Annotated in this window: 47 protein-coding genes, 1 other RNA gene, 2 riboswitches and 1 other annotated feature (1 of these 51 only partly in view); of the genes, 35 read left to right on the plus strand and 13 right to left on the minus strand. The window is 28.2% G+C overall.

The features are described from left to right. On the plus strand, window positions 1-707 hold the 3' end of the coding sequence (locus AACH12_RS06345) for a sensor histidine kinase (protein ID WP_338537219.1). 802 nt of this gene lie to the left of the window's left edge; 707 of the gene's 1,509 nt are visible here — the last part of the coding sequence; the start codon falls outside the window, past its left edge; the stop codon is at window positions 705-707. Between the two features lie 31 nt (window positions 708-738). Here AACH12_RS06345 and AACH12_RS06350 read toward each other — a convergent pair whose 3' ends face one another. From AACH12_RS06350 to AACH12_RS06365, 4 genes are all read right to left on the minus strand, one after another. Continuing rightward, entirely contained in the window at window positions 739-1,446 is a 708-nt protein-coding gene (locus tag AACH12_RS06350) for a cyclic nucleotide-binding domain-containing protein (protein WP_338537220.1), read from the minus strand. A 122-nt stretch (window positions 1,447-1,568) separates the two neighbouring features. Next, the gene (locus AACH12_RS06355; RefSeq protein WP_338537221.1) at window positions 1,569-2,921 is read right to left on the minus strand and encodes a citrate/2-methylcitrate synthase; all 1,353 of its coding nucleotides are present in this window, start codon (window positions 2,919-2,921) and stop codon (window positions 1,569-1,571) included. 12 nt (window positions 2,922-2,933) lie between these two features. Then, window positions 2,934-3,953 (minus strand): isocitrate/isopropylmalate dehydrogenase family protein, encoded by a 1,020-nt coding sequence (locus AACH12_RS06360; protein ID WP_338537222.1) that lies wholly within the window; start codon window positions 3,951-3,953, stop codon window positions 2,934-2,936. Further along, the gene (locus AACH12_RS06365) at window positions 3,940-5,877 is read right to left on the minus strand and encodes an aconitate hydratase (RefSeq protein ID WP_338537223.1); all 1,938 of its coding nucleotides are present in this window, start codon (window positions 5,875-5,877) and stop codon (window positions 3,940-3,942) included. The genes AACH12_RS06360 and AACH12_RS06365 overlap by 14 nt, the downstream gene beginning before the upstream one ends. 536 nt (window positions 5,878-6,413) lie before the next feature. On the opposite strand from AACH12_RS06365, the gene guaD reads away from it, so the two are divergent. Further along, window positions 6,414-7,670 (plus strand): guanine deaminase, encoded by a 1,257-nt coding sequence (gene guaD / locus AACH12_RS06370; RefSeq protein ID WP_338537224.1) that lies wholly within the window; start codon window positions 6,414-6,416, stop codon window positions 7,668-7,670. A 74-nt stretch (window positions 7,671-7,744) separates the two neighbouring features. On the opposite strand, the gene AACH12_RS06375 is transcribed toward guaD, so the two are convergent. The 3 genes from AACH12_RS06375 to greA form a co-directional block, all read right to left on the minus strand. Further along, window positions 7,745-9,373 (minus strand): carbon starvation CstA family protein, encoded by a 1,629-nt coding sequence (locus AACH12_RS06375; RefSeq protein WP_338537225.1) that lies wholly within the window; start codon window positions 9,371-9,373, stop codon window positions 7,745-7,747. A gap of 90 nt (window positions 9,374-9,463) precedes the next feature. Beyond that, the gene (locus tag AACH12_RS06380) at window positions 9,464-9,970 is read right to left on the minus strand and encodes a hypothetical protein (RefSeq protein WP_338537226.1); all 507 of its coding nucleotides are present in this window, start codon (window positions 9,968-9,970) and stop codon (window positions 9,464-9,466) included. Window positions 9,971-10,184: 214 nt separating this feature from the next. After that, window positions 10,185-10,652 carry a transcription elongation factor GreA gene (gene greA / locus AACH12_RS06385; RefSeq protein WP_338537227.1) on the minus strand — a complete coding sequence of 156 codons (468 nt, stop codon included), beginning with the start codon at window positions 10,650-10,652 and terminating at the stop codon, window positions 10,185-10,187. A 226-nt stretch (window positions 10,653-10,878) separates the two neighbouring features. Between greA and glsA the strand changes: the two genes are divergently transcribed. The 4 genes from glsA to AACH12_RS06405 all read left to right on the plus strand — a co-directional run bounded on the left by glsA (window position 10,879) and on the right by AACH12_RS06405 (window position 15,156). Then, window positions 10,879-11,793: a glutaminase A gene (gene glsA, locus AACH12_RS06390; RefSeq protein ID WP_338537228.1), complete on the plus strand. Its 915-nt coding sequence runs from the start codon at window positions 10,879-10,881 to the stop codon at window positions 11,791-11,793. Between the two features lie 105 nt (window positions 11,794-11,898). Beyond that, window positions 11,899-12,465 (plus strand): helix-turn-helix domain-containing protein, encoded by a 567-nt coding sequence (locus AACH12_RS06395; RefSeq protein WP_338537229.1) that lies wholly within the window; start codon window positions 11,899-11,901, stop codon window positions 12,463-12,465. A 118-nt stretch (window positions 12,466-12,583) separates the two neighbouring features. Further along, window positions 12,584-13,717, plus strand: a complete 1,134-nt coding sequence (locus AACH12_RS06400; RefSeq protein WP_338537230.1) for a nuclear transport factor 2 family protein — start codon at window positions 12,584-12,586, stop codon at window positions 13,715-13,717. Window positions 13,718-13,785: 68 nt separating this feature from the next. Then, window positions 13,786-15,156, plus strand: a complete 1,371-nt coding sequence (locus AACH12_RS06405; RefSeq protein ID WP_338537231.1) for an aldehyde dehydrogenase — start codon at window positions 13,786-13,788, stop codon at window positions 15,154-15,156. A 75-nt stretch (window positions 15,157-15,231) separates the two neighbouring features. Here AACH12_RS06405 and AACH12_RS06410 read toward each other — a convergent pair whose 3' ends face one another. Further along, complete coding sequence (locus tag AACH12_RS06410) at window positions 15,232-16,437, minus strand: GGDEF domain-containing protein (RefSeq protein ID WP_338537232.1); 1,206 nt, start codon at window positions 16,435-16,437, stop codon at window positions 15,232-15,234. Between the two features lie 116 nt (window positions 16,438-16,553). Beyond that, window positions 16,554-16,774 (plus strand) — a binding site (T-box leader). A gap of 202 nt (window positions 16,775-16,976) precedes the next feature. Here AACH12_RS06410 and asnS point away from each other — a divergent pair. Both asnS and AACH12_RS06420 read left to right on the plus strand, forming a co-directional pair. Then, window positions 16,977-18,368, plus strand: a complete 1,392-nt coding sequence (asnS, locus tag AACH12_RS06415) for an asparagine--tRNA ligase (protein ID WP_338537233.1) — start codon at window positions 16,977-16,979, stop codon at window positions 18,366-18,368. A 127-nt stretch (window positions 18,369-18,495) separates the two neighbouring features. Next, a complete protein-coding gene (locus tag AACH12_RS06420) occupies window positions 18,496-19,320 on the plus strand; it encodes a patatin-like phospholipase family protein (protein ID WP_338537234.1) in 825 nt (274 codons plus the stop codon). A gap of 84 nt (window positions 19,321-19,404) precedes the next feature. Here the strand turns inward: AACH12_RS06420 and AACH12_RS06425 are convergent, their stop codons facing one another. Continuing rightward, on the minus strand, window positions 19,405-20,070 hold the full coding sequence (locus AACH12_RS06425; protein WP_338537235.1) for an MgtC/SapB family protein: 666 nt from the start codon (window positions 20,068-20,070) through the stop codon (window positions 19,405-19,407). Window positions 20,071-20,215: 145 nt separating this feature from the next. Between AACH12_RS06425 and ftcD the strand changes: the two genes are divergently transcribed. From ftcD to AACH12_RS06450, 5 genes are all read left to right on the plus strand, one after another. Continuing rightward, entirely contained in the window at window positions 20,216-21,118 is a 903-nt protein-coding gene (gene ftcD / locus AACH12_RS06430) for a glutamate formimidoyltransferase (RefSeq protein ID WP_338537236.1), read from the plus strand. 2 nt (window positions 21,119-21,120) lie between these two features. Continuing rightward, window positions 21,121-22,386 (plus strand): imidazolonepropionase, encoded by a 1,266-nt coding sequence (gene hutI, locus AACH12_RS06435; protein WP_338537237.1) that lies wholly within the window; start codon window positions 21,121-21,123, stop codon window positions 22,384-22,386. A 115-nt stretch (window positions 22,387-22,501) separates the two neighbouring features. After that, the gene (locus AACH12_RS06440; protein WP_338537238.1) at window positions 22,502-23,119 is read left to right on the plus strand and encodes a cyclodeaminase/cyclohydrolase family protein; all 618 of its coding nucleotides are present in this window, start codon (window positions 22,502-22,504) and stop codon (window positions 23,117-23,119) included. 180 nt (window positions 23,120-23,299) lie between these two features. Next, entirely contained in the window at window positions 23,300-24,130 is an 831-nt protein-coding gene (locus tag AACH12_RS06445) for a DegV family protein (protein ID WP_338537239.1), read from the plus strand. A gap of 9 nt (window positions 24,131-24,139) precedes the next feature. Beyond that, a complete protein-coding gene (locus tag AACH12_RS06450; protein WP_338537240.1) occupies window positions 24,140-24,976 on the plus strand; it encodes a DegV family protein in 837 nt (278 codons plus the stop codon). A 94-nt stretch (window positions 24,977-25,070) separates the two neighbouring features. Here the strand turns inward: AACH12_RS06450 and AACH12_RS06455 are convergent, their stop codons facing one another. Next, window positions 25,071-26,981, minus strand: a complete 1,911-nt coding sequence (locus AACH12_RS06455; RefSeq protein WP_338537241.1) for a type I glutamate--ammonia ligase — start codon at window positions 26,979-26,981, stop codon at window positions 25,071-25,073. 423 nt (window positions 26,982-27,404) lie between these two features. Here AACH12_RS06455 and AACH12_RS06460 point away from each other — a divergent pair, with 423 nt between their 5' ends. From AACH12_RS06460 to pdxR, 6 genes are all read left to right on the plus strand, one after another. Continuing rightward, window positions 27,405-28,181: an enoyl-ACP reductase FabI gene (locus AACH12_RS06460; RefSeq protein ID WP_338537242.1), complete on the plus strand. Its 777-nt coding sequence runs from the start codon at window positions 27,405-27,407 to the stop codon at window positions 28,179-28,181. A gap of 322 nt (window positions 28,182-28,503) precedes the next feature. Beyond that, on the plus strand, window positions 28,504-29,085 hold the full coding sequence (locus AACH12_RS06465; RefSeq protein WP_338537243.1) for a hypothetical protein: 582 nt from the start codon (window positions 28,504-28,506) through the stop codon (window positions 29,083-29,085). A 52-nt stretch (window positions 29,086-29,137) separates the two neighbouring features. Further along, a complete protein-coding gene (locus AACH12_RS06470; protein ID WP_338537244.1) occupies window positions 29,138-30,046 on the plus strand; it encodes an RluA family pseudouridine synthase in 909 nt (302 codons plus the stop codon). Window positions 30,047-30,076: 30 nt separating this feature from the next. Beyond that, entirely contained in the window at window positions 30,077-31,108 is a 1,032-nt protein-coding gene (locus AACH12_RS06475) for a nucleoid-associated protein (RefSeq protein ID WP_338537245.1), read from the plus strand. 34 nt (window positions 31,109-31,142) lie between these two features. Further along, window positions 31,143-31,318, plus strand: a non-coding RNA gene (ssrS, locus tag AACH12_RS06480) — 6S RNA. 72 nt (window positions 31,319-31,390) lie between these two features. Beyond that, window positions 31,391-32,818 carry a MocR-like pyridoxine biosynthesis transcription factor PdxR gene (gene pdxR / locus AACH12_RS06485; protein WP_338537246.1) on the plus strand — a complete coding sequence of 476 codons (1,428 nt, stop codon included), beginning with the start codon at window positions 31,391-31,393 and terminating at the stop codon, window positions 32,816-32,818. A 33-nt stretch (window positions 32,819-32,851) separates the two neighbouring features. Here the strand turns inward: pdxR and AACH12_RS06490 are convergent, their stop codons facing one another. Both AACH12_RS06490 and AACH12_RS06495 read right to left on the minus strand, forming a co-directional pair. Next, a complete protein-coding gene (locus AACH12_RS06490; protein ID WP_338537247.1) occupies window positions 32,852-33,349 on the minus strand; it encodes a bactofilin family protein in 498 nt (165 codons plus the stop codon). Between the two features lie 17 nt (window positions 33,350-33,366). Next, window positions 33,367-34,404 (minus strand): M23 family metallopeptidase, encoded by a 1,038-nt coding sequence (locus AACH12_RS06495; RefSeq protein ID WP_338537248.1) that lies wholly within the window; start codon window positions 34,402-34,404, stop codon window positions 33,367-33,369. Between the two features lie 288 nt (window positions 34,405-34,692). Here AACH12_RS06495 and AACH12_RS06500 point away from each other — a divergent pair, with 288 nt between their 5' ends. From AACH12_RS06500 to rny, 7 genes are all read left to right on the plus strand, one after another. After that, window positions 34,693-40,056 carry a diguanylate cyclase gene (locus AACH12_RS06500; RefSeq protein WP_338537249.1) on the plus strand — a complete coding sequence of 1,788 codons (5,364 nt, stop codon included), beginning with the start codon at window positions 34,693-34,695 and terminating at the stop codon, window positions 40,054-40,056. A gap of 90 nt (window positions 40,057-40,146) precedes the next feature. Next, window positions 40,147-42,066 (plus strand): YgiQ family radical SAM protein, encoded by a 1,920-nt coding sequence (locus tag AACH12_RS06505; protein WP_338537250.1) that lies wholly within the window; start codon window positions 40,147-40,149, stop codon window positions 42,064-42,066. A 126-nt stretch (window positions 42,067-42,192) separates the two neighbouring features. Next, window positions 42,193-43,722: a histidine ammonia-lyase gene (hutH, locus tag AACH12_RS06510; protein ID WP_338537251.1), complete on the plus strand. Its 1,530-nt coding sequence runs from the start codon at window positions 42,193-42,195 to the stop codon at window positions 43,720-43,722. Between the two features lie 36 nt (window positions 43,723-43,758). Then, a complete protein-coding gene (locus AACH12_RS06515) occupies window positions 43,759-43,935 on the plus strand; it encodes a DUF896 domain-containing protein (RefSeq protein ID WP_338537252.1) in 177 nt (58 codons plus the stop codon). 26 nt (window positions 43,936-43,961) lie between these two features. Beyond that, window positions 43,962-44,417, plus strand: a complete 456-nt coding sequence (locus AACH12_RS06520; protein WP_338537253.1) for a chemotaxis protein CheW — start codon at window positions 43,962-43,964, stop codon at window positions 44,415-44,417. Between the two features lie 160 nt (window positions 44,418-44,577). Then, on the plus strand, window positions 44,578-45,996 hold the full coding sequence (locus AACH12_RS06525) for an aminopeptidase (RefSeq protein WP_338537254.1): 1,419 nt from the start codon (window positions 44,578-44,580) through the stop codon (window positions 45,994-45,996). A 250-nt stretch (window positions 45,997-46,246) separates the two neighbouring features. After that, window positions 46,247-47,797, plus strand: coding sequence for a ribonuclease Y (gene rny / locus AACH12_RS06530; protein ID WP_463671005.1), 1,551 nt, complete (start codon window positions 46,247-46,249; stop codon window positions 47,795-47,797). Window positions 47,798-48,106: 309 nt separating this feature from the next. On the opposite strand, the gene AACH12_RS06535 is transcribed toward rny, so the two are convergent. Further along, complete coding sequence (locus tag AACH12_RS06535) at window positions 48,107-48,973, minus strand: hypothetical protein (protein WP_338537255.1); 867 nt, start codon at window positions 48,971-48,973, stop codon at window positions 48,107-48,109. 327 nt (window positions 48,974-49,300) lie between these two features. Further along, window positions 49,301-49,395, plus strand: a riboswitch (cyclic di-GMP riboswitch). 53 nt (window positions 49,396-49,448) lie between these two features. Beyond that, window positions 49,449-49,525, plus strand: a riboswitch (cyclic di-GMP riboswitch). A gap of 464 nt (window positions 49,526-49,989) precedes the next feature. On the opposite strand from AACH12_RS06535, the gene AACH12_RS06540 reads away from it, so the two are divergent. From AACH12_RS06540 to AACH12_RS06580, 9 genes are all read left to right on the plus strand, one after another. Next, a complete protein-coding gene (locus tag AACH12_RS06540; protein ID WP_338537256.1) occupies window positions 49,990-50,448 on the plus strand; it encodes an RrF2 family transcriptional regulator in 459 nt (152 codons plus the stop codon). 21 nt (window positions 50,449-50,469) lie between these two features. Beyond that, window positions 50,470-51,651: a cysteine desulfurase NifS gene (gene nifS / locus AACH12_RS06545; protein WP_338537257.1), complete on the plus strand. Its 1,182-nt coding sequence runs from the start codon at window positions 50,470-50,472 to the stop codon at window positions 51,649-51,651. A 1-nt stretch (window position 51,652) separates the two neighbouring features. Beyond that, complete coding sequence (gene nifU, locus AACH12_RS06550) at window positions 51,653-52,075, plus strand: Fe-S cluster assembly scaffold protein NifU (protein WP_338537258.1); 423 nt, start codon at window positions 51,653-51,655, stop codon at window positions 52,073-52,075. A 60-nt stretch (window positions 52,076-52,135) separates the two neighbouring features. Further along, window positions 52,136-53,236 carry a tRNA 2-thiouridine(34) synthase MnmA gene (mnmA, locus tag AACH12_RS06555; protein WP_338537351.1) on the plus strand — a complete coding sequence of 367 codons (1,101 nt, stop codon included), beginning with the start codon at window positions 52,136-52,138 and terminating at the stop codon, window positions 53,234-53,236. A gap of 132 nt (window positions 53,237-53,368) precedes the next feature. After that, a complete protein-coding gene (gene alaS, locus AACH12_RS06560; RefSeq protein ID WP_338537259.1) occupies window positions 53,369-56,002 on the plus strand; it encodes an alanine--tRNA ligase in 2,634 nt (877 codons plus the stop codon). A gap of 76 nt (window positions 56,003-56,078) precedes the next feature. Continuing rightward, window positions 56,079-56,336, plus strand: coding sequence for an IreB family regulatory phosphoprotein (locus tag AACH12_RS06565; protein ID WP_338537260.1), 258 nt, complete (start codon window positions 56,079-56,081; stop codon window positions 56,334-56,336). A 58-nt stretch (window positions 56,337-56,394) separates the two neighbouring features. Then, a complete protein-coding gene (gene ruvX / locus AACH12_RS06570) occupies window positions 56,395-56,853 on the plus strand; it encodes a Holliday junction resolvase RuvX (protein WP_338537352.1) in 459 nt (152 codons plus the stop codon). A gap of 13 nt (window positions 56,854-56,866) precedes the next feature. Further along, entirely contained in the window at window positions 56,867-57,115 is a 249-nt protein-coding gene (locus tag AACH12_RS06575; protein WP_338537261.1) for a DUF1292 domain-containing protein, read from the plus strand. 56 nt (window positions 57,116-57,171) lie between these two features. Continuing rightward, complete coding sequence (locus AACH12_RS06580; protein WP_338537262.1) at window positions 57,172-57,615, plus strand: Fur family transcriptional regulator; 444 nt, start codon at window positions 57,172-57,174, stop codon at window positions 57,613-57,615. Window positions 57,616-57,671: the final 56 nt, after the last annotated feature.

The following is a 57,671-nucleotide window of genomic DNA, read 5'->3' on the forward strand; positions in this document are numbered from 1 at the left end:
TAAATGAAATTGAATATTCATATGAACAGCAGAAAGTGTTTGTGTCGGATGCATCTCACGAACTTAGAACCCCTATTGCAGTTGTAAAAGGATACGCAAATTTATTAAATAGATGGGGTAAGGATGATGAAAAAATTTTAGATGAGAGTGTTGATGCTATTATTGAAGAAACTGATAACATGCAAACTCTAGTTGAAAATTTGCTTTTCATTGCGAGAAATGATAAAAACGCCTTAAAAATAGAGAAAGATTATTTTAGCTTACAAGGATTAGTATGTGATATTTATAAAGAAACTAAAATGATAGATAATGATCATGTTTTTTCGTGTGTTAATGATTTTGTGGGAGAATATTATGGTTCTCATGATTCATTAAAGCAAGCTATTAGAATATTTATGGATAATAGTATTAAATATACTCAATCAGGAGGATATATTAAAGTTAAACTTAAAGAGTCTGCTAAAGACATATTCTTAACTATAGAAGACAATGGAATCGGTATGGCAAAGGAAGATATTGAAAAAGTTTTTGATAGATTTTATAGAGCTGATAAGTCGAGAGCTAAAATCAAGGAAAATAGTAGTGGAAATGGACTAGGGCTTGCCATAGCAAAGATAATTATTGCTAAACACGATGGATTAATTCATGTTGAAAGCGAACTAAATATTGGAACTAAAATCACAATAATTTTACCTAAAAATAAATGACCTTACAAAGAGTTAAGTAAGGTCATTTGTTCTATTCATATAAATCTGCAGCAAGATTTTCAAGTTCATCCTTGTTAATAATAATTATTGAACTTTTTTCCTTTTTTACTAGACCTTTATCTTGTAGGCCTTTTAAAGTTCTGTTTAAATGCCTATAGCTTGTTCCTAAAAGGTCAGCCATTTCAGTAAGTTTGTTTGTATTAATTCCATCTACAAATTTCTTGTTTGAATCATCTCTACTTGAAGTCGCTAGTATATAGCTCGCTAGTCTGTTTTCTAGAGGATAAAGTAAATTTATAGAACTTGAAAGTGAGAATTCTTTTAACTTAACAACAAGGTGTTTATTAAGAAATTTAAGAAAAGTAATGTCGTTTTCTGTTAATTCTTTTAACTTTTTCATTTCAATTCCAATCATAACACATTCGCTGGTTGCAGTAATATTAGAATTTGCGGTAATATTTTGAATTAGTTCTATTTCTCCTATTATTTCAAGTGGGTTGAAAAATTTCATAAGTAGTGATTTACCATTTTTTAAAAGTTTAAAAACTTTTGATTTACCCTCAACTTGAAAATAAAAGAATTCAACCGGTTCATCAGTAACACTAATAGATTCACCTTTTTTAAATTTATGAATTTCTAAAAAAGATGAAATATCAGTATCAAATAAACTTTTAATTTCATATTTTTTTAAATAAAAACTCATCAATCCTTCATCAATAATTTTTTCTATTTGAATCATCTCCTTGCCAATATATCAATTAGTGAAAATTTTGTATTCTATTTTTATATACGAATACATATATATTATATAAAAAATTAAGTAATTTTTAAAGGGATAACTCTTAAATAAATGTATTTATACTACTTTCTATCTATAATTGCTTTATATTTTCTGTGTTTATTTACAGAAATATAAGCAGGTCTTATTATTTTATCGTCTGATATTAATTGTTCTATTCTATGTGCACACCAACCAGCAATTCTTGCGGTAGCAAATAGTGGCGTATATAATTCTGGTGGAATTTCTAACATACTATAAACAAAACCACTATATAAGTCAACATTGGCAGAAATAATTTTATTTTTTCCTTTTTTATCAAAAATTTCTTTGGTTAATTTTTCAATATTTGAATACAAATTATATTCATCAAGAGAGTCTTTTTCTTTAGCAAGTTTTAAGGCTTCTTTTTTTAATAGTTTAGCTCTAGGGTCGGAGTAAGTATAAACTGCATGCCCCATACCGTATATTAATCCTGTTTTATCAAAAGCAACTTTATTGATTATTTTTTCTAGATAAATTTTAAGATTTGCTTCATCTTTCCATTTTGTACAATTTTCTTTTATATCATTAACCATTTCAGTAACTTTTGAATTTGCTCCACCATGTTTTGGTCCTTTAAGTGAACCAACTGCAGCTGCAATTGCTGAATAAGTATCAGTTCCACTTGAAGATACAACATGAGTTGCGAATGCAGAATTATTACCTCCACCATGTTCAGCATGTACAACCAAAAGTAAATCTAATATTTCAGCTTCAGTTTTTGTATACTTATTATCACTCCTACATAAATGGAGTATATTTTCAGCAGTTGAAAGGGCATTGTCGGGTGAATGTATAATTAAACTTTTTTTATCAAAATAATGTGCTTTTGCTTGATAACCATAACTTATTATTGTTGGAAATTGAGCAATTAATTTAATACTTTGTCTTAAAATATTTTCAAGTGATATTCCATCTGGATTATAATCGTATGAATATAATACTAGAATACTTCTTTGTAATTTATTCATGATATTTTTGCTAGGAATTTTTAAAATCATATTTTCTGTGAATTCATTTGGTAGCTCTCTTGAAGCACCAAGCATTTCATTAAACTGAGTTAATTCATTTTTATTTGGAAGTTCTCCAAATAAAAGTAAAAAAACTGTTTCTTCAAATCCTTTTCTTTTTTCACTTTGAAATGCATTTACGATATCAGAAAGCTCATATCCTCTATAATATAGTTTACCGTTTATGGGTCTTTTAATATTATCAACTAATTCATATCCCTTAACTGAACCTACATGTGTTAATCCAACTTTAACACCAGTACCATTAGAATTTCTTAAACCACGTTTTACATCGTTTTCTTTATAAAATGAAGGGGCAATTTTCGAATTCTTTTCAGCTAATTTTGTTAGTTCCTTAAAATATTTGTTATTTATTATTTCCACGACATACCTCCATTATAAATTTTTTTGCTTTTCAATTTCGTATATCAAGTTGTTTGTAAAATCAGTTGTTGAGGTATTTCCGCCTAAATCTCTAGTTAAGCAAGTTTTTTCTTTTAATATATTATTAAGTGATTTACGTATTAAATTAGCTTCTTTATGTTTATCTAAATAGTCGAGCATCATTGCACCAGACAAGATTAATGCGCTAGGGTTTGCAATATTTTTACCAGCAATATCAGGAGCACTTCCATGTACTGCTTCGAATATTGCAATATCATCGCCAATATTTGCACCAGGAGCAAGTCCAAGACCGCCTATAAATCCAGAACAAAGGTCAGACAATATATCGCCATAAAGGTTCATGGTAACTATAACATCAAATTGAATGGGGTTCATTACGAGTTGCATGCACATGTTATCTATAATTCTATCTTCTAATATTACAGAAGGAAATTCTTTTGAAATTTCCTTAGCTATTTTTAAAAATAATCCATCTGTTTCTTTAAGAATATTTGCTTTATGAACAACAGTAACTTTTTTTCTATTATTTTCTTTCGCAAATTCAAATGCCCTAGAAATTATTTTTTCGCTAGCACAGCGTGTGACAAGTTTTTTAGCGATGAATGTGTTTTCATCAATTTTCTCTTCATCACCTATATATAAACCTTCAGTATTTTCTCTAAAAATAACAATATCAAGTTTCTTATAATTGGTGTTTAGTGAATCTATTGGAAGAATAGGGCGTATATTTGAGAAAAGATTATATTTTTTTCTTAGCATTACATTAATACTTCTAAAACCGCTTGCAACGGGAGTTGTAATAGGTGCTTTTAAAACAATTTTATTTTTTTCAATGCTTTTAAATACATCGTCAGGTACAAGGCAGCCTGTTTTATCAAAAGTATCTTTGCCTGCATTTACTATATCCCAATTTATTTTTAATCCGGTAGCATTTATGACTTTCATAGCAGAATCGGATACTTCAGGTCCTATCCCATCACCTTTAATTAACGTAATATTAATTGTTTTCACCTTCTTTCATATTTTTAAGATAATTTATATAACCACCTTCAAATAATATCTCTTTATCACGCTTAGAACCGTCGAATAATACATCGAATTTGTAATTTTGCGTAAGATTTGTAATAGTGATTTTTGAACTACTATTAAGATCATTAATTATATTTTCTATTTTAATATCATCATTTTCATTTATTTTAAGGTAATCGTCTTTAGAAAGAAAAACTAATGGTAAAATACCTGAGTTAATAAGATTTGCTTTGTGTATTCTTGCAAATGATAAAGCTATAACTGCTTCTATTTTTAAGTAGAGTGGAACTAATGCTGCGTGCTCTCTAGATGAGCCTTGACCATAGTTATCTCCACCGATAATTATTCCACCATTATTTTTTTCGCAGCGCACATTAAAGTCGTCAATAATTGTTTTAAAACAATATTTAGATAATTCGGGAACATTAGATCTAAATGGGAGTAATTTCGCATTTGAAGGCATGATATCATCTGTAGTTATATTGTCACCAGTTTTTAATACAATTTTCTTATCTATACTATTTTGTAATTTTTCTTTCAATGGAAATGGTTTTATATTTGGTCCCATGAATATTTTTTTATATTTTGTTTGATTTGGAAAAATAAAAAAACTATCTGAAACATCAAATTTCTCTGGTAATGAAATATTAGGATCAGTATCTAAATTTTTTGGAGAGGTAAGTATTCCTTTAATTGCTGAAATAGCAGCAGTTTCAGGGCTAACTAAATATACTCCAGCTTTCTTTGTTCCACATCTTCCTTCAAAATTTCTATTAAATGTTCTTAGTGAAATTGCATTAGTTTTTGGTGCTTGTCCCATACCAATACATGGTCCACAGGCCGACTCAAGAATTCGCGCTCCTGAATTAATTAATTCATTTAATGCTCCATTTTTAATTAACATGCTGATTACATTGCTAGAACCAGGAGATATAACAAGACTTACATCAGGATGAACTTTTTTACCTTTTAATATTCTTGCAACCTTCATAAGGTCGGTATAAGAAGAATTAGTGCAACTTCCTATTGCTACTTGATCAACCTTTAGCCCTTCAATAGATTTCACATCATCAATATTATCAGGACTATGTGGTTTAGCTACTTGTGGTGTGATATTACTTAAATTTATATCCAAGGTTTTGTCATATAAAACGTTTTCGTCTTCTACTAACATGGAAAAATCATGTTCTCTTCCTTGTCTTACAAAGTAGTCTTTAGTAATCTCATCAGAAGGGAATATTGAAGTTGTGGCACCGAGTTCTGCACCCATATTAGTAATAGTAGCTCTATCTGTAACAGATAATTCCTTAACACCGCTTCCTGTATATTCAATTACGTAACCTACTCCGCCTTTAACTGTTAATATTTTTAGAATATATAAAATCACATCTTTAGCAGATATCCATTTGTTTAGTTTGCCTGAAAGATTAATATTTAAAACTTTAGGAACTATTAATGTGTAAGTACCTTTTGCCATAGCAACTGCAACGTCAAGTCCACCGGCACCTATCGCTATTGCGCCAACTCCTCCACCGGTAGGTGTATGACTATCAGATCCAAGCAGTATTGTATTTGGTTTTGAGAAACGTTCAAGGTTTAGTTGGTGACATATTCCGTTTCCAGCTTTAGAGTAAATTACTCCATATTTGGCACATATTGTTTTGATGAATTCATGATCATCAGCATTTTCAAAACCAGTTTGAAGTGTATTATGATCGATATATGCAACAGAAAAGTCAGTAGCGATTTTATTAGGTGATAGTGCTTCTAATTGTAAATAGACCATAGTTCCTGTTGAATCCTGAGTAAGGGTTTGATTAACTTTAACAGTTATTTCTTGACCTTGTTTAACAGTACCTTTTACTAGGTTTTTTTCGAGTATCTTATATGTTATTGATTTATTCATTGAAAGACTCCTTTTCTTAATGTATTATTGTATACAATAATACAACGTTCAACTTGATGAGTCAATATATTTTTGCAATTTTTATTTTAAAACTTGCAAAAATATCAAAAAAGAAAAAACACTATCGTTATTTTAAGTATCTCTAAATATCGATAGTGTCTTTCGCCGTTCGTATTATTATTATTAAAGGGGAGTAAATACATAACCTACAGGGGAGTAAGGTCTTAATAATGTATTTAGTTTATATTAAACAAATAAACGCTTCATTTTTTGGGGGAGAAGCTATATTCATTTGATATTTATATAATACCTTTATATTATTAATAGAATATGAATAGCATGTTAAAGAAGTGTAAAATAAATATTAACCAATTGTAAACAACTATTTTTAAATTAACATAAAATATTATAATATCGTTTGTTTGTTTATTATATACAATAGAAAAAAATTTTCTTTTTATTTTTTTTTGTTAATTTCTTATTTTTTTGATAGAATTACCTTGGACGAAATACTATAATTCATAGGAGATGATATAATGTTAAAAGCATATAAAGGAAATATCTTATTCACGAAAACAAAAGATGCATTTACGATTTATGAAAAAGGTTTTGTTATTGTTAGAGATGGATATGTAGAAAGAGTTACTGATAAAATTGACAATATTAATGTCGACGAAATAGTTGACTACGGAGATAGACTTATTATTCCAGGATTTATAGATCTTCATTTCCACGCACCGCAGTTTCCTAATTTGGGACTAGGGCTCGATAAAGAACTTCTTCCTTGGCTTACTGATTATACGTTCCCTGAAGAAGCTAAATTTTCTGATTTAGACTATGCAAAGAAAGTATATTCAGTCGTTGCAAGAACACTTTTAATGAATGGAACTACAAGAGTTGTTTTATTTAGTAGTTTACACAAAGAATCAACTGGATTACTTATGGATTTGATTAATGATGTTGGTATAGGTGCTTATGTTGGGAAAGTTAATATGGATAGAAATAGTCCGGATTATTTAATTGAAAGTACTGAGGATTCACTTATTAAGACAGAGGAAATTATTAAAGAATACAAAGATAAATATGATTTGGTAAAACCTATAATAACTCCAAGATTTGTTCCGACTTGTACATCTGAACTTATGCAAGGGCTAAGTAAATTGGCAAAAAAATATGATTTACCAATTCAAACACATATATCAGAAAATACTGGTGAAGTAGAATGGGTTAAAGAACTTTACCCAAATAGCAAAAGTTATGCTAATGTATATGATGATTTTGATTTACTTACAGAAAAAACAGTTTTAGCACATTGTGTTCATAATACAGATGAAGAAATTACTCTTATGAGTGAGAAAAATGTGTTTGCAGCACATTGTCCAAATGCGAATTACAATTTATCAAGTGGAATAATGCCTGTTAGAAAATTTATGGAAAAAGGTGTTAAGGTTGGGCTTGGTACTGATGTAGGAGCAGGACATAAAGTTTCTATTGCAAATGTTATGAGTCAAGCCATTCAAGCTAGCAAAATTAAATGGCTAGAATTAAATAAAGAGTTTAGTCCTTTAAATACTGCCGAAGCATTTTATTTAGGTACTAAGGGTGGTGGAGAATTCTTCGGAAAAGTAGGAAGTTTTGAAGAAGGATTTGAATTTGATGCACTTATAATAAATGATGAGAGTTTAGGTGAAAAAGATGGAAGAACATTAGAAGAAAGACTACAACGATTTATTTATATTGGTGACGATAGAAATATTGAAAACGTTTATGTAAAAGGTAACAAAATTAAATAATAAAGAATTATTAATAAGAAAAAAGATGCTGGGGAAGAATTAATCAGCATCTTTTTTAATTATTTTATTTTTGTTTACGCGCTTTTATTTGACTCTGAATTAATTTTTTTATTGCCAAATAAAACACTATAAGATTGTGATACAAGAACTAATGCAAGTATAAGTAGTACTACTGCGAATCCAACTAAGAGTAAGTTACCTGCAGCGAGATTTGCTTTTATCAATAAGCCTAGTGCGAAAATAGTTACTGTAAACATAAATATCATAGGTGCCATAACCATTTTATAATCACGGTTTTGATTTTTCAAATATGCAGCAAGAGATAAAAGAGCTAATGCTGCAAGTAATTGATTTGCTGAACCAAATATTGGCCAAACTTTTTTCCAACCTACGAGTGCTAGTGCTCCGCCAAGTACAACTGTAATTGTTGTTGAAATAAATCTATTTGTTACTAATATACTCTGTACTTCTTTTGAATTATCTTCAAAGAATTCTTGGAAAATAAATCTACCAAGTCTAGTAGCTGTATCAAGAGAAGTTAAAGCAAAAGCTGATATTGCAAGTGCAGTAAAAGATACACCAACGCTAAGTGGTAGGCCAAATGCTGTCATAAATGTTCCAAGTCCATTTGAAAATACATTAACAGGACCACCATTTTTAAGTAATTCAGCTAGTTTGTCTCCACCAATATATGCAGCAGTAATAAGTGCTATTACAGCAAGAACACTTTCGATAAGCATTGCTCCGAATCCAATAACTTTAGCATCAGATTCATTTGCAATTTGTTTAGAAGTAGTTCCCGATCCAACTAAAGCATGGAATCCAGAAATTGCTCCACAAGCAACTATTACAAATAGCATTGGGAAGAGGTAACTTCCGCCGACATTAAAACCTGCAAATCCAACTAATTGAATTGTTGGTCTATAAAGAACTAAACCAAGCACAGCACCAATAATCATTGCATAAAGAAGATATGAATTTAGATAATCTCTAGGTTGAAGTAAAATCCATACAGGAGTTACAGAAGCTACGAAAATATATCCAAGTAATATAAAAATCCAAGTTGTTTTAGATAGCATAATTGGAAATAATATTCCTAAATAAACGCATGAGAAAAGTAGTGCAACACCAACTATACTACCAATTAATAGAGGAACACCTTTTCTATAAACTGCAAATCCAAATACTATAGCAAGTATTATAAACATAATTGAAGCAGATGCCGCTGCTGGAACGCTAACGAATGTATTAGCAACTATATTCACGAATGCTGCAACTACAAGTAGTAAAGTAAGCCATGCAAAAATCGAAAATAATTTTTTTCCAGATTGACCAATATTCTTTTCTATTACATGGCCAATTGATTTTCCATCATTTCTCATAGACGAGAATAATGAACCAAAGTCTTGTACACCACCTAAGAATATTCCACCAATTATTATCCATAAAAAAACAGGAATCCAACCAAAAATTGATGCAACGATAGGACCAACGATAGGACCAGCACCTGCAATTGATGCAAAGTGATGACCAAGTAAAACAGGTGCAGGAGCAGGAACGTAGTCAACACCATCTGACATAGTGTGTGCTGGAGTTTTCCTACTTGGGTCAATACCCCATTTTTTAGCAAGCCATGCCCCATAAGTTAGGTATGCAATAAATAAAACTATTATTGCAATGGCTATAAGTGTTAATGAACTCATAAGTAAATCCTCCTTTAATATTTTGCCGATAGTAAAAAAAATCATAATTGCGAAATTCGGCATTTATTTAATCTTATTGCTAAGAAAAAATCAATTAACTTTTGTCGGTGAATAGTAACTAATTACTTTAGTAGATTTTTTACTTCCTATTATTTTTTTTTCAGACAAATTGATAGCGATAATTCTAATATCTACCCAACCGTTTAGTCCAAGCTTAAAAGACTTTTGAAAATTAAATTTCTCAATTTTTTTTATTAATTCCTTTTCAATACTGTTATCATAAAGGATAACTCCTGTTATCGTACTTGACATATGTTCATGATTTGGAGTGATTAATGAATTAATATGATTAGCCAATTCTTCTGTGAAGCTTTTAAAATTTTTATTTGTTAAATTTTCAATCTCTTTAAAAAAAACGTACTCCTTATTTTCTATTGCATAAATTGTTGCAGATTTTAGGCCGATATACCTTTCATTTCTTTCATAGTATTTACAAAATAAGGAATATGAGTTTTCATTAATTGAATGATTTTCATAAATATCGTAATTTCCAGAAAGTTTTTTTTTCATATTATTTAAATAAATTGATTTATCCATTTCTTCACCTCGCTAGGTTTTTAGGTAATGGTAGACTTTATATAGTGATTTGTTCATAAAATATTTACAATTTAATTATAATTAAAAAATATTAAAAACTAATAAAATATACTTGTAATGCATAAATAATATCTTTAAATGCATTTATTCAATTTAAATTGCATAAAAAAAAGACCAATATTAAATATTGGTCTACTAGGTAAGTCTTATGAAGTTATTTTGGGATTGATACGATTTTAAGATTAATAATACCATTTGGAGTTTCGCATGGAACAGTATCTCCAATTTTTTTCCCTAAAAGAGCAGTGCCTATAGGTGATTCATAGGAAATTTTACCATCGAATGGATCACTTTCTATAGGAGAGACTATTTTAACTATTTCTTTTTCATCGTCTTCTATATACAAAATTTCAATGCGTTCGTTGAGTTGAACTGTTTCATGATCGTCAGTATTTTCTTCAACCAGCTTATAGTTACTTAAAGTTGATTTAACTTTAAGAATTTCTGTTTCATTGAGTGATTGAGCTTCTCTAGCAGCATGGTATTCAGCGTTCTCTGACAAATCTCCAAAGCCTCTAGCTTTTTTTATTTCTTCACTAATTTCTTTTCTTTTTTTTATTAAATTATCATACTTATTTTCAACTTTTTCTAGTGCAGATTTTGTTAATAAAATTTGATTCATAGTTACAACTCCTTATATTTTTATTTCATTTCATATCATTTTGCATATAAATATATTATCTTATAAAATGCTTATAAATTCAATACTTTTTAGCGAAAAAAAATAATTAATTTGAAATATTTATAGAATTTATATAAGTTAAAAAAACTAAAATATATTGAAATAATAGTTTAATAAGTTTATAATTGAATAAAAAACAGTTAAAAAATCTATCGAGGTGGACAAAATGAATTTAAATGAGCTTGTAAATAGAAACAAAGAATATACTAAACATGGAAATGTTGCAAATTATATACCAGAATTATCTAAAGCAAATCCAAATTGTTTAGGAGTTGCTGTTGCAAAGTGTGGAGAAAGTGTTATAGCTGCCGGAGATTCAAATATTAAATTTACCATTCAATCTATCTCTAAACCTCTAATATTAATTATGGCGCTTCTTGATTATGGAGAAGAAATTGTATTTTCTAAAGTTGGAAAAGAGCCAACTGGGGATTCTTTTAATTCAATTAGAAGGCTTGAAACAATAAATGAATTTACTAAACCTTATAATCCTATGATTAATGCAGGTGCAATAGCGATATCATCATTAATTAAAGGAAAAAGTAATAATGAAAAAATTGAAAGAATTTTGAATTTTATAAGAAAACTCTCTAATAATAATGATATTAAAATTAATATGGATGTTTATTTATCTGAGAAAAGGACTGGTAATAAGAATAGAGCGATGGCATACTTTTTAAAAGATATAGGAATACTCGAGGGAGATGTTGAAGAAATTTTAGATTTATACTTTATGCATTGTTCAATTGAAGCAGATATTATTGATTTAGCTAATATTGCAAGAGTGCTAGCGTGCGCTGGAAAAGATCCGCTCACTAATGAAGTAATTATTCCGAGAAGAATTGTTCAAATTGTAAATACATTAATGACTACGTGTGGTATGTATGATGAATCAGGTGAATTTGCAGTAAATGTTGGTCTGCCAAGTAAAAGTGGTGTAGGTGGAGGAATTATGACAGTAGTTCCAGGTAAGATGGGTATAGCTGTATATGCACCTGCATTAGATAAGAAAGGAAATAGTGTTGCTGGCGTAAAACTTCTTGAAGATATATCGAATGAATACAATTTAAGTATATACTAAATATTATATAACTAAAATTAATTTTGTAATATGAAAATGATGATTTTTATACTATAATAGTATTATAATAAAAAGCTATTGATAGCGTAATATCGAGGAGAGAATATGTCGAATAATATTGGAGAAAAAATAAAGGAATTAAGATCTGCAAAAAAGATGACTTTGAAAGATTTAAGTGAAATGACAGATCTTTCTATTGGATTTTTATCACAAGTTGAAAGAGGTCTTACAGCACTTGCTATTACATCACTCGAGAAAATTGCTAGGGCGCTTGAAGTTGATTTGTCATATTTTTTTCCTATTAAAAAGAAAAGTTCTGACCTTGTAGTTAGGTCATATGAGAGAGAACTTTTTCAAATAGAGAATGGTCAATTTTTACACTACCATTTATCTAATGATTTTGAAAATAAAGATTTACTTCCAAGGGTTATTGAACTATTACCTAATCCAGATGATAATAGAACTCTAGATCAATATCAGCACGAAGGCGAAGAATTTATTTATGTTTTAGAAGGCATATTTACTCTTATAATAAATGGAGAAAAATATGAACTATTTCCAGGTGATACTGCACATTTTGATTCAAATAATATTCATAATTGGGCAAATTTCACTTCAAAAACAACTAAAGTAATTGTTGTAAATACTCCAAATGGATTTAAAGAACATTAATACTTAAAAAGACAATTATTGTCTTTTTTTAGTATATACCGATTTCTAGTATTACATTAGATCACTTAAGTTTAGAAATTCGTTTATAAGAAGTATGTAATATTGGAGGTGAAGAAAATTGCGAAAATTATGTTTTATTGTTTTAATATTTCTAGTATTTATATTTACAGCATGTGAAGCAAAAACTTTAAATACTTCTAATGAAGATATTGTTGCTGATAATTATAGTGAAACATTAGATGCTTTTCTTCCTGAAGCGCCTTTTTCGTGGACTTATAAGGGCAATAATAATTATATTCAAGTTATGTCTATTATGAAGATTTTTGACACTAATAGTACAAAAGTTTATAAAGTAAGCGGAGAGGTTATGGATGTAACAAAGGGTTCAAATAGAAGAAACTTTAATATTAATTTAACCTATACTGTTACATATAATAAATTAATTCAAGATAAAATTGAAGAAGTTATGTTAGATTCTGAATTCAACAAATTAACTTTACTAAAATTACCTTTAGAAACTGGAAATTCTTGGGTGGAATCTGTGTATGATTTAGAAGGCAATAAGGAGCAGTTAAATTCTAAAATTGTTAAAATTGAAGGAGAATCTCCTAATAGAATTATTACTGTAGAGTATAAAATTGATAAGAAAAAGTATTTAGAAACAAGAAAAATTAGAGAAAATGTTGGAGTTATAGAGTTTAATAAGAAGGTTAATTTTGATAATGAACAATTTGTTTTGGGATATAAATTAGAAAAATTCACCAGAGGCTTAAAATTTGAAAATACTAATGTTAATGATATTAAGAATGTAAATTCCAAAACAACTGATACCGATGCTATAAATAATAAAAAAGAAAACACTACACAAGTAGTCAAGGAAACTAAAAACAAAGAAAATACGAGTGATTTTGTCGAAAAAGAGAAAGTCAGCAAATTGATAATTGATTTTGATACTGCATGGATTAGATACATTAATAATTCTGATAAAAGTGTTTTTGATTATCTGTATTCTTCTGGTAAAGCTTATTCAATTATTCAAAATTATAAAAATGTAGAATTTACAGAAAAGTTTTTAAAAATAAACGTTGATAAAGTTGAAATAGATGGAAATAATGCAAAAGCATATGTATATGAGAAACTTGAAAAAAATACGAGCGGAAAAATTAAAGTTTATGAATATAATTGGATTTATATTTTAAAAAAAATTAATAATGTATGGCAAATTGACTATTATGTAAAAAATAAAGATTAATATCTATTTAAAAATTGCTAAATTTAGATAGGTTGGTTTTATTCATTGAATCAGAAGGAGGTAGGATTATGTTAAAGGAAAGAATTGTTGAAATACAAAAAGAATATTTTTATAAGGATGTTACGAAAGATATTAATTTTAGAATTGAACAACTCAGTAATTTAAAAAATGCGATTAAAAAGCACGAAGATGAATTAATTAAAGCTTTATTTATTGATTTAAATAAGTCTGAATTTGAATCATATGCAACTGAAATTGGTCTGTTATATGAAGAAATTGAATACTTTATTAAAAATATAAGAAAAATTAGCAAAGTAAAAAAAGTTAAAACTTCAAAAGTTCATTATCCTTCTGATAGTTATATTATGTATGAACCAAAGGGTGTTGTCTATATTATTAGTCCTTGGAACTATCCTGTACAACTTTTATTAATGCCACTAATTGGATCTATTGCTGCAGGTAATTGCAATGTTCTAAAACCAAGTGAAAAAACACCGCATGTTGCAGATGTGCTTGAAAAAATTATTAATAATTATTTTAAAAATGAATATATTTATCTTGTACGCGGTGATAGAGAATTATCAAATACTCTTTTAAGAAAGTCATTTGACCATATATTCTTTACAGGAAGTCAGTCAGTTGGAAAGCATGTTATGAAATTGGCTTCTGAGAATTTAGTTCCACTTACCTTAGAACTTGGTGGTAAGAGTCCGTGTATTGTTGATGAAACAGCCAATATTCAAATTGCTGCAAAGAGAATAGTGTGGGGAAAAACTTTGAATGCAGGACAAACCTGCGTTGCTCCTGATTATGTGTATGTTCATAAATCAGTAAAATCAAAATTAATAGAAGAAATTAGTAATTTTACCTTAAAAATATTTGGTAACGATATGACTCAAAATTCTGAGTATCCTAAAATAGTTAATGATAGCCATTTTGATAGATTGATTAATTTATTGGAGGAAGGAAGAATTTTATTCGGTGGTAATTATAATAAAGATAATCTTAAAATTGGATTCACATTAATTGATAAAGTAGATTGGAATAGTAGTATTATGGATTCTGAGGTGTTTGGGCCCTTGCTTCCAATTATAGAATATGAAGATATTAATAAAATTATAGAAAATCTTAAAAGAAAAGATTCTCCACTTGCACTTTATTTATTTACCAACTCTAAATTACATGAAGATTTTGTATTAGATTCTTTGAGTTTTGGAGGAGGTTGTATAAACGATACTGTTTCACATGTTTCGAACAACAACCTACCTTTTGGTGGGGTAGGGAAAAGTGGTATGGGAAAATATCATGGTCAAAGCACCTTTTATGCACTTAGTAATGAAAAGATAATTATGAAAAAATCTACAAAAATTGATCCTAGTTTAAAATATCATCCATACACTAATAACAAAATTAAAATATTAAGAAAACTAATAAAGTGATTTATATAAATAAATAAAAATACCCTATTGGCTAGACTTTTTTAATTGTCTATTCTATAGGGTATTTTTATAGAATTATTTTGTCTTGGAATTTTTAGGTTCTAAATTTTTAAGGTTTACATATCCGTCGTAATTTACGGAGTTTCTCCCGTGTTCTTTTGATAAATACAAGCCTTTATCAGCGACATCTAGTAGTTCTTTAAAAGTTTTACCATCCCAAGGATAAATGCTTGCGCCGACAGAAATTGTAAAGTTTGGATTTGTTGTTTCTGATACTTTTTCTCTAAAGCGGTTTGCAACAAGTAATCCGGTTTTTAAATCTTGGTTAGGTAGCACAATAATAAATTCATCTCCACCATAACGACCTAAAAAGTCAATTTCTCTAAGATTTTGTTTGGCGATAGTAGCGACAAGTTTTAAACATACATCACCTTGGATATGCCCATAAGTATCGTTAACATGTTTGAATTTGTCTATATCAAACATTAAAAAAACAAATTTCTCTGTATTTTTAGACATAGTTAGTAAATCAATTGCATTTACAATAGCCTTTCTTGTTAAAGCCTTAGTAAGATGATCAAGTTTATTTACCTCAGCCATATGGTCTTTAATTCTTTCAACATGAAATGTTCTAGTTTTAGCTGCTTTTTGTACTTCAAAATGAAAGTCGGTTTCTATTTTCTTGAATTTTGATTCATAATTATTAATATATAAAATACTTAAGAGTTTATTAGTTTTTATTTCTAAATAAATAAAAATATATAGTAAAATATAAGAAAGAAAAATTAAATTATGAAATTGTAATGTACTAGAAATTATAATTGCTATTAGCGGAAGAAAAATTTTATATGAATTTTTTATATTTTTATTTTTTGAATTAAGAACAAAATAACCAATAATAAAAATGATACTTATAGAAGTATATATAATATTTCCTGCTACTTGTTGAAAAAGCATATTATAAACTGGATTAATTAGTATTAAAACACCAATAACAATATTAATAAATACAAAATTTTTAACTATAATATCCTTTTTAAATAAAATTATTATAATTTTTAGTATTATTGTTAAAGTAATCGCGATTGGGAGTATATCATAGTAGTTGACATCGGTGTGTAAAACCGGTAAAAAAGAAATAATAAGCAGTGCAGGAACATAGGAAACGGCACATAATTGTTCTTTATTTGGTAGTTTGAATAGTGATAAGGCTGAAAAAATATTATAGGAAATAACAATAATAAAAAATTGATTTAAAATTGATGTAATATTAAATTCCATTTGTTCACCTCTCTCTTTTTTATTAAATTATAACATAATTATTTAGAATAAATAAGATTAACTATTATTGTTAAAAAATCTTTACAATTTTAATTAGTTAATATATAATATGTTCATTAAAAGCAATGAAGAGAAGAGTAACTTTAAATTTATTTTAAGAGAGTTAGGGAAAGGTGTGAGCCTAATAATAATTTTACTGTGAAGAACATCTTGGAGTTCCTAGTCGAAATAGTAGTAGGCTTTGGCGTTTTCTACACGTTATAGTAGTTCTTAGTAATTCTGAGAGTGAGAGGTCTTTAGACAAATTGGGTGGTACCGCGAATTTTTCGTCCCAAATAGTATAAAGGGCTTTTTTTTTATACCTATTAACACATTTATCCGATGCCTTAGAGTTCTAATACCCCCTACTTCTTAAAAAAGTGTGGGATAAAGAACTCTAAAAAGGCCCTGGATTATGTTTTCTAAGATTCAGTGGGAGTAAAAACCCCCTCTGAATCCAAGAAATTCATTTATTTGCTAATTATTTAGAAGGAGGAATTATGAAAAACACTTTATTAAAAGATATATTTGCGAGTCCTAGTGACTATAGTGAAAAAGAAATTGAGGTTTCTGGTTGGATTAGAACAATAAGAGCGTCTAAAAATTTTGGATTTATTGAATTAAATGATGGTACGTTTTTTAATAGTATTCAAATAGTTTTTGAAGAAAATCTTTCGAATTTTAAAGAAGTTGCAAAATATCCTATATCAACTTCAATTATTGTCAAAGGAAGATTAGTTCTTACACCAGGTAGCAAGCAACCTTTTGAGCTTAAAGCCGCTGAAATTGTTTTGGAAGGACTTTCTTTATCAAGCTATCCACTTCAAAAGAAAAGACATACATTTGAATATTTAAGAACTATTGCTCACTTAAGACCTAGAAGTAATACTTTTTCGGCAGTGTTTAGAGTTAGATCGGTTGCAGCACACGCAATTCATTCTTTTTTTCAAGATAGACGTTTTGTGTATACACATACTCCAATAATTACAGGTAGCGATTGCGAAGGTGCAGGCGAAATGTTCAGAGTAACAACTCAGGATCTTTACAATATTCCAAAAGACGAAAATGGTAAAATTGATAACTCTTTTGATTTTTTTGGAAAAGAGACAAATCTTACAGTAAGTGGTCAATTAGAAGCAGAGACATTTGCCCTTGCTTTTAGAAATGTATATACTTTTGGTCCCACTTTTAGGGCTGAAAATTCTAATACAGGTAGACATGCTGCTGAATTTTGGATGGTTGAACCTGAAATATCATTTGCAGATTTAAATGATGATATGGATTTGGCTGAAGATATGATTAAATATGTTATTAAATATGTTATGGATAAATGTCCTGAAGAAATTAATTTTTTCAATGCAAGAATTGATAAAGGTTTAATTGAAAGACTTAACAATGTTATTAGCTCTGATTTTGCAAGAGTTACTTATACTGAAGCTGTTGAACTGCTTCAAAAATCTGATAAAAAATTTGAATATCCCGTATTTTGGGGATGTGATTTACAAACTGAGCATGAAAGATATATTACGGAAGAAATTTACAATAAACCAGTTTTTTTAACAGATTACCCAAAAGAAATAAAAGCCTTTTATATGCGCGTAAATGATGATAATAAAACAGTAGCAGCAATGGATATGTTAGTTCCAGGTATTGGTGAATTAATTGGCGGCTCGCAAAGGGAAGAAAGACTGGATGTTTTAGAAGCTAGGATTGAAGAAATGGGATTAAATAAAGACGATTATTGGTGGTATTTAGATTTAAGAAAATTTGGTGGTGTTCATCATGCAGGCTTTGGTCTCGGATTCGAAAGAGCAATTATGTATTTGACGGGTATGACAAATATTAGAGATGTAGTACCTTTTCCAAGGACAGTTAAAAACGCTGAATTTTAGTAATAGCAAAATCTACCTAGATAAATGTTACAAAATAAAAACTACAATAATACAAAAATATAAGGTATAATATTATATTACGAAGTTTTGTTAGTAGTATTAAAAATAAAAATAGGTGGATAGTTTATTGAATGAAGAAGGAATTAAAAAGGTAGGAATTGCTTTTGGAGGTGGAGGTGCAAAAAGCTTTGCTCATATTGGCGTTATCAATGTTCTAAGAGAAAATAATATTCCAATAGATTTTATTGCAACTTGTAGTGCGGGTTCAATGATTGGTGCATTAATTGCAAATGGTATAAAGAGTGAAATAATTTTAAATAAATTTAGTGAAATAGTAAAAAGATTAAGTTGGTTTAGACCAACGATTAGTAAAAAAGCAATTTTATCGCAAAGAAATTTTGGTAATATTATAAGTGATTTATGTGGAAATATTAATATTGAAGATTTAAATCTTCCTATGAAAATTATCGCTACTAATTTAAATACTGGAAAATTACACGTTTTTTCATCTGGAAATCTTAAAAATGCGGTTACTGCGTCTTCTGCTTTTCCTGGTATGTATAAACCGGTTAAAATAGGAGAGTGTTTTTACGTGGATGGTGGTCTACTTGATAGCATACCAGCAGATGTATGTAGAGATGAAGTAGGAAATGAAGGGATAGTTATTTCTATTTCACTTGATGGACATTTGAGTAGACAAATTGATAAAATTAATATATTTAGTATGATGTATAGGGCAATATATATACCTCTTATAAATAATAGAGAGAAAATTATTAAAGAGAACTCTGATATTGTAATAAAGGTTTTTGAACATCAAGAATTTAATTTTAGAAATTGGAGAGAAATATTTAGATTTTATTCATCATCAAAGATGGAGAATTTTATAAAACTTGGCGAAGAGGCAGCACGTGAACAAATTGATGAAATAAAAGCAGCTTTGTACAATTAAAAAATTCGTTAAATATGCAATTTTCATAGTAAATAAAAAAAGCTAAAACAAATAAATAAATTTGTTTTAGCTTTTTTTAGATTATTATTCTGGATTTACACTGTATATACCGTCAATTTCAATTATGGATTCAATAATACGAACGGGGTCACAGTTTTTTGGATAATTTACATAAAGTTTTAATTCTGCAACATTGTCGTTCATAGCTGTCATAGCAATATTTTTTACTTTGGCATTGTGTTTTCCGATTGCTGTGCCGATTTTTCCAAGTTGACCTGGTGTATTAGAAGTGTGTATAAAAATAACAAGTTGTCTTTTGTTTTTTTGAAACTTATATTCAAAACGTGCAAATGTTTCTAATATAATAAAAATTAAAAGAGTTGAGCTAATTGCAATTAAATAATGTCCAGCACCAAGTGCTAAACCTAGACAAGCAACAGCCCAAAGACTTGCAGCGGTTGTTAATCCCTTTACACTAAATCCTTCCTTAATAATTGTACCAGCTCCAAGGAAACCAATTCCAGAAATTACTTGTGCACCATAACGTCCAGGGTCAATGCTAGATATGCTACCATATTCTTTTAGCAGAGTAAGGTCTGAAATCATTACAATTGTAGCGCCGAGGCAGACTAGTATATGTGTTCTAAATCCTGCAGGTCTATTTATGCTTTCTCTTTCAAAACCTATTAGACCGCCAAAAATGCATGCGAGAAGTATTCTTAAGAAAATCTCATAATTTGATATATCCATATGAAATTGCCCCCTTTATATATGTATATATATATAATACCCTATTTTGATGAAAATATCTCATATTAGATGAAAAATAGACGAGAAAAATATATCGTTTATATGGTAAAATGTATTTATAAATTACAAATTTGTGGAGGTTATTATGGCTGATTTAACTAAGGTAATTGAATGTGTTCCAAATTTTAGCGAAGGTAGAGATTTAAAAGTAATTGAACAAATTTTGGATTGTTTTAGAGGAAAAGATGGAGTTAAGCTTTTAGATTATAGCAGAGATGAGGATCATAATAGATTAGTAGTTACGGTGGTTGGGGAACCTAATTCAGTTAAATGGGCAGTTGTATGTGCAATTGGTAAAGCAACTGAATTAATAGATTTAACAAAACATGAAGGTCAACATCCAAGAATGGGTGCAACTGACGTAGTTCCATTTATACCGCTTAATAATGTTACAGAAGAAGAAGCTGTGGAGCTTTCTAAAGAAGTTGCAAAAGAAGTGTTTGATAAATACAATGTTCCAGTTTTCTTATATGAAAAATCTGCAAGCGCACCTCATAGACAAAATTTGGCGAAAATTAGAAAAGGACAATTTGAGGGAATGTTTGATAAAATAAAAGAAGACGAGTGGAAACCTGATTTTGGTCAGGAGGTTCATCCTACAGCTGGAGTAGTTGCTATAGGAGCTAGAATGCCACTTGTTGCATTTAATATTAATTTGGATACAAATAATCTTGATATTGCAAATAAAATTGCTAGAAGTGTTAGATTTATTAATGGTGGTTTAAGATTTTGTAAAGCTATTGGAATTGAATTAGAAGATAGAGGAATTGTTCAAGTTTCAATGAATATGACTAATTACACAAAAACTCCACTTTATAGAGTATTTGAATTAGTTAAAATTGAAGCTAAAAGATATGGTGTTAGTGTTGTTGGTAGTGAGGTTATAGGTTTATTACCAATGGAAGCAATGATTAATACTGCTGAATATTATTTAGGTGTTGAAGATTTCTCTATTGATCAAATACTAGAGAAAAGAATGATGGAGTAAATATGAAAAATATTATATTAACTAATAGTAGCGAAATTGTAACATGCAGTGGCTTTAAAATGAAAAAAGGTTCAGCTATGAATGATGTAGCGCTTGTAAAGGATGCATCGATCGTTATTGAAGATGGAATTATAAAAGATATAATTTCTAATAATGATTTAGAAAACAAATACGATTTAAAAGCTTACGAGCTGATAGATTGTAGTGGTAAATCAATTCTTCCAGGATTTATAGATTCTCATACCCATTTTATTTTTGGTGGTTATAGGGCTGATGAATTTTCATGGCGACTAAGAGGTGATTCTTATATGTCAATCATGGAAAGAGGAGGAGGAATTGCTAATTCAGTAAATTCTACAAAAACTGCAACAGTTAATGAACTGGTTAATTTAGGAAAAAAAAGACTGGATTCAATGGTAACATTTGGTGTTACAACAGTTGAAGGTAAAAGTGGATACGGACTTGAAAAAGATGTTGAAATTAAACAACTTGAAGTTATGAAAAAATTACAAGGAATGCATAGTGTTGATATAATTTCGACTTTCTTAGGTGCACATTCAGTTCCTAAAAAATATAAAAGTAATCCCGAAGAATTTATTGATTATTTAATAGATAACGTACTAGATGAAGTTGTTGACAAAAATCTAGCAGAATTTTGTGATATATTTTGTGAAAAAAATGTTTTTTCAGTTGAAGAGTCAAGAAAACTTCTACTAAAAGCAAAAGAAAAAGGCTTAAAGTTAAAAATTCATGCAGATGAAATCGTGCAATTAGGCGGCGCGGAATTAGCGGCAGAAGTTGGAGCAACATCAGCTGATCATTTACTTCAGGCAAGCGATAAAGGAATCAAACTTATGGCTGAAAATGATGTAGTATCTACACTACTACCGTGTACAGCATATAGCTTAAAAGAAGACTTTGCTCGTGGTAGATATATGATTGATAATGGATGTGCTGTAGCACTTGCAACTGACTTTAATCCTGGAAGTTGTTTTTGTGAATCAATACCGCTTGTTATATCTCTTGCGACTTTAAAAATGAATATGACGATTGAAGAAACTATTACAGCACTTACAATAAATGCAGCTGCTGCACTTGGTAGAGCTGACAAGATTGGAAGTATAGATATAGGAAAAGAAGCGGATATAGTAATTCATGAGTTTCCGTCTTATAATTTTATTCCATATCATATAGGTGTTTCAACTGTAGAAAAAGTAATAAAAAAAGGTAAACTAATTTACGATAAAAATTGGCTTAAAATTTTATAAAAAGTAAACATATATATATAATTTGATTTATGTTATGGTATAGAAGGTTATTTAGTATTAGTAATAAAGTTTCTATATGATTTAAAAAAATATAGAATTTGAGGAGGGAATTATTGTGTTAGTTGATTTAACAGTAAAGAATTTTTTGGATGAATTAGAATCAAATGCTCCAGTTCCTGGTGGAGGAAGTGTTGCGGCGTTATCTGCGGGCATTTCTGCATCTTTAGTTGGTATGGTTGCAAACTTAACTATAGGAAAAAAGAAATATGTTAAAGTAGAAGATGATATGAAACAAATTGCTGCTGATATTTCTGCTTTTAAAGACACTTTTGTAGATTTAGTTGATAAAGACGCTTCTTCATTTGACGATTTTATGAAAGCTATGAAATTACCAAAAGAAAGTGAAGAAGAAAAGAAAATTAGAACTGAAGAAATGCAAAGATCGATTAAATATGCTGCTTCTGTTCCACTATCATGTGCGGATGAAGCATCCAAAATGTTTGATATGATTGAAAGCGTAGTAGTAAGTGGTAATCAAAATGCAGTTACTGATGGTGCTGTTGCTGCAATGATGGCTAGAACAGCGATTTTATCTGCATTATTAAATGTTAAAATAAACATGGGATCTATTAAAGATGAAGCTTACCTTGCTGAATTAAAAATTCAAGTTGATAGATTAGAAGAAATTGCTAATAGAAGAGAAAAAGAAATTCTTTCTAAAGTAAATTTATAATATAAGTTTTTACTATGATTTTAAAAGCTACTTTATTTATCGCTCTACTTTTAAAAATATTATGTTTTTAATTGGAAAGCTATAAATATGGTAGCTTTATTTTGTATTTAGTGTATGTTCCTTGAAATATAGTCTTCTTTAGGTTAAAATATATGTATATTGTAGCGTAAAGGAGTTAATATGAAAATAGTTGCAGATAGTAGTTGCGATTTAAATAAAGAATTACAAGAAAAACTTGATGTTAGTATAGTGCCTTTAACTATATACCTTGATGAAGCAGAATTTAAAGATGATGCATCATTGGATGTTTCCAGTATGTTAGATAAAATTAGTAATTCTAAATTATCTCCAAGATCCGCTTGTCCATCTCCTAAAGATTTTTTAAATACTTATATGGGTGAAGAATCTATTTTTGTAGTAACGATGACATCGGCTCTAAGTAGTACGTATAATAGTGCTCTATTAGCAAAAGAATTATATTTTGAAGAATTCAAGAAAAAATTTATTCATATTTTTGATTCAAAAGGATCATCAGTTAAAGAAACTTTAATAGCTATAAAGATTAAAGAGTTAATAGATAAAAAAATGTGTGAAAATGATATAGTTGTGGAGATGAATAAATATATTGGAGAATTGAAATATTTTTTTCAACTCGGATCACTAGATACTCTAATAAAAAATGGAAGAATATCTAAATTAAAAGGAACTGTAGCGAGTGCTATGAATATAAAACCTATACTTTATGCAGATGAAAATGGTGAAATCGTTCATTATGAGAACGTTAGAACTGAAAAAAAATCTTTAAAAAAATTTATTGATATAATTAGCAAATATGGTACTAATATTAGTGATAAAATTATTGGAATTTCACATTGCAAAGCAGGTGAAAAAGCAGAAAAATTAAAAATTATGATTAAAGAAAATTATGATTTTAAAGATATTATTATAGTTGAAACCAAAGGACTTAGCAGCATGTATGTAAATAAAGGTGGAATAACAATAAGTTTTTAAGGAGGAAATATGAGTTTTAATATAATTGCTGATAGTTCAAATGATATGAATGAATCCATAAACAAAAAATACTCAATAGATATAGTACCCTTTAAATTATATATTGACGAAAAAGAATATATTGATGATAAGGATTTAGATATATTGAATTTTATTGAAAAAATGGTTAAATCACCAAATGTACCCAAATCTGCTTGTCCATCACCTGATGATTTTATGAAAAAGTTTGATACAGAGGATGAATCATTTGTAGTAACAATTTCTTCAAAACTTAGCGGTACATATAATAGTGCACTTCTTGCGAAAAATATGTTTATAGAAGATATTAGAGATAAATTTATACATGTATTTGATTCAAAATCTGCATCTATTGGCGAAACTTTAGTTTCAATGAAAATTTTTGAACTTAAAAATTTAGGCTATAAAAACACTGAAATAATAGACAATATTAATAATTACATTAGCGAAATGAAAACGTTTTTTATTTCGGAGTCATTAGATAATTTAATGAAAAATGGAAGAATTTCTAAGTTTGCTGGAACAATTGCAACTGTATTAAAAATCAAACCAATTATGACAACTAATCCTGATGGAGAAATTATTTTATTTGAAAAGACAAGGGGCTCAAAAAAAGCATTTAAAAGGCTAGCTGATATTATTGAAGAAAACTCTAAGAAAGTTGAAAACAAAGTGCTCGCCATTTCACATGTAAATAATGAAAAAAGTGCTCTTTGGTTAAAAGAAGAAGTAGAAAAAAGGTGTAATTTTAAGGATATTATTGTAGTTCAAACTAAAGGATTAAGTAGTTTGTACTGTGATAACGGTGGGGTTATAGTTGCATTTTAGTAGGTAAATAAATTTTATAAAAAAGAAACATTAAAAATTCATTTGTATTTTTAATGTTTCTTTTTTATTATATTTCCTTTTGATTCAGATTTTTTTAGTCAACAAATTCAAGTAGATTGTGCTTGTAAATTTGATATAAATCTTTTAGACTAATCATATCATCATTCATTTTAATTTGTAAGTCAGAAACTTTTTCAAAATCATTAGAGTCAATCGCTTTACTAATTTTAGTAAATAAGGATTCATTATTAAGACTATCTTTCATTAGATTATGTCTAATAGAATTGATTTTTTCCCAATTTACAATGTCAAGATCAGTAACATCTTTTTCCCCGTGGAGTTTCTTGTATCTTCTAATTAGATTAATATTATGATTTAATATTCGATTCTTAAGTTGAGTTGTCCACATTGATGTTATTGATTGCTTATATGAATTTAAAATTTCTTTTGTAAATACATTTCCTTTAGTAAGTACGTCTATTTTCTTTTTATAAATATCAAAAGAAGATATGTTTTCAAATACTGTTCTTGGTGGTTTTCCGAAAAATTTATTTCTTTCTTCTTCACTGTAAAATTCAAATACATCTTCTTCGCTTCTATATTTTCTATTTTTTTCAAGGTAATAAGAATCACTATTATTTTCTTTGTTTAATTCATTATATGCAGTTTCATAGTCCATTTTATTTTCAATAATTGATTCTATACCATCAAGCATACTTAAATATACTGAAGATAATGTTAAATAAGTGTTAGTAGATGGATTAGGAGAACGTAGTTCAAATCTTGTAGCAAGAGGTGAATTTATATCTCTGACTAACCCGATTAAGACGGTTCTATTTCTTGAAGGTGTCTCAGGTGAATGCCCTAAGGAGCAAACGGTACATATTGGTGCTTCAAATCCAACTTTTAATCTATTGAATGCGTCATTTGAAGATGTTACAAATGGGTTTATAATTTCATAATTTTTTAATATTCCCATTAATGCACCAAGTCCGATTGGATTAAGAAATTCTTTTTCCATATTTATAGGAGAAAATAAGTTGATAGTTTTGCCATTTACCAATTTTAAAGCAACTCCAACATGGTGATGTTCACCACTTCCAGCAACTCCTTCAATAGGTTTTGCATCAAAAGTAATATCAAGACCATGTTTTACAAAGACTTCTCTGATTATATCTTTAGACATCATCTCATTGTCAGCAGTCTGCATAACATTATCAAATTTCCAGTCTATTTCGAGCTGTTCCATTATATGTGAGTATTTATTAATACCTGCAAGTTTTGCAGGTACTCCGCCAACTTCTTTATGTCCCATTTCAGCTTCGTACCCAAACTTATTAAGTGATTCAAGAGATTGTTCAAGGGCTGTTCTAACAGGTCCGATTGTTCTTTTCCAATATTGTTCTTTTAGAGTTTGTGAAGTTGTAAGTTTTTCTATATCACTTCTATGGTCAGGTGTTTTAACCCAAAATTCTAATTCTGTAGCAGATGTTAATTCAACAGATGAAATTTCATCTATATTTTTTAATCCTAGTAAGTTAAGATAGTAGGGATTATCTTTTAATAAACTCAAAATTGCCTTGTTAAAATACTTCTCGGCTCTTTTGAGAACAGATCTTGAATCAACATATCCAGATTCGTGTTTTAAGAATGATGGAATTTGAAGTGTACCAGTAGGAAGATTTGTACTTTCATCAATATTTGATGAATTATAATCAATAAACCATTTGCAGTTTAGGTCAGGAATTAAATCAACTTTGGCATTATTAATTTCTGCTATGCCTGGTAGATTAACTGAAGAACCATCAGTTTGTGCACCAATTGTCAAAAATGCATTAATATCATTTAGCATATTTTCAATTGGTATTCTTTCGTCTGTATGATTGTTACCTAAATCAACAGAAATTAAAGAAACAAATTTTATTTCCCTGTGCTTTTCTAAAATTTTTTTAATTTCCTCGGTTTTCATTTTTTTTGGATTAATATAGTAAATCAATTCTTTCATGTTACCCCCCTATAATTTTTAATAAATATAATGCGTATAATCTTAAAAAGCTAATATAACTATAAAACCTTGCTAATAAAGTTAGAAAAGTTAATAATGATGAAGTATTTAGTTACATATGTAGTGGAAAAATATATGAAACTAAATTTTGTATAAGCGTTGAAAAAACTAATGTGTATCTGATATATTGAATAATTATAACATAGATTTTTTATATGTAAAGTAAATAATTTATAAATTTTTAAAAATCAATATTGAACTTTGGATTGGCGAATGATTAATTTGTAATATGCACTAATAGTTCGTACTTTAAACTTTTGATGAACTATTAAATTCATTTGTATCAACTATTGATTATTACATATAAATCAGTTATAATATAACTAAGTGTTAGTATCAGATGCTAAAATTAGGAGGAAGTTAATGTCAGGTTTACTTAAAAATAAAAATTTAGTTGTTATGGGTGTTGCTAATAAATGGAGTATCGCATGGGGAATTGCAAAAAAATTTATCGAACATGATGGAAATGTTATTTTCACATATCTAGGTGAAAAAACCAAGAATTCTATTGAAAAACTTTTAGCAGCTGAGAATTACAGTAATGCTCTATTAGTTGAATGTGATGTAACAAATGATGAAGAAATCAAAAAAACTTTTGATTTGATTGCTAAGAGCTATCCTGTAATTCATTCGGTAGTACATAGTATTGCTCATGCAAAAAAAGAAGAACTAAGAGGTAACTATTATGATACATCTAGAGATGGTTTTCTTATGGCTCAAAATATTAGTGCTTTTTCACTTGTAAAAGTCACAAAGTACGCAAAAGATATTATGAGTGAGGGTGGAGCTATTGTGACAATGACTTACTTAGGTGGAGAAAGAGTTGTTAAAAATTATAATGTTATGGGAGTTGCGAAAGCTTCACTGGAATCTAGCGTTAAATATCTTGCTCACGATTTAGGTCAGGCAGGAATTAGAGTAAATGCTATTTCGGCGGGTCCAATTAAAACTTTGGCTGCAAAAGGAGTTGGCGATTTTAATGATATTGCGAGTGTATTTTTATCAAAAGCCCCAATAAGAAAACTTGTAACACATGAACAACTTGGAAATGCAGCATTATTTTTATGTAGTGATATGGGGACAGGTGTAACTGGCGAAGTGCTCCACGTAGATAATGGTTTTAATATTCTCGGATATTAATATGTTTTTAAGTAAAATTCGATTTTTTCATTAGGTTTTTTACACTTTAGAGTTTATAAATGAATTTCTTGGATTCAGAGGGAGTTTTTACTCCCACTGAATCTTAGAAAACATAATCCAGAGCCTTTTTAGAGTTCTTTATACCCACACTTTTTTAAGAAGTGGGGGTATTAGAACTCTAAGGCATCGGATAAATTAAAAATATCAGATAAAACATTTTAAAAATAAGAATTTTTATTTTTAAAATGTTTTTCTTTTATGCAAATTAATAAAAATCTGTTATAATATTCTTAGTGATCTTATTTACTATTAGGAGATAATTATGCAAAATAAAATATATGAAATGAGAAAAATTTTGTTTTTACTTGAACAATCAATTTTATATTGTGAAACTGATAAATTTTATAAAGAAATAGGTAAAATGGAAACAGTGATAGACGATTTAAAAGAATCTTTTGCTAAAGAAACAAATTGTAGTGTAGAATTTAAAGAAGTTAAAAATATTAATAAAAAAATTCTAAACACAATTGAATTCGTTTATAAGCCTATTACTGTATTAAATGTTTTTGAAGGTAATTACTTAGAAAATTTTTCTAATGAAAGAACCGAACAACTCTCAATAGCAAGAGCGATTAATAATCATAATGAGTTTTGGAAGCAACATACAACAATTCACGGCAATATTTATGGATCGGTTCCAATAGAATTAATTAGCTCTGAAAGTTTAGAAATTTTATACAAACTAGGATGGAAAAAAATTAAAACTAATATAATTGAGATTAGAGGAAGTAAAGATTCCTCTCAAGATATAGTTGACTATTGTGATAAATATCTTGATTATTATATAATTGTATTAGAGGAATCGACAAAAACAAGGTTAATTTTAGAATATTTAATAAAATAAGAGCCTATTTCATTATTATGAGATAGGTTTTGTTTTTTGGGAGGACTATAGAATGATTGAGGGAAATAAAACGGATGAGCTTATATATCGTTGTATTGATGAAGATTTAGGTAAACCTCTACTAGAAATATTAGTAAATAAAATGAAACTTTCTTCTCGCCTCATTAGAAAGTCGAAAAGAACTAAGAATATTTTTGTCAATGATAGAGGCGGTGCTTCTGTAAATATGAATATGAGAAACAATGATACTATTAAAGTCATTTTAGACCTTGAAGAAAATCAGTTTGAAGCTGAACAAATGAATATACCAATTCTATATGAAGATTTAGATATGCTTGTTATTGATAAAGAACCATATAGGGTTGTGCACCCTACAAAACGATATCAAAGCTCAACAATTGCAAATGGGCTTGCCTATATTTTTAATCAAAGAGGGATTAATACTAAAATAAGGTTTATAAACAGATTAGATAGAGATACTTCTGGCATATTATTAATTGCAAAAAATTCATATGCACAACAAATTATTTCTAATCAAATGAGAGATAATACTATAAAGAAGAAATATATTGCACTTCTACATGGAAAGCTTGAGAAAAAAGAAGGAACAATTAATTTACCAATTGGTAGATTAAATGAAACAGATATAAAAAGAAGTGTAATAGTAGATGGACAAAAATCAATAACTCATTATAAAACTTTAGAAACATTTGAGAAATATACTTTGGTAGAAATTATATTAGAAACGGGAAGAACTCATCAAATCAGAGTTCACTTTTCTCATCTTGGAAACCCTTTAGTCGGAGATGAACTTTATGGTGGAGATGCTGTGATTTTCCCAAGACAGGCCTTGCATGGAATTGAAATTACTTTTAAAAATGTAAGAACAAATGAAATAATTAATGTTATTTCAAATATACCACGTGATATTTCTGAATTATTAATGAGTCTTAGAAAATAATTTAGTATATATTATTTAGGAGGAAACGAAATGAGATATATTCAGGATATTACTATTGAAAAAGCAATACTACATATAGTTGATGTGGGTGCAGATGAACCACTTCTTGCAAATAAAGAATTAGAATTAAATGATAGTATATACGAATTTTTATATAAGCAAATAATAAAAGGACTTAACGATTTTACAAATGATACAGCAAAATTTTATGATAAAAACTGTTCTATAAAATTAGCTGTTAATAATATGATTGAAGATGATAATAGTTTTGTAGAAGAATCTAAAAAAATTGCTATAAAGTTATACAAAACTTTAAAAAAATATAATGATATTCCGTCTTGTGATTTGCTTGTATGTAAATTCGCAAGCGATAATGAAAATTATATTGCAATACTAAAACTAGATTATCAAGTAGCTTATGTTCATGAAATTGAATATTTAGATGATGATTTTTTTGTTAATATGACAACACAAGAAACTTCGCTTCCTGGAGTTAATCAAAAAATAGGGAATAGTGTATTTATAAAAAGCGAAACTTCGAATGATTACGATATGATTGCTGTTAATAAGCCCTATAAAAATAGTGAGAATGAAATTATTGATTTCTTTTTAAGTGATTTTATTGAAGCCGGTGAAGTTGTTGATAATACAGGTGCAACTTTACTCGTTAAAGATTCTGTTGAAAAATGGATAAGAAAAAATTTAAAAGAGGATATTGATAAAGCGTTAGATATAAGGGAAGATGTCAATGATGTTTTTTTAGAAAGAGGTGTGCTAGATGTAGTCGAACTAACTAATAATATTATTGATGAAAGTGATAAGAGAGAGATGTTTATTGAAGAACTTGAAAAAAAAGGAATAGATATAAGTGAAACAATTGATATTGATAAAAAATGGGTAGAAAAAAAAATGAAAAATAAATCAATTAAAACAGATACAGGTTTCGTTTTACGTGCTGAGCAAGAATTTTTTAAAGATAAAATGAGATTTGAAATAAAATATAATGGTGATGGATCAGTTAATTATATTATAAAGAATGTCAGAAATATTCAAGAAAGGTAGATTTATTGGTAAAATTGGAGTATAATTAAGTTATAGTTTCCTGGGGTGTTTGTTGCCTAATAAAATTCAACCACTGACAAGACGTAGGGAGTACGCGTTCTAATACCTATGACATGCCTTAATTAAAGGACTTCAGAAGCATTGGATAGTCCACCCACCTAACAAAGGTGTGGTGCTGAATTTTCAGGGTGACGGCATTCTGGGAAAGTCTTCTTATTGAAGGCTTTTTTATTATGTATACTTATTTATAAAGAGAGATTTTGTTAGGACTGCGAGGTATTTATGGATAGAATTTATGATATACATTTAAAAAGAGACACTAAAGAACATCTTTATGTACAATTGTATAAAATTATAAAAAAACAGATTGTAAATGGAATACTTAAAACTGATTCAAAATTACCACCCATTAGAAAACTTGCTAATTCTTTATCTGTAAATAATGTAACGGTTGTAAATGCATATAAAATGCTCGAAGAAAATGGGTATGTCTATAAAATTATAGGAAGTGGAACATTCGTTAATTCACTTGAAACTGAAGTTTTTAATAATTTAGTTGGAAATGAATTTATTGATTTTTCTTTAACTTCTATTGAGCCAAATCTGTTTCCAGTAGATAACTTTAAAGATGCAATAAATATAACTCTAGATAGAGACAAAGGCAAAGCATTTGAATATCAAGAAATAAAAGGATTTAAGCCACTTAGAGAGTCTTTAAGCAAGTATCTTGAATCTAGTAACATTAAAGCAAGTCCTGAAAATATACATATTATCTCTGGAGCACAGCAAGGAATTGATATTATTTCTAAAGGATTAGTTGATTTTGGAGATACGGTAATTGTTGAAAATCCAACCTATGCAGGTGCGCTTGCATCTTTTAATATGAGGGGAGCAAATGTAATTAAAGCGCCGATAGAACAAGGTGGAGTTAATATAGAATTGGTAGAAAAAATATGCAAAAATCATAGTCCTAAATTTTTTTATTCGATTCCAAATTTTCAAAACCCTACGGGTTATAGTTATAGTAAAAATAACAAATTAAGATTATTGGAACTTGCATACAAATACAAATTTTACATTATTGAAGATGATTATTCTAGCGAACTAAATTTTAATGGAGATTCTAATGAGTCTTTAAAATCTTTAGATAAGCAAAAAAAGGTAATATACATTAAAAGTTTTTCTAAAGTAATTATGCCAGGACTTAGGTTAGGTTTTATTATTTCTCCTTCTATTTTAGAAAAAGAATTATTATATGCAAAGCATATAACTGATATTTCAACATCCGGTTTGTTACAAAGAGCATTTGATGTATTTCTTAGAAATAATTCCCTAGAAAATCAATTGCAAATTATTGTTAACACTTACAAAACAAAGTTTGATTTGGTAAAAAATCTTTTGACTAAAAAATATAATAATGAGATGATTTGTAATATTCCAAAAGGGGGATTAAATTTTTGGTTGTCATTACCATCAAATTTAGATTCGAAAGAGTTATATAAAAATCTATTAAAAAAAGGTGTTGTTATTGCATATGGAGAAGAGTTTTTTTCATATTCTGACGTCAATTCTTTTTATAGAATAAGTATAGCTTCAGTTTCTGAAAGTGATATTAAAATTGGCTTTGAAATTATATCAAACACAATAAAAGAGATGCTTTTAAATGTTAATAGTAAAGAGAGTATTAATGGATATATTCCGATAATATAAAAAGGAGAATTTAATTAAAAATTCTCCTTTTTTTTATTTATTATAATGTGACTTCTTTTTATTTTTTTTATCTGCCTTATTCTCTTTTTCACTTATTAACGATTCATCGTTATCAGTTTTCGTATTCAAATCCAGATTATCATAATTTTCAAAAGCATTATTATCGTCTAAGCTACTTTTATTTCCTTTAATATTACAGCGGCCCTCAAAGGTTCCACCTTCTTCAATGATAAAACTTGAACATTCAAGATCTCCGTTTAAATTGCCGGTTTCATATATTTTTAGTAATCCTTTTGCTAAAATATTACCATTAACTAGTCCACTTATTTTTATATCGTTTGTAATTATATTACCATTAATAAGAGCGCTACCACCGATTACGATATTTCCACGTGCTTCAATATCACCTTCAAGTTTGCCGTCGATTCTTATTGATCCCTCACTACTAATTTTTCCATCAAATATAGAATTTTCTCCTATAACGATATCAAAATCATTTGTTTCATTCATTATATTCTTTTTATTAAACATAAAAAACTCCTTTATCTTTATTTGCTTAAAATAGTTTCTGGATTAATTTTTTGATTCTTATATCTAATTTCAAAGTGCAGATGTGGTCCTGTACTTCTGCCGGTATTTCCCATTTCGGCAATTTTATCTCCTTTTTGAACTTCTTGGCCTTCCTTTATAAGTATTTTACTTAGATGAGCATAAACTGTTTTGTAATTATAGCCATGATCAATAATAATAATATTGCCGTAACTTTTACTATATGCAGTTTTTATAACAATACCATTACCTGCAGATTTTACAGGAGTACCAACTTTATTTGCAATATCAATTCCGTCATGAAAAGAATGTTTTCCAGTTATGGGGTCAATTCTTTTACCAAATTTTGAAGATAATCTTCCTGAAGTAGGTACTAAATCAGGTCTACATTCAAGGAATTTTAGTCTTTCTTCAACATCGCTAATAAGCTTTGAAAAATCATTAGTTTGTTCTTTTAAAATTATATCAATTTCATCTTCTTTGGAAATTGATTTAGCTTCGCTTATTAAATTTTCTTTTTCAGTCACAAGTTGTTTGTTTTTCTCCATTATAGTTGTCCTGTCTAAAGAACGAGAAGTAGGTATTTTGATATCTTTTGAATCATTTGTATTTAAAGTTGCTACTAAAGAATTTAATTTATTTTCTAAATTTTCAAGTTCTGAAAATTTCTTATCAAAATAGTCAGCAGAAGCGTTAACAGATTTTTTAAGTACATCAATTTTGGTGTTTTGAGTTTCATTTAGTTCTGTAAGATTAGCAATTTTATCATTGTTAATTTCAATAGTTTTTGTCAATTCAATGTTTTTTGAAGTTAAGAAGTTGTTATTAATATAAAAATAAAAATTGGATACAAAAATTATAGAAATAATCAGAATTGAAACACCAAAGCTAAATAAAATGGTGGGCTTTTTAAATGAATACTTTTTAATTTTTTTATTATTTTCTGGTACTATCATGAAAGTCAAAGTGCTTTCTTTATAATTAGATTTTAAATTGTGCAATTGTTCTTTTAATTTTTCCACTTTAGTTTTGTTCATTTTTCCTCCACCTATAATTATATTAGGTTATTGTAAAAATATTTTAAGTTACCTTACTAATATATCAAAAAAACAAAATTAATTCAAATATATATTAAAAAATGTTATTATATATATGTAATATGAATATATCATTAAATTTTATCCGATGCCTTAGAGTTCTTTATCCCCCACTTCTTAAAAAAGTGGGGGATAAAGAACTCTAAAAAGGCCCCGGATTATGTTTTCTATGATTCAGTGGAAGTAAAAATCCCCTCTGAATCCAAGAAATTCATTTATGGAGGCAATATGAAATTTATTAATAAAAGGTATAAAATATTAAGGGAAATTTCAGAAGACGGTACTGGAAAAACCTATTTAGCAAGTGATATAAAAAAAAGGCTAAAAAAAATATTTTTAAAAGTATTTACTTTAGAAGAGTCTAACGAAGTGCTTATAAAGGATTTGATTAAAAATTTTATAAAATTAAAATCTATTGCATCTGATAATATTGCAGAGATATACAATTTCGAACTTATTGAAGTGTTAGATGGTAAAATTAATAAAAGAGTACAATATTTTTATACATATGAATACTATGATCGTAAAAACTTAGTAGATTATCAAGAGTTATCGTATGATGAGACAAGGCAAGTTATTTTTGAAGTAATTAAAGTGCTTGAATATTTGCATTTTAGAGGATTTGTTTATAGATATTTAAGTTTTGAAAATATAAAATTTTTAAGAAAAGATAATAAAATTAAAGCTGTATTTAATAACCTTGTACATATTGAAATGTTCGATAAATCGTATCGTTTAAATTTATTAAAATGTTCCTCTTTTATAGCACCAGAAGTTTTATGGGACAGTAAATTTTTTTATAAATCTGATATTTTTTCATTTGGCTATTTTTTATATTATTTGTTTTATAAATATGATATTGAAAAAAGTTCAATTTATGAAGTGTATGATAATATAGAAAATAAAATGTTTGAAATTATTCGTAAAATGATAAGTACTTTTAGAAATGAAAGATATTTCTCAATAAATGAAGTATCAAAAAACGTTCTTGCTTTACTTAGATTAGAAAAAATAGAGATGGAAGGTATTAAATATAATAAGGTTCAGAATAAAACTTTATTTGTTGGTAGGAAAAATGAATTGAATTATATAAATTCATTTTTGAATACGGAAACTAGTGAAAAGAAAAAATCAATAATTTTTTATGGAGAAAAAGGAATTGGAAAAACTAAGCTATTAAATGAAATATATTTATCACAAAAATATTTAGGAGAGAACGTTTTTATCATAGATGTAGTAAAAAGCGAATCACAATTTTTTAATTTTACTATAATGCTAAATTTGATTGCGAGAAAAATAGAATTTGATAGTTCGCTAATAAAAAAGTATGGTGCTGATTTAACTAAGCTCGATCCTAAATTATGTAGAAAATTTAATATCGAACCCTCGAAAATATTAGATGGAAATATGGAAAATTTAAAAATATCCAACCGTATATATAATTTTTTAAAAGAACTTAGTAAATTGCATAAAATTATATTGATAATTGATAATATAGATAATTTTAGTGAATATGAAAAAAATATCTTTACTCATATGAACAACCTAGACCCTTTAAGTAAAATAAAAATTGTTTCAACGTCAGATGAATTAATTTCGAGTGATATTTTTTTTAATGAGTGCTTAGTAAATAATCAAGTTGTTATAAAAAGGCTTATGAGATTTAATTATGATGAATCTAATAAATATATAAGAGAATTAATGGGAATCAATTATCTTCCAACAACTTTTACAACAAAGCTAATGCGTGATATAGGAGGTAATCCTTTAGAATTAAAAACCGTAATTAATGATTTGTTTAGAAAAAAAAGAATTTATGTAAATGAAATGAATACTTGGGTGATAAAAGATGTCGAAGATTTAGATGTTATAATAAGAAATATGTCAAAGTCAGATGGAAATTTTCTAAAGTTTTTAGAGAATACATCTAAATTTGAATTAAATATACTCAGAATCATTTCAAGTTTCGAAAATGCGGTTAATTTGAACATTTTAATAAAAATTCTAAATATAGGCATTAGCGATTTGGATAAAACTTTATTAAAGTATATAGAATGTGGCATTTTAATAAAAAAGCTTAATGATTTTGGATTTAGCATTGCATACAAAAATTATGGTGAAAAAAAATATATTTTAGATTTAATTGATAATGTTAAAAAAATCAATATGCATAGGGTCAATACTGCGATTCTTTTAGAAAATTCAAGTAGGAATAGCATTGAATTTGATGAGGAAATAGTCTTTCAACTTTTATTTTCATACGAATATAAGAAGGCAATTGATTATTTAGTAGATTATGCTGATAAGCTTAGTAAAAAACGTTTATTTGCACAATCAATTGAGCATTTAGAAAATGCACTTGATATTTATACAGATCATGAAGTGTTAGAAATAGATTTTATTAAAATACTGTTCAAAATAGGTATATCATATTTCAAAAATCACAATTATAAAAAAGCATATGATGTTTTTTCAGAAGTCAATTCCCTTTCAAAGGAACTTAATAACACAAAGGAATTTATTGATTCAAATATTTATATTTCTAAAATATTTAATAAACAACTGAGATTTGAAGAGTCAGAGAAAATATTACTAGAAAATATTAACTTATCAAAAGAAAAAGGATATACAATTGGCGAATTTGACAGTGCACTTATGCTTTGTAAAACGTATTTAAAGAAAAATGAACCAATGAAATTAAAAGATACTTCTATTTTTTATATTAATTTTACTGAGGCAATTGATGAAAAAAAATACTATTCAAAATTTTTAAATGAATATGCTAAATATGAACATATGACTGGGAACTTTGAAGAAGCTTTGAAAAATTTTGAACAGTGTTATGAAATTTTTAGCAATTATTCTATGAAAGAAGAGTTGAATGTACTTTTAAATAATATTGGTGTTATCTATAATGATTATTATGGGCTTAATTCAAAAGCAAGATTTTATTTTAAAAAATCAATTTCTAATTTAAATATAAACTCAAATATTGAAATGAAAATTATTTACTACATTAATATTGGTGAATCATTTTATAATGATGATGAATACTTGCAATCAATTCATTACTTAAATAAAGCTTATTCGCTTTCGGAAGAAGCAGAAGATTCGTATTATTTGTTTACGGTATCATTAAATAAATGCTTTTTATTTATTAAAATTAATAATTATGAAAAAGCATATTCAATCTTAAAAAAATTAGAGATTGATTACAAAACTATGAATAATAAAAAGAGTATCGATAATAATTATTATTTTGTTCATATTGAATATTATTTATCAATTAAGAATTATTTACTTGCAGAAATTTGGATAAATAAATTTACTGCTATTAATGGTAAAAGTAGTAATAGAATAAAAATGTATTCTTTTGCTTTAAAAAATTATAAGAATAAACTTATTTCTGATTCTAAAATCATTGATAGAAAGAATATAATTAGTTTTATAAATACAACAATAAATTTAAATGAAATAGCCTCGTTTAGAAAAATACTTTTTGAAATAATTAAAAAAATTTCTAACAATAGAGAGGTTTTTGCAGTAAAAGAAATTCTAAATCTTGATAATGCTTTAAGAGAAATTTACGACTCTGATAATCTGAAAACAAAGAGAAAAATATCTGAAGTTGTTTTTGTGAATAACAGAATAAAACATTACAATGAAATTCTTTTAGATGAAAAAAATGTCTTACTTAAGGAAGACAAATGGTATATTTATAAATTAATAGCTGATGAATATTACAGTGTAAAAGATTATTATAATGCGATTAATAATTATTATAATGCACTTGATATTATTAAAGATTTGACTGACAAAATATATATTGATCATAAACTTGATTTTTTGCATAATGATGAAGTTAAATTAGATTTAAGAAATCGGATCGTTTCATTAAAGAATAAAGTGATTAAGAATAATAAAAAGGATGCGAAGTTAAAATATAGTGATATGAAATATAGTGATATAAATGATTATTTTGATTTTTCTTCTATATCTGATTTTTATAATGATGAAAAATTTGTAAAAAAAATAAATAAATCTTTTAATGCAAATATAAATCTTTCAATTGAGAGTATTGAAAAATTAGTAATTGAATTTACTTTGAATGAAAAGTATAATTTAAGTTTGATACTAAAATATTTTATACAGAAAAGTTTTGCAGATTTTGGCTATATATACATTACCAATGAATTGGGTAAAATTGTAGACTATATTGCTTCTGATGATGAAAGAATAGTTACAAATATAGAAGATTTCATTAAAAAATCAGGAAGTACTGAAAAAGGAGTTTTATTAAGTAAGATTTACTACAATGAAAACAATTATTTGCTCACAAAAGAACAGAAGTCAATTATATGTTTGCCAATTAAAGAAGAATCAGCGGTTGATGATACTGATAAATATGAATTTAAAAGAGAAAGCGATGGTTACAATTTTACAAAAAGAACAGTTGGTTATATTTACTTAGAATCAGGAAAAATATTTAATAATTTTACAAGTGAGACTTTAAATCATTTTATTGATATAAACAAGATGGTTTATCTAATGGTAGAAAATTATAATTTGAAAACACTTTCAACAAGGGATAAATTAACAGAAGTATTGCTAAGAGGAAGAATTGAGGAAATTTTTAGTAAAGAATTATTTAAATCAAAACAAATTAGTTCTAATTTTTCTGTGGTAATGAGTGATATTGATAAATTTAAGAATATAAATGATACTTATGGGCATCTTAAAGGAGATGAAGTATTAAAGAGAATAGGAAAGATTTTAAATAGCAGTTTAAGAAAAACAGATAAAGTTGGAAGATATGGTGGAGAAGAATTTATAATGATCTTACCAAATACAAATACTGAAGAAGCTTATAAAATTTGCGAAAAAATTAGAAATAACATATATGGGTATTTTTTAGATGAAGGAAATGTTTTAGTGACAATGAGTTTTGGAATATCTTCTTATCCAAATGATGGCATTAATGAGCAAGAGCTAGTTGAAAAAGCGGATAAGGCTTTATACTTTTCAAAAAATAATGGACGTAATCTTACAACTGTTTGGAACAAACAAATAGAGAATGATAGCGAAAGATTTAATCGATTATCTGGGGTGATTTCTGGAGACATTTCAAATGACTCTAGAAATGTTCAGGCAATAATTAACGTGTTAGATCTTATTAAAATTAATATAAGGAAAAATGATAAGCTTTTAATTGCTAGTAAAAATTTATTAGATATAACTGAAGCTGAATACTGCACAATTGTAAAATACTCCAATGATTCTAATTTGTCATATACTTGTAAAAAAAGCACTGATAATTGGATTAAATACGATTATATTGACAGCGAATTCATCGAAAAATATCGTGGAAGAACGAAAGGTGAGTATTTTGTTAATTGGAATAATATTATAAGAACCACTATAAAAAATGAAATTAATTGGAATTCTTGCATAGTTTCTCCGGTTGTTATAAATAGTAAAACAGAAGGGCTTATTATATTAAATGTTAGAATTTCAGAGAAAGAATTTGATGCAAATGATTTTAATTTTGTTGAATCAATTTCACCAATTGTTGGAGCCATATTTAATTCTTGATTTTTTTAGCAAACTAATATACACTAACAAAGAAAATGAAGTATTTCTAGCACGGATTATTTTGTCCGTGCTTATTATTTAGGAGTTAAAATGATAATTAATGATTTTTTACCAGTTTGCAAAGAAGATATGGTTAAACTTGGCTGGGATAGATTAGATTTTGTATTGGTTACAGGAGACGCTTATGTTGATCATCCAAGTTTTGGACCAGCAATAATTTCAAGGGTCTTAGTTAATGCTGGATATAAAGTTGGTATAATTTCTCAACCGAATTGGAAAGATAAAGATTCTATAAAAGTACTAGGTAGGCCACGACTTGGATTTTTAGTTGCTGCTGGGAATATAGATTCAATGGTCAATCATTACACAGTTAGTAAACGCCTTAGAGAAAAAGATTTTTATTCTCCTGGTGGTAAAATGGGACTTAGACCAAATAGAGCTACAATTGTCTATTCTAATATGGTTAGAAGAGCTTATAAAAAAACGCCTATTATATTAGGTGGAGTAGAAGCAAGTTTAAGAAGATTCGCTCACTACGATTACTGGGATAACAAGGTGAGAAGATCGATACTTGTAGATGCTGATGCAGATATGCTTATTTTTGGTATGGGAGAGAGGCAAGTAATTGAACTTGCTAATTATTTAAATGAAGGTATAGATATAAAATATATAAGACATATTCCAGGTACATGTTTTTTAATCGAAAACAAAGAAGAAATTTATGATTATGTAGAAATTGAGTCCTTTGAAGAAGTTTTAGAGGATAAAATAAAATACGCGAAAGCATTTAAAGTTCAAAATGATGAACAAGACCCAATTAGAGGTAAAGTTGTTATTCAAAAACATAAAAATATGTATTTAGTTCAGAATACTCCTGTGATGCCTTTATCAAGGATTGAGCTTGATGATGTTTATGATTTGCCTTTTCAAAGGGACTTTCATCCAATGTATAAAGGAATGGGCGGAATTCCTGCAATAACTGAAGTGAAAAATAGTATAATTTCTGAAAGAGGTTGTTTTGGTGGTTGTTCTTTTTGTGCTTTAACTTTTCATCAAGGAAGAATTATTCAAAGTAGATCACATGAATCAATACTTAAAGAAGCTGATAGAATAATTGCAGACAAAGATTTTAAAGGTTATATAAATGATGTAGGTGGACCAACGGCTAATTTTAGACATGTATCATGTAAGAAACAGCTAAAACTAGGAACGTGTAAAGATAAACAGTGTCTATACCCAGAGCCTTGTAAAAACCTAATTATTGATCATACTGATTTGATGGAACTTCTTAGAAAAATAAGAGAAAAAGATAAAATTAAAAAAGTGTTTGTTCGCTCAGGTCTTAGATATGACTATATTATGGCCGATAAAAATCATGAGAAGTTTTTAACTGAGTTTTCTAAGCATCATGTTAGTGGACAACTTAAAGTTGCACCAGAACATATTGCAGATGAAGTTCTTGATTTAATGGGAAAGCCTGCAGGTAAAATTTATGGCAAATTTGTCAAAGAGTTTTATGATGTTAATAAAAAAATAGATAAAGAACAATATATTGTGCCTTATCTTATGAGTTCTCATCCAGGCAGTACATTAAAATCAGCTATAAAACTTGCTGAATATTTAAGAGATATCAAGTATCAACCAAAACAAGTTCAAGATTTCTATCCAACGCCGGGTACATTATCTACTTGTATGTTCTATACTGGTATCGATCCAAGAACAATGAAAAAAGTATACGTTCCTGTAACTTTCGAAGAAAAAGCACTTCAAAGAGCGCTTCTTCAGTTTGGCAATCCTAGAAATTATAATAAGGTTTATGATGCCCTTATAAAAGCAGGTAGAGAAGATCTAATTGGAGACGGAGAAAAATGTCTTATTAGAAATAAGGGTGATAGAAAATATAGTTATGGCAAAAATAATAGGAAGACATATTCGAAAAAAACTAATGAAGGTAATGCTAAAAATAAATCTAAAAAAGACTTAAAATTTTATAAAAGCAAAAAAAAATAATTAGTATAAAAAAAACAAATTCTTATAGAATTTGTTTTTTTTAATTTAGGTTTCTAAAGTATTACGAAATTTTGACAAAATTTTGATATAATTATTTTATTAAAACAAATATTAGGGGGTATAAGAATGTCAAAGGTTATTATTAATGGATCAGATTTAACAATTATTGATGTTGTAAATGTTGCAAGAAATGGATATAAAGTTGAAATTTCTAAAGAGGTGGTTGATCAAATTAATTTATCTAGAAGTATTGTAGATGAATTTGTGGATAATAAAAAAGTGGTTTATGGTATCACTACAGGTTTTGGCAAATTCTCCGATGTTCTTATTTCTAAAGAAGATTCAAGAGATCTCCAAAGAAATTTAATTGTAAGTCATTCATGTGGTGTTGGCGATCCTTTTGAAGAGGATATTGCTAGAGCAATTATGTTATTAAGAGCTAATGCTCTTGTAAAAGGATTTTCTGGAATTAGATTAAGTACTATTGAAAAACTTATCGAAGTATTAAACAGTGGAGTTGTTCCTCAAATACCTGAAAAGGGTTCTTTAGGTGCAAGTGGAGACTTAGCGCCACTTTCTCATATGGTTCTAGTTTTACTTGGAGAAGGAGAGGCTATTTATAAAGGTCAAATGCTTACTGGAAAAGAAGCTCTTGATAAAGCAGGTATTAGTCCGATTCACTTAACTTCGAAAGAAGGACTTGCATTAATAAACGGAACACAAGTAATGACTGCAGTAGGAACTTTGGCAGTTTATGATGCTTATATGGCAGTTAAGCTTGCTGATATTAGCGCTTCTATGACGCTTGAAGCACTAAACGGAATAACAGATGCATTTGATAAAAGAATTCATGAAGTTAGGCCACATAAAGGTCAATTAGACACTGCTGAGAATTTACTTAAAATCACAAAAAATAGTGGACTTACTTCAAGACAAGGTGAAATTAGAGTTCAAGATGCATATTCTTTAAGATGTTTACCACAAATTCACGGAGCAAGTAAAGATGCACTTAATTACGTTATAGATAAAATCAATATTGAAATAAATTCTGTTACTGATAACCCAATTATAATTCCAGATGCTAAAGTTGCGATTTCAGGTGGAAATTTTCATGGTCAACCAATGGCACTAGCTTTTGATTTTCTAGGTATAGCACTATCTGAAATAGCAAATTCAAGTGAGCGAAGAATTGAAAGACTTGTTAACCCAAGTTTAAGCGGTTTACCTGCATTTTTAACTCCAAAAGGTGGTCTTCACTCTGGATTTATGATTGCACAATATTCTGCAGCTTCATTAGTTTCAGAAAACAAAGTATTAGCACATCCAGCTAGTGTTGATTCAATTCCTTCTTCTGCTAACCAAGAAGATCATGTTAGTATGGGAACTATTGCATCAAGAAAAGCAAGAGATATTATTTTTAATGCAATGAACGTAATTGCGATTGAACTTTTGGCTTCAACTCAAGCTATTGATTTTGGAGATCCGAGCAAACTTGGTGAAGGAACAAAAATTACTTACAATATTATTAGAGAAAACGTAGAAAAATGGGTAGACGATAGACCAATGTATAAAGATATAAATACAGTGTTTGAATTAGTCAAAAATCATGTTATAGTAGATAGTGTAGAAAATGCAATTGGTCAATTAAAATTATAATAGAAATGAGTTGAAAATGTGTTAGAAAAAGACAAAATGGCTAGAATTAATTTTTTAGCAAATAAAGCAAAATCTCAAAAACTAAGTGAAGAAGAGCTATTAGAACAAAAAAAACTAAGGACAGAATATCTTAAGAGTTTTAGAAAGTCCTTTAAGGCTAGACTTGAAAATTTAGATATTGAGTATGTAGAAGATTTAGAAAAGAAAAATTAATATTACTTTAGAAAGGAGGGAGAAATATGGCTGAAAACCAATATGTAACTTTTCTACTTGGAAATGAAAAATACTGTATTGATATTGAGAATGTTGCAGGTATAAGTGAAAACGTTAAAGTCACAAAGGTACCGGATGCTCCGTATTATTTACAAGGAATCATGAATCTTAGAGGTGACGTTATTCCTGTTATTAATCTCAAAAAAAGATTTAATATTGAAGAAACTACTTACTCCGAAGATTCAAAAATAATCTTAATAAATATTGAAGATAATTCTTTAGGTTTTTTAGTTGATGAAGCAAACCAAGTTGTTAAAATTGATGAAACTGACATTGATCCAACTCCTGAAGTGATAAAAAGAAAAGGGCAAGACTATATTTCATCGATTGGCAAATTAGGCGGTGAATTATATATTATTTTAGCATTTGAAAAAATATTAAATCATGATGAAACTGAAACTGTTTTAAATTTTAAAAAATAGAAATGTGATAAAGGGATATAGATTTTGTATCCCTTTAAATTTTCAAACCCATATAAAAAATACTATACGTAATAAATAAATGTTATATTTCGGTAACATTTATAATTTGATATTGAAAAAATGATACAATAAATATGGTAAAAATTTAGGAGGAAAGCTAATGGAAAATTATAAGGAACTTGAAAAAAAACTTTCTCATTCTTTTAAAAATGCTTGGGAAGAATTAAAAGAAGGAGAAATGGAAGAAGTTTTTGTATATGGTGAGTTGTATAAAAAGTTTTTAGATACTGGTAAAACTGAAAGAGAATGCGTTGATGATATAATTTTAAGAGCTGAAAAAAAAGGCTTCGTTAATATTAATGAATTACTAAATGGTAATAAAAAGATAAAAACTGGTATGAAGATATATGCAAATAATAAAGGAAAATCAATTATTCTATTTGTTATTGGAAAAGAATCTATTGATAAAGGTATGAATATCGTCGGTGGTCATATTGATTCTCCGAGAATTGATTTAAAACCATTTCCACTGTATGAAGATAGCGAAATGACATTTTTAAAAACACATTATTACGGTGGAATTAAAAAATACCAATGGGTTTCAATGCCACTTTCGATGCATGGAGTACTAATTAATAAAAACGGTGAAAAAATAAATATTTCAATTGGTGAAGACATTAATGATCCGGTATTTTTTATAACTGATTTATTGCCTCATCTTGCTAAAGATCAAAATCAAAAAAAATTAAATGAAGGTATTACAGGCGAAGGCTTAAATATTCTTTTTGGAAATATTCCTTTTGGTGACAAAGATATTAAAGAAAAAGTTAAACTTAATACACTAAAATTGCTAAATGAAAAGTATGGTATTGTAGAAGAAGATTTCACAACTGCTGAAATAGAAATTGTACCTGCAGAAAAAGCAAGAGACGTTGGTATTGACAGAAGTATGATTTCTGCATATGGACATGATGATAGAGTTTGTTCATTCGCAGGTTCAAAAGCTATTTTAGAAATTGAAACTCCAACAAAAACTGCTGTTGGTATGTTTATGGATAAAGAAGAAGTGGGTTCTATGGGTAACACTGGTTCTGAGTCGAAATATTTTGAGAATATAGTTGCAGAATTAATTGCTCTTCAAGACTCGAATTATTCAGATTTACTTGTAAGACGTTCATTTATGAATACTAAAGTACTATCAGCTGATGTTTGTGCTGGATTTGATCCTAATTTTCCAGAGGCTTATGATAAAAGAAATTCTGGTATGATTAGTCACGGAGTACAACTAGTTAAATATACTGGTAGTAGAGGAAAGGGTGGCTGTAACGATGCCAACGCTGAATATGCATCTGAGGTTAGAAATATATTTACTAAAAACGGAGTAGTTTGGCAAACTGGAGAACTTGGAAAAGTAGATCAAGGCGGTGGAGGTACTATCGCTTATATCCTTGCAAATGCCGGAGCTGAAGTAATTGATTGTGGCGTACCAATGCTTAGTATGCATGCTCCTTATGAACTTGTAAGTAAAGTTGATGCTTATATGACTTATAAAGCATACAAAGCTTTTATTAATAGATAATATATTGAATAATATGTATATTTATTTTGTTAATTTATATAAAAGTCATACCTTAGTTATATCAAACTAAGGTATGACTTTTTAAAATTTAAATATGTTCTTTTAAACTCCTGAACCCCTTATACATAGATAGTTTGCTATTGACAATAAATTTAAAAAAGGGTATGATATTTAAAGATAATGGTGTATCTAATAATAATAGTAAATGACGACCGATTCTTCGGTCTTAAATTTTGAATAAAAACGGGAGGTGAAAATAATTAATAATTTATTAAGTTTTATTCCAGTAATAATAATTACCCCTATAAGTTTTGTAATAGGTTATTATATAAGGAAAAGTACTGCTGAAAAGCTTATTATATCAGCAGAAACAAAATCAAAGGAAATTATTTTAGAATCGGAAAAGAAAGCTGAAACTGTAAAAAAAGAGAAAATAATAGAAGCAAAAGAAGAAATTCACCAAATAAGATTCGAGTTAGATAAAGAAGTAAAAAGCAGAAGGAATGAAATTTCTAAATTAGAAAAAAGAAATCTTCAAAAAGAAGAGACTCTTGAAAGAAAATCAGATAATTTAGAAAGAAAAGAAGATAAATTATCGTTAAAATCTAAGGAAGTAGAAGATAAACTTTCTGAAATTTCAAATATGCATGATAAACATATGAAGGAGCTTGAGAGAATTTCAGGCCTTACAACTGAAGAAGCAAAAAATCAATTACTTACAAGTGTTGAAAAAGAAGTTAGACATGAATCTGTAGTATTAATACGCGATACTTTAGGCAAAGCTAAAGAAGAATCAAGTAAAAAAGCTAAAGAAATTTTAGCATTTGCTATTCAAAAATGTGCTGCTGATTTTGTATCTGAAACTACGGTTTCTTTAGTAAACCTTCCAAACGATGAAATGAAAGGAAGAATTATAGGAAGAGAAGGACGTAATATTAGAGCACTTGAATCACTCACAGGAGTTGATTTAATTATCGATGATACACCAGAAGCTGTAATACTATCATCTTTTGATCCTATTAGAAGAGAAATCGCAAGACTTGCACTTGAAAAATTAATAATTGACGGAAGAATTCATCCGACAAGAATTGAAGAAATGGTAGACAAATCAAGAAAAGAAATGGATGCACATATCAAAGAAATTGGAGAAAATGCTACTTTTGATGCTGGTATTCACAATTTACACCCTGAACTTGTAAAGTTATTAGGTAGACTAATGTACAGAACAAGCTATGGTCAAAATGTATTATCACATTCGCTTCAAGTATCATTTTTAGCAGGGGCAATGGCTGCTGAACTTGGAGTTGACGTTAGAATAGCTAAAAGAGCAGGTTTACTTCATGATATAGGTAAATCAATCGACCACGAAGTAGAGGGTACACATATTGAAATTGGTATGAATTTACTTAAAAAATATAAAGAATCACCTGCAGTGATACACGCAATGAGCACACACCATGGTGATTTTGAACCAGAAACAATAGAAGCAATTTTGGTTACAGCAGCAGATGCAGTTTCCGCTGCAAGACCTGGAGCTAGAAGAGAAACACTTCAAACCTATATTAAAAGATTAGAAACTTTAGAAGCAATCGCTTCATCTTATGAAGGCGTTGATAGATCGTTTGCAATACAAGCAGGAAGAGAAATACGTGTTATGGTTATTCCTGAAAAAATTAATGACGATGAAATGGTTCTTATAGCAAGAGAAATTAGTAAAAAAATTGAAAATGAACTTGATTATCCTGGACAAATAAAAGTATCTCTTGTGAGAGAAAGCAGAGTAGTTGAGTATGCAAAATAGTGTTAATTTTTAAAACAAATCCTAACTCAATTTAGATATATTGAGTTAGGATTTTTTATTTTTATATATCTAAGAAATTTATCCGATGCCTTAGAGTTCTAATACCCCCACTACTTAAAAAAGTGGTGGATAAAGAACTCTAAAAAGGCCCTGGATTATGTTTTCTAAGATTCAGTGGGAGTAAAAACTCCCTCTGAATCCAAGAAATTCATTTATGGAGTGCATGTTAAAGTAACGTAAAAAAGAAAAAGATACATATTAAAATATGTATCTTTTTCTTTCTATAGTAAAGGAAGGTAATTGTGTATATTATTTTCTCCAAAATAAAACATTGGTTTTTTTATTCATAGTTGCTTTGAAAGAAATGTCTGTAGTACTAAAGCCTATTGCAAGTACATTGTCATAAGAATCATATAGTGAACCGTAAGTTACAGCGCTTGGAGGCGAAAGCTTATCGTTACTATTACTAGCAGCTTTTGAAAGCGCTTTAATAAATTCTTTTCCGATTTCTTTTGCTCTATTTTTATCAATTTGTTGATTTAGAAGAATTCCAAAACCAATTGTACCTTTTTGTACTACAATTATTGAGTTATCAACTTCAGGATTATCGTTACATATATTTCTTGCATACTCTATCATACTCATGGTAAGTTTTGGAAGATTGTTTCCTTTTTTATCTATAAACATCGAACCATCTAATTTAATCTCTCTATCAAAATTATCCATATCTATATAGATATCTTTATATGGAGACTCTTTGGGTGTTAAGAAATAAATTAGAGTAAAAGATAGTATTGCAACTGCGATGATTAGGCCAATGATTTTTCCAAGGTTTTTATTTATTTTAAATGATTTTTTTTTAGGTTTGTTTTCTATTTCTTTTTTCATTTTCTCATCTAATCTTTCGATTCGTCTTTTGAATTTTTCGCTAGTTCCACCTAATTTTTGATTTTCTATTAATTCAATAGCCTTAAGACAAATATCTTTTGATTCTTGATATCTTTTTTTCTTTTCAAGGATTATTGAAGGTCTCTCATAACAAAAAGATGTATTGGGAAAGTAATTTTGCAAAATTTCTAAATAAATTTTTAGAGATTCACTTTCTTTACCAACCTTATCAAAAATTTTTGCTTTTTCAATTAATTTATACATTTCAGCTAGTCTATTTTTTTCCATATTTTATATTTGATGAAAACATCAAAATCTCCTTTATATATATTTATCCGATGCCTTAGAGCTCTAATACCCCCACTTCTTAAAAAGTGGGGGATAAAGAACTCTAAAAAGGCCCTGGATTATGTTTTCTAAGATTCAGTGGGAGTAAAAACTCCCACTGAATCTTAGAAATTCATTTATGTACTATTTGTAAGTGTTATCGGCATAAATTTAAAAAAAATTATATATTTTAAAAATAAATGATTAAAAATCTTTATTTAGGGTAAGTATCAATTGAGAGGATAACAAGATGTTAATCGTCTATAATGAAATCTTAATAGAAGGTTTCAAGCGAAAAGGCAATTATATTGAAAAGTGTATGCGCAAAACTGTAGGACCTAAATTGTATTATAAGTAATATGACAAGGTAGCCAGATGCCGAATGAAGAGATTATTGACAATTTAATAGAAAAGTAAGTTGTGAATAAACTTTTCTTTCTGTAAAAAGCAAACTCATCGTGAGGTGGGGACGCAAAACTATAGGGTCTTTATTAAAGATAGCCAGATACTGAAGGGAAGAAATATGACAAAGTCATATAAAAGAACTAAAACAATGAAAAGTTTTAGTTACGACGAAAAATGTTTATATTCATTATTGTAACATCAAGTATATAAAAATTATAAAATAAAAGTTATAAACTTAAAAAGTTTTATTAATTTGATGACTGATTTATAAAAAATCAAATCAGAATTAACTACTTTTAATTTATAAATATATATAACTTCATAAGAAATAAAGTCTTATGTTAATGATGTACCAACAATAACAGAATGGAGTTTTCCTCTCAATAATTTTAATATTATAATCAAAAAAACTTTACTTAAATGGTGAAGTTTTTTAGCGTTTTTGAGAATTTATATATTTGATAAAAAAAATACAAAACATATCTTGACAAAATTAGTAGGGTATAATATACTACAAATGAATTCCAAGCTAATTAGTAAGGATTAGATTTGAATTGAAAGTGGGTGTAGTAATGAAATTATCTACAAAAGGACGATATGGTCTTAGAGCAATGTTTGAACTTGCACTAAATTATGAAAAAGGACCTATTTCTCTTCATAGCATATCTAAGCGTCAGGACATTTCGCTTAATTATTTAGAGCAATTATTTTCTCAGCTTAAAAAAGCAGGTCTTGTTAAAAGTGTTAGAGGCAAACAAGGTGGGTACTTTATAGAAAAAGAGCCAAAAGAAATCTTTGTTGGTGAAATTCTTGCTATTTTAGAAGGAGAACTTGCTCCAACAGAATGCGTTAAGGATTTAAGTAAAGATGATAATTGCTCTTATGCAGATTATTGCGTTACCAGAACAATTTACAATGAAATTAAAAAGAGTATACATGATGTTGTTTATTCAATTAATCTACAAGATATGTTAGATGAACATTATGAAAATGTTTTAACAGATATCGATACATCAAAATGCTACTGTTAAAAATAAAAAAGGAGCTTTCTTATGACAAAAAAATTATACTTAGATTATTCGGCTACAACTCCAGTGAAAAAAGAAGTACTAGATGCGATGATTCCTTATTTTACAGAAGTTTTTGGAAATCCATCAAGTATTCATAAGTTTGGTAGAGATGCAAAAGCAATTGTTGCTTCTTCAAGAGAAAAAATTGCTAATTTAATTAATTCAAGAGCAGATGAAGTGTATTTCACAGGTGGTGGATCTGAATCTGATAATTGGGCTATAAAAGGTGTTATGCGAGCGAATAAGAAAAAAGGAAATCATATAATTACTACTAAAATTGAACATCACGCAGTGCTACATACATGTGATTACTTATATAGAGAAGGTTATGAAATAACATATTTGGACGTTGATGAATATGGAATGATAAGTTTAGAAGATTTGGAAAATGCAATTACTGATAAAACTGTATTAATTTCAATTATGTTTATTAATAATGAAGTGGGAACAATGGAACCTATAAAAGAAATTGGAAATATTGCAAGAAAACATGGAGTTATTTTTCATACAGACGCTGTTCAGGCACTTGGAAATGTTAAAATAGATGTTGATGATTTTAATATTGATTTACTTTCAATGTCATCGCATAAAATATATGGTCCAAAAGGCATTGGTGCTCTTTATATTAGAAAAGGTATTAAAATTCATAATTTAATCGAAGGTGGAGCTCAGGAAAAGAAAAGAAGGGCTGGTACAGAAAACGTAGCGGGAATAGTTGGATTTGCAAAAGCTGCTGAAATAGCTGGAGAAAATTTAGATGCTCATATTGAAAAATTAGTTTATTTAAGAGAAAGACTTGTTAAAGGTATAATGGATAATATTGATTATGTCAAGTATAATGGACATCCTACTAAAAGGCATCCTGGTAATGTAAATGTGTGCTTTGAATTTATTGAGGGTGAATCGCTGCTTCTAAGTTTAGATTTAGTTGGTATAGCGGGTTCAAGTGGTTCAGCTTGTACATCAGGTTCTCTTGATCCTTCACATGTTTTACTAGCTCTTGGTTTAACTCATGAAATAGCGCATGGTTCTTTAAGACTTACAATTGGTGATTTTACAACTGAAGAAGATGTAGATTATGTAATAAAAGAATTACAACCAATTGTTCATAGATTAAGAATAATGTCACCACTTTATGATAAAGTTATTAAAGGAGGAAAATAATATGTATACAAATACAGTGATGGATCATTTTACTAACCCAAGAAATGTTGGTGAAATAGAAAATGCGGATGGTATGGGCGAAGTAGGTAATGTTAAATGTGGAGATATCATGAGAATGTATCTTAAAATAGAAGGAGATATTATTGTTGATGTTAAGTTTAAAACTTTCGGATGTGGATCTGCAGTTGCATCTTCAAGTATTTCAACTGAATTAATAAAAGGAAAAACGATTAAAGAAGCTTTAGCTCTTACAAATAGAGAAGTTATTACAGCGCTTGGTGGTCTCCCACCAGTAAAAGTACATTGTTCAGTTCTTGCTGAACAAGCAATAAAAGCGGCTATTTTAGATTATGCCAATAAAAATAATTTGGTTTTTGAAGAATTAGCGGGATTTAATCCTGATGAGCTTGATCATGAACATTAATTGTATGCAGCCTCTATTGATTTAATCTTTAGAGGCTTTTTTGGAGGATGTATGAAAGAAATGTTAGATAAGAAAAAAGTCGTTGTTGGTATGAGTGGTGGAGTTGATAGTACTGTTGCTGCCTATAAATTAAAAGAACTTGGTTATGAAGTCATTGGTATAAATATGAAACTTTGGAAGGAAGAAAAATTTGAAGATGAGCAATTCGAAAATGATGGTGGATGTTGTTCTCTTTCTTCAGTAAATGACGCAAGAAGAGTTTGTTCAAAATTAGATATTCCTTTTTATGTTGTGAATTTTAAGGAAATTTTCAAGAAAAAAGTAGTTGATTATTTTGTAGATGATTATCAAAACGGTAGAACGCCAAATCCTTGTATTGCATGTAATAAATTTATTAAATTTGATGCGCTTCTAAGAAAAGCGCATGAACTTGGTGCTTATTATGTAGCGACAGGTCATTATGCAAAGATTGAATACGATAATAATATAAATAGATATTTGGTTAAAAAATCAAATGAAGATAAAAAAGACCAAACATATGCTATATATAATTTGACTCAGGAACAATTGAAACATACGCTAATGCCGCTCGGTGATTTTAACTCTAAAGATGATGTAAGAAAAATAGCTAACTCGTTTGATTTTTCTATGTCAAAAAAGAAAGATTCTCAGGAAATTTGCTTTGTTCCTGATGATGATTACTCAGGTTTTGTAGAAAGATATATTGATAAAAAATTTACTAAAGGAAACTTTATTGATCTTAAGGGGAAAATATTAGGAAAACATAATGGAATTATTAACTATACAATAGGGCAAAGAAAAGGTCTTGGTATAACTTTTGGAAAGCCAACATATGTAATTGATATTAATTCTAAAACTAATGAAATTACTTTAGGTGATAATGAAGGAGTATTTAAGAAAAATCTGATTGCAAATGAATTTAATAGCATTTATTATGATAAAATCGAAGGTGAATTAGAAGTTTATGCAAAAATAAGATATAGTGCTAAACTCACAAAATGTATTATTTCAGTTATTGAAGAGGATAAAATTAAAGTTACTTTTATGTCTCCTGTAAGGGCAATTACTCCAGGGCAAGCAGTAGTGTTTTATAAAGGTGAATATATGATTGGTGGTGCAACCATAGAGCGTTCTTTTTAAAAACAAATTGTTGTAGAAAATAATTGAAATTTTTGTTATAATGAATTAATCCCTATATTATTAGGGTTTTTTTTATGCTAGTTGATTTTAAAAATATTAATATAATTGGATAAATTTAATGAGGTGATTTTTTTGGAAAAAATGGGTTTGAATGAAATTAGAAGTAAATTTTTAGAATTCTTTGAAAGTAAGAATCATTATGTTGAATCAAGTTTTTCGCTTGTACCACAAAATGATAAAAGTTTATTATTAATCAATGCAGGTATGGCTCCAATGAAAAATTATTTTATGGGACTTGATACTCCACCTAGTAAAAGAATGGCAACTTGCCAAAAATGTATTAGAACTGGTGATATTGATAATGTTGGTTTAACAGATAGACATGGAACTTTTTTTGAGATGCTTGGTAATTTTTCTTTTGGAGATTATTTTAAAAATGAGTCGATAGAATGGGGATGGGAGTTTATTACAAAATGGCTTAAATTACCAATTGATAAACTTTGGGTGACTGTTTATGAAGAAGATGATGAAGCGTATGATATTTGGAAAGATAAAATTGGAATTCCAGAGGAAAGAATTGTTAGATTAGGTAAGGACGATAATTTTTGGGAAATAGGAACTGGACCATGTGGACCATGTTCAGAGATATTTTTTGATCGCGGTGAAAAATATGGCTGCGGATTAGATGGATGTAAACCTGGGTGTGAATGTGATAGATATATTGAATTTTGGAATCACGTATTTACACAATTTAATAGAGATGAAAAAGGTGAGTATACACCACTAGCAAATAAAAATATTGATACTGGTATGGGACTTGAAAGAATCGCATGTATTATGCAAGATGTGGATACGATTTTTGAAATTGACACTTTAAATCATATTTTAACTAAAGTTTGTAAAATTTCTGATAAAGAATATGGAAAACTTAGAAAAAATGATATTTCAATTAGAATTATAACTGACCACATTAGAGCCGTTAGTTTTTTGATTGGAGATGGTGTTCTTCCTAACAATGAAGGAAGAGGTTATGTTTTAAGGAGACTTCTTAGAAGAGCTGCAAGACACGGAAGATTGCTTGGAATTAAAGGGAAGTTTTTATCAGATTTAGTGGATGAAGTTATTTTGGTTTCTGGTGAGGCATATCCAACTTTAATAGAAAGAAAAGATTATATAAAAAAGATTATTTTTGTAGAAGAAGAACGTTTTGAGCAAACAATTGATCAAGGATTATCTATTTTAAAAGAATACGTGGACCAACTATTAATTGAAAATAAAAAAGAGCTTTCTGGTGAAAGAGCATTTAAGCTATATGATACATTTGGTTTTCCTTTAGATTTAACAAAAGAAATTTTAGAAGAACAAAATTTTAGTGTGGATGTTGATTCTTTTAATAGAGAAATGGAAAATCAAAAAAATAGAGCTAGAAACGCAAGAGGAAATGATGATGAACTTAGCTGGGAAGAGGATTTATTCTCACAAGTTGATATAGAAGATGAAATAGAGTTTATTGGTTATAATAATTTAAATAGTGAGTGTAAAATTGTAGCTCTAGTAAAAGAAAATGAAATTACTTCAATTGCATCAGTCGGTGATAAAGTCCAAATTGTACTTGATAAAACGCCTTTTTATCCAAAAGGTGGTGGACAAGTTGGTGATAAAGGTATTATTAAAACAAATAAAGCAAAAATTGTAATTGATGATACAATTAAAGGATTAAATAATTTAATAATTCATAATGGTCAAGTCGTTCTGGGTGAAATAAATGTTGAAGACAGTGTTGATGCTAGAGTTGACTATTCTCTTAGAATGGATACTGCAAGGAATCATAGTGCTACACATTTGCTTCAGAAAGCATTAAAAATAGTCTTAGGTTCACATATAGCGCAAGCTGGTTCATATGTTGATTCGAAAAAGCTACGTTTTGACTTTACACATTTTGAATCTATTAGTAAAGAGGCTTTAAAAGAAGTTGAAGATATAGTAAATGATCATATCCATTTAGCTGAAAATGTTTTTATTAACAATATGAAGATAAAAGAAGCAAAAGAGATGGGTGCCATGGCCTTATTTGGCGAAAAATATGGTGAAGAAGTAAGAGTAGTTAAGATGGGTGAATTTAGCATGGAACTTTGCGGCGGTACACACGTAAGGAATACAAGCGAAATTGGTTCTTTTAAAATCATTTCTGAAAGTGGAGTTGCAGCTGGTGTAAGAAGAATTGAAGCTATAACTGGAAGAAATGTTTCTACTTTACTTGAAAAATATGAAAAAATAATTAATGAGATTTCAAATAACATTAAAGCTAAACCTGAAAATGTTATAGAAAAAGTAAATGCCCTTATTTCTGATAATAATGAATTGTCGAAGGAAATAAAAAAAATGAAAGAGAAATCTGCTGGAAGTTTAGCAGATAATATTGAAAAAGAGATAAAAGTAATTAATGGTTTTAAGGTTGTTGCTAAAAGATTTGATAAAGTTGATATAAATTCATTAAGAGTTATTGCAGATAAATTAAAAGATTCTATTGAGAATTCAATAATTATTTTTGCAGCTGTAAATAACGAAAGTATTAATTTCTTAGTTATGGCATCAAACGAGGCTATTAAAAAAGGAGCTCATGCAGGGAATATTATTAAAGAAGTTTCTAAAGTTGCCAAAGGTGGTGGCGGTGGAAGACCCAATATGGCTCAAGCTGGAGGAAAAGATTTTACTAAAATTGATGAAGCAATTGATAAAGGATTAGAAATTATTAAAAATATATAATTATTATAAATCACTATTTTGTTTATTGATACTTACTTCGGGTAATAATTAATGACAGAATAAAGGAGGCAATTATATGGACAAAACTATGAAATTTTCAGTTGAAAAGCAGCAATCAGAGGAAAGAAAAGAAATATTATTATTTGTTTATAACGCTTTAACAGAGAAAGGATATCATCCTACTAATCAAATGATTGGTTATTTATTGTCTGGTGATCCAACATATATAACTACGCATAAAGATGCAAGAAAAGTGATTAGAAAAGTTGAAAGAGATGAAATTTTAGAAGAAATTTTAGAGTATTATCTAAAAAATAATATTGTAAACAAATAATATGAGTAATTGCCGTTAGAATATTAGAGTTTTGACGGCAATGAATGGAAAGGTAAAAATGAAAATACTAGGACTTGATGTAGGAGATAGTACTATAGGCGTTGCAATAACTGATGATTTATTGATTACTGCTCAGGGCAGAGAAACAATCTTTAGAGAAAGTTTAAAAATTGATATTGATAAGTTGATTGAATATATAATTACTGAAAATGTTAATATAATAGTTGTGGGACTTCCTAAAAATATGAATGGAACTATTGGTATGCAAGGTGAGAAAACAATTAGCTTTGTTAAAAAATTAGAAAAAAAAATAAAGTTTTCTATTAGAACTAAAGATAAAGACGTTAAAATAGAATATTGGGATGAAAGATTAACTTCAAAAGCGGCTGAAAAAACTCTTATTAATGCTAATGTAAGAAGAGATAAAAGAAAAAAAGTTATTGATAAGTTAGCGGCAGTTTATATACTTCAGGGATTTGTTGATAATTACAATATGGTTAATAAAAATAACATGTGAAATGAGGATTAAAATGGATAATATAATTACATTAAAAGATGAAGAAGGTAAAAATGTTGATTTTGAAGTGATTGCAAACTTTAAAGTAGATGATGATGAATATTCAGTACTTTTTCCGATTGAAGAAAATGGGGAAGAAGCACTTCTTTTTAAAGTTATTGGAGAAGAAGGCGGAGAGACTATTTTAGAATATATTGAAAACGACGAAGAATTTAGTAGAGCTTCAAAAGCATACCATGAATTAATGAATGAAAAAAACTAGTTTTACATTGTCAATATTTATCAAAGATGATAAAATTGAAATAGATGAGGTGTTATATGAGTGATAAGTATGATGAACTTAAAGAGAAATTAAAAAACAGAGGTTATAAACTTACTCCACAAAGAAAGTCAATCTTTGATGTTATTATTGATAATATCGGAAAACACTTGAGCACTGAAGATATTTACGATATCGTTAGAAAAAAGTGTTCTGATATTGGACTTGCTACAGTTTATAGAGCGCTAATTTTATTTGATGAAATAGATGTTGTTTCAAAGCTTATACTGGATGATTCTTGTGTAAGGTATGAGATTAATTCACATAGAGAAGGACATTACCATCATCATTTGATCTGTAACAACTGTGGTAAAGTTATTGAAGTGAACGGCGACTATTTAGAAGAACTAGAACATAAAATTGAAACGGAATATGATTTTAAAATTGTTGATCATAAATTGAAATTTTTTGGTATTTGTAGTAATTGTAAAAAAGCCTTGTAATTTTTATTACGGGCTTTGTTTTTGTAAATAATTAGATAATTATTTGCATATATAGG

The organism is Helicovermis profundi (assembly GCF_033097505.1).
In the GTDB taxonomy this organism is placed as follows: domain Bacteria; phylum Bacillota; class Clostridia; order Peptostreptococcales; family Acidaminobacteraceae; genus Helicovermis; species Helicovermis profundi.

Coding starts and splice junctions, on each gene's coding strand:
- nifS (WP_338537257.1), top strand. CDS start 50,470: ATGACAAAAAAATTATACTTAGATTATTCGGCTACAACTCCAGTGAAA.
- greA (WP_338537227.1), bottom strand. CDS start 10,652: ATGAATCAAATTTTATTAACAAAATCTGCACTAGAAAAAGTTGAAAAT.
- hutH (WP_338537251.1), top strand. CDS start 42,193: ATGTCAAAGGTTATTATTAATGGATCAGATTTAACAATTATTGATGTT.
- AACH12_RS06540 (WP_338537256.1), top strand. CDS start 49,990: ATGAAATTATCTACAAAAGGACGATATGGTCTTAGAGCAATGTTTGAA.
- AACH12_RS06425 (WP_338537235.1), bottom strand. CDS start 20,070: ATGGATATATCAAATTATGAGATTTTCTTAAGAATACTTCTCGCATGC.
- AACH12_RS06380 (WP_338537226.1), bottom strand. CDS start 9,970: ATGGATAAATCAATTTATTTAAATAATATGAAAAAAAAACTTTCTGGA.
- guaD (WP_338537224.1), top strand. CDS start 6,414: ATGTTAAAAGCATATAAAGGAAATATCTTATTCACGAAAACAAAAGAT.
- AACH12_RS06475 (WP_338537245.1), top strand. CDS start 30,077: ATGAGATATATTCAGGATATTACTATTGAAAAAGCAATACTACATATA.
- AACH12_RS06455 (WP_338537241.1), bottom strand. CDS start 26,981: ATGAAAGAATTGATTTACTATATTAATCCAAAAAAAATGAAAACCGAG.
- AACH12_RS06365 (WP_338537223.1), bottom strand. CDS start 5,877: ATGAATAAATCAATAACATATAAGATACTCGAAAAAAACCTAGTAAAA.
- AACH12_RS06490 (WP_338537247.1), bottom strand. CDS start 33,349: ATGTTTAATAAAAAGAATATAATGAATGAAACAAATGATTTTGATATC.
- glsA (WP_338537228.1), top strand. CDS start 10,879: ATGAATTTAAATGAGCTTGTAAATAGAAACAAAGAATATACTAAACAT.
- AACH12_RS06375 (WP_338537225.1), bottom strand. CDS start 9,373: ATGAGTTCATTAACACTTATAGCCATTGCAATAATAGTTTTATTTATT.
- AACH12_RS06575 (WP_338537261.1), top strand. CDS start 56,867: ATGGATAATATAATTACATTAAAAGATGAAGAAGGTAAAAATGTTGAT.
- AACH12_RS06495 (WP_338537248.1), bottom strand. CDS start 34,404: ATGAACAAAACTAAAGTGGAAAAATTAAAAGAACAATTGCACAATTTA.
- AACH12_RS06410 (WP_338537232.1), bottom strand. CDS start 16,437: ATGGAATTTAATATTACATCAATTTTAAATCAATTTTTTATTATTGTT.
- AACH12_RS06445 (WP_338537239.1), top strand. CDS start 23,300: ATGAAAATAGTTGCAGATAGTAGTTGCGATTTAAATAAAGAATTACAA.
- ftcD (WP_338537236.1), top strand. CDS start 20,216: ATGGCTGATTTAACTAAGGTAATTGAATGTGTTCCAAATTTTAGCGAA.
- AACH12_RS06500 (WP_338537249.1), top strand. CDS start 34,693: ATGAAATTTATTAATAAAAGGTATAAAATATTAAGGGAAATTTCAGAA.
- AACH12_RS06350 (WP_338537220.1), bottom strand. CDS start 1,446: ATGATTCAAATAGAAAAAATTATTGATGAAGGATTGATGAGTTTTTAT.
- AACH12_RS06450 (WP_338537240.1), top strand. CDS start 24,140: ATGAGTTTTAATATAATTGCTGATAGTTCAAATGATATGAATGAATCC.
- AACH12_RS06525 (WP_338537254.1), top strand. CDS start 44,578: ATGGAAAATTATAAGGAACTTGAAAAAAAACTTTCTCATTCTTTTAAA.
- AACH12_RS06505 (WP_338537250.1), top strand. CDS start 40,147: ATGATAATTAATGATTTTTTACCAGTTTGCAAAGAAGATATGGTTAAA.
- AACH12_RS06580 (WP_338537262.1), top strand. CDS start 57,172: ATGAGTGATAAGTATGATGAACTTAAAGAGAAATTAAAAAACAGAGGT.
- AACH12_RS06565 (WP_338537260.1), top strand. CDS start 56,079: ATGGACAAAACTATGAAATTTTCAGTTGAAAAGCAGCAATCAGAGGAA.
- AACH12_RS06405 (WP_338537231.1), top strand. CDS start 13,786: ATGTTAAAGGAAAGAATTGTTGAAATACAAAAAGAATATTTTTATAAG.
- AACH12_RS06465 (WP_338537243.1), top strand. CDS start 28,504: ATGCAAAATAAAATATATGAAATGAGAAAAATTTTGTTTTTACTTGAA.
- AACH12_RS06470 (WP_338537244.1), top strand. CDS start 29,138: ATGATTGAGGGAAATAAAACGGATGAGCTTATATATCGTTGTATTGAT.
- nifU (WP_338537258.1), top strand. CDS start 51,653: ATGTATACAAATACAGTGATGGATCATTTTACTAACCCAAGAAATGTT.
- asnS (WP_338537233.1), top strand. CDS start 16,977: ATGAAAAACACTTTATTAAAAGATATATTTGCGAGTCCTAGTGACTAT.
- mnmA (WP_338537351.1), top strand. CDS start 52,136: ATGTTAGATAAGAAAAAAGTCGTTGTTGGTATGAGTGGTGGAGTTGAT.
- AACH12_RS06520 (WP_338537253.1), top strand. CDS start 43,962: ATGGCTGAAAACCAATATGTAACTTTTCTACTTGGAAATGAAAAATAC.
- AACH12_RS06395 (WP_338537229.1), top strand. CDS start 11,899: ATGTCGAATAATATTGGAGAAAAAATAAAGGAATTAAGATCTGCAAAA.
- ruvX (WP_338537352.1), top strand. CDS start 56,395: ATGAAAATACTAGGACTTGATGTAGGAGATAGTACTATAGGCGTTGCA.
- AACH12_RS06515 (WP_338537252.1), top strand. CDS start 43,759: ATGGCTAGAATTAATTTTTTAGCAAATAAAGCAAAATCTCAAAAACTA.
- AACH12_RS06460 (WP_338537242.1), top strand. CDS start 27,405: ATGTCAGGTTTACTTAAAAATAAAAATTTAGTTGTTATGGGTGTTGCT.
- pdxR (WP_338537246.1), top strand. CDS start 31,391: ATGGATAGAATTTATGATATACATTTAAAAAGAGACACTAAAGAACAT.
- AACH12_RS06535 (WP_338537255.1), bottom strand. CDS start 48,973: ATGGAAAAAAATAGACTAGCTGAAATGTATAAATTAATTGAAAAAGCA.
- hutI (WP_338537237.1), top strand. CDS start 21,121: ATGAAAAATATTATATTAACTAATAGTAGCGAAATTGTAACATGCAGT.